Below are 57,671 nucleotides of genomic sequence, written 5' to 3' on the forward strand. Positions count from 1 at the left end.
AAAAGTCCTGTTATACAAGCATTTATGCTTAATTGAGAAGGAGTTCATTCTCTCATGTAGAAGGGTCCGTTTTGCTCCTGTAGCAGGGCTGGTGGGGAAATGGCGAGACTCCCATGGGAGAAGGGACTAGGTGAGATCCCGCAGGGAGTGAAACGAGCGAGGAAGCTCACCGTTCCCCCATAGGAAAGCGAGTTATTTCCCCACCAGCCCTCTTCCACATAGAGTAGCGGACCCAAGATATCTCGAAACTGAGTCTTACACCATCCGGCCCTATTGTGTAATAAGGCTATTATGAAAAACAACAATAAACTTTTTATAAAGTGGTAACTTTCCTTGCATAATTCAACCATAAAAAACAGATGCTCTTTTTTAGAGCATCTGTTTTTTATTGTGATTCCCCCGAATTATTGGCTGTTTCCCACAGATCTACTTTTATATCCATCCAGATTATAAGTGGTTGAGAATACTTCATTTATTCTATGGCAGTGATCCTGGAATCCATTAAGAAAACGTAAGAGTTTGTCCACCGACATCTCAGCAATATCAGTCCGTTCAATTCCTCTTTGTGTATATTCTAACAACTGAAGTAACTCTTCCTTATCCTGAGACCGCTTCCCAGGATTTAATTGCTCTACAGCACTCAAAATATGACCTACGCAATACTTTATGGAGCGTGGAAATCTTTCTTCTTTAATAAGAAAAGAGAATACTTCCTTAGGGTCCAGCGTTAACGGGTGCTCCATAATGAAAGAATCGTACCCATTGGCTAGCTGCAGGGCTTGAATCCAGTAATCGAAATCCTGTGAATCTTTATTATTTTCCTCCTCCAACGTTTTCTCACAAATAACTTTCAGGATTCTCGCAGTGGTTTCCGCCCGTTCGATCCACTTTCCTATCTTTACAAAGTTATAGGTGTCCCCTCTTAGCATGGAAGATTCGATAATCCCCTGAAAATTTGATGACATATCAAGGATATCGCCTAAGTCGCTTTGAATGGTATTGGAATGTAAAGACCCCTCCAGCTGTTCCTTCTTCTCTAAATACAAACGGTTAATCATCTCCCAAATAGAAGCTGGCATTAGCGTTCGGGAGACCTTTGCTTTCTCTCGGGCCAATTCCAGCAAATGAAGAAGAGAGCTCTCATTTTCCCGGCTCAGTACCAAATCGTGAAGCATGTCCTCACGATTCAAACGGGAATCGTGTTCATCGTATTCTTTAGAAGTACAGATTTTAAAAAGCAATTCCCATTCCCTGTCCATTTTACTCTGGTCCGATTCTTCCAGCATATGAAGCATCTGGCTGCTCAGGGTCCGAGCATTGGTTTCAGATCTTTCCATATACCTGGCCAACCAATAACATGAATCTGCTATTCTGCTAAGCATCGTTTTTTCCTCCTTCTTCGGTTATTACCCAAATATCCTTAAATCCGCCGCCCTGAGAAGAGTTCACCACAAGGTTATCTTCCATCAAAGCCACTCTGGAAAGTCCTCCAGGAAGAACATTGGTTTCCTTACCCTTCATCGCAAAGATTCTTAAATCTATATGACGAGGACGGAATTCTCCATCCTGAAAAGCCGGAGCCCGGGACAATTCAATGGTAGGCTGGGCAATATATTCATTGGGAGTGTCCTGGATTTTTTGCCGAAATGTCGCTAACTCTTCTTCAGGGGCATTCGGACCTATCAGCATATCGTCTCCGCCGGAAGCTCCTACATTTTTGATGACGAGTTTCTCAAGATTCTTTAACACATAATCTCTTTGCTCTGAATCTCTTAAAAAGTAGGTCGTTACATTTTTAAGAATCGGCTCTTCATTCAAGTAATAGCGAATCATCTCCGGGACGTAAGCATAGATCGCCTTATCATCTGCTGCCCCGATGCCCACTCCATTTAGGATGGTCACATTCCCCTGGCGGTAAGCCCTCATAAGACCGGATACACCCATTTCAGAATCTGAGCCAAAAGCTTCCGGGTCCAGATCTTCATCATCCATTCTTCGATAAATAATATCCACACGCTCAAGCCCGCTGGTTGTATCCTTATAAACGATGTCATTCTCGACTACAAGGTCACATCCTTCCACTAATTCAATCCCCAGCTGCTGGGCAAGAAAGAAGTGCTCATAATAAGCAGAGTTATAGACGCCTGACGTTAATAACACCGCCTGAGGCTGAGATGAAGCATTATGCGGTACATAACTTAACAGAGCTTTTTGCAGCTCTTTAAACTGGTTTTCCAATGGGAGCACACGATATTGGTCAAACAATTCTGGATATACTTTTCTGATGACCTGCCGATTTTGATAAACATACGAGATACCTGAAGGATTGCGCAGATTATCTTCCAATACTCGGTATTCGCCATTTTCATCACGAATAAGATCAATCCCCGCAATAAATAGGTGATTACTAAGGGGCAGATCAATTCCTGCCACCTGCTTTTCATGATAGTAGGCACTGTTCTCGATCAGCTCTTTTGGCACGACTTCTTCTTTAATAATCTTCTTCTCACCGTAAATATCTTTTAGAAAGTGACTTAACGCCTCGACTCTCTGTTTCAGTCCATTCTCGATCTCTTTCCATTTCTGCTCCGGAATAATGATAGGAACAAAATCAAAAGGAGGCGTCCGTTCGGTACCATATTCATCAGGAGTAAAAGTAATCCCCTGCTTTAAAAAATGTGATTGCGCTCTTTCATGTCTTTTTCGCAAATCTTCTGCAGAAGCCTTTGAAATTATGTTGTTAAAAGCTCTGTAGTGGTCCTTCGGGTTTCCTGATTGATCCATCATTTCGTCAAAAAATGTATCTGCTTGATAATTGATTAACATGTCTGACCCACTCCTTTTTCACCTTCTAAGAAACTTTACCCATATAACAAAGCTTAAACACAAGAAATGTAAAAAAAGCCTATATCTTCTCATTCCTAGAGAGGAAATAGGCTTACCTTCTCTATTTTATTCGTTTGTTTTTTGACAATTTTCCCTACTACACGATTATTTTCACGAAGAGTACACTTTAATTATATTAAAAAAATATTACAAGTAAAATATTGGGTTTAAAAGCCACCCAAATAGTGGTAATTATTTTATATCTTATTCATAGGAGGTCGATAAAAATGGCTAAGAACAATAACCAAAACCAAAATCAATCCATGACTACGGAAGAAGCAGGTCGTAAAGGCGGAGAGAAAACAAGCCGCAAATACGATCAAGAACACTTCGAGAACATTGGTCAAAAAGGCGGCGAAAAAACGTCTCAAAACCACGATCAGGAATTCTATGAAAACATTGGCCAAAAAGGTGGAGAAACGACCAGCCAGGAATACAGCAAGGAACATTTTGAGGAAATCGGCCAAAAAGGCGGCCGCAACTCAGGAAATGGTTCTAATAATTCTTCAACCACTAATACGTCAAACAACCAATTTAAAACAGGCGAAAAAGCTCCAGAAGCCGGCAACTATAAAGTAGACAAACTCGTAAATGGAAATAAAAGCGATAATAATACGGAAATCAGCCTGAATAAAGGCGACCAGTTCCCACCTTCTCCTTCAGATAATGAAGCAGCTTACTGGGTGAAATCTTCCTAAAACTCTTAAACGACCCAGCCTTTTGTATTAAAGTACAAAAGGCTGGGTCGTTTTTATTTAATCCACTCGTTTCGTAAGACCAAGAATAGTATCGATTAGAGTTTACATAGACAACCAAAACGCTTCTAATGTAATAGCACCCTAATAACATGGAAACCGCTTATTAATCTAAGTAAGGATTATCTCATTTTACTATTCTATTTCTTCAGCTTACTCCATTGCCCTAGTATTCTACTTACAAGATTCCCATTAAAATAAAACCGCCCATCCCAACAAGGACACCGTACAGTAAAGCCGGTCCCAGGGTTTTACGGATGACGTTTCCTTCTTCCCCTTCCATACCTGCGACAGCACTTGCCGCGACCACATTATGGACACAGATCATGTTCCCCGCTCCGGCTCCTACGAGCTGGGCTGCGAGCACCACCTTGATGTTCGCATCTGTCGCCTCCGCTATATTGTACTGAATCGGTGAGAAGGTGAGTGTAGAAACCGTGGCACTTCCTGTTATAAAGGAGCCCAGTTCTCCGAGAAACGGTGCGGCAAAAATCCACCTCGGCCCAAAAGCTGCCGCCATTCCCTCGGCTATATACTCCGGCATGCTCATTAAATCCTTCATATTCATTCCGGAATTACTGAACACATGAACCATGGCAAGCGTGGCCGCCAATGTAACCGCGGTTATTTTGATCGTGGATAGTGATTGCGTAGCCGCCCGTCCAAAATGACCAAACGATTTTCGCTGCACGAGCAGAGCTAAAAGAGCTGCGACGGTCAGCACGGTTCCAGGCGAGTATAATACTGCCCAGCTGGAGGCAATTCCTTCCACGCCTAAAATGTTCGACCACGTTAAATCAATAGCCGTCTGCGTAAATTCCTTAAACCATGGAACAATGCGTGTAAGAAGCAACAGAATAACCACAATGATGTAAGGAAACCATGCACGGATCAATCCCATATCGGATTTTTCTTCGCTCTCCTCAAAATTGTCCTGTTTGGCATCCGTCCACACGGAGGATGGGAGAAGCCAGCCCTTTCTGGCGGTTATGGCTGCGACAACCAGTCCGGTCAAGGATCCCAATATCGCTACAAATTCCGGACCAAACAAAGACGCATACAAGAGAGCCGAGCCATTATAGGTAATCCCAATGAGCAGCGTCCAGGGCAGCATCACGAGGGCGTCTTTTATACCCTTCCCTTTACCGAAAAATAACGTCAGAACAAGGATTAAGATAAATGGGATAAACGTGCCCGCGAATAAATCGATAAGGGTGACCGTTACACCGACCTCCTTGAAAAAAGCGGTACCCGCGTCGGGCAAGGTGCTGAGCCCTACCAATACCGGCGTTCCCACGGCCCCAAAAGCCACGGCCGTACTATCCGCAATAAGGGCAGTCGCTACCGCTGCCAGCGGTCTGAAGCCAAGGGCAAGCATTAGAGGAGCCGTCACCATTGCCGGAGCACCGAACCCTGCCGCTCCCTCAATTAATGAGCCGAATAAAAAGGCGACAAAAATAAGCTGAACCCTCATGTCCTGAGAAATACTCTGAAATCCCTGATTGATGCGGGTTACCGCTCCGGTGTTACGGAGGGTATTCAATAACACGAGCGCTCCAAATAATATCAATAAAATCGTCAAGGTTTTATGTACGCCTTGCAGGATCGAAGAAGCAATCACCTGGCCCCCCATTCCCCACACGGTCATCGCTAAAATAATTACCACTACAGCACTGATGGACATTCCTTTAATCGCTGGCATCCGCAATAAGACCAGCAACAGAAAGGGAACGATCACAGCACTTAGTGCCACCACCATCAACATTTGATCTCCTCCTCTTTGATTACATTTTTCTTATTCCTAAAAACTTTGTTTGTTCGTTTGTATGTAATATGATCATCAGATGACCATATCGTTAATGGTAACCGCTTACAAAGATGTTTTCAATAGGAAGTTATCCCGATACACAATTTTCACATAACATCGATTTACCCCTCTATTTTTAGTCCTCTACGTACCACCTTAAATGAATTAACGAATCTGATTTTTATTGAAAGCGATTTCTACCCGTGCTAAAATAAGGATAATAAAGTCATCTGATGACCTTATCTATGTTGGTGACGCAATGCCCTGCTGGCTTCATATTGGAGTAAAAGTCTCAAGGAGTACAAAGCTGGCAGCAAGGTACATAGCGGTAAAGAGGATAAAAGTTAAAAAAGTATCGCCCTCGCCCGCCCAACAGTAACGGTAAGATACAAGCGGATGATCATCGGGATCAATGTAACGAATGGAGATAACTCCCGATACAGCTACAGGCTGTTTAACCATAAGAGGAGGAATAATATGAATCATAACCACACAACGAGTGACGTGATCCTTATCGGAGCTGGCGTCGTGAGCGCAACACTAGCCACGCTTCTGCACAAATTACAGCCAGAATGGCGCATCACCCTGTTCGAGAAGCTCGACTCCGCCGGACAGGAAAGTTCCAATGAATGGAATAATGCCGGAACCGGACACGCCGCTCTCTGCGAGCTGAACTATACCCCTGAACAGCCGGACGGCTCACTGGACATTAGCAAGGCCGTGAAAATTAATGAACAATTCCAGATTTCCAGACAAATGTGGGCCCATCTGGTCGAGCAAGGCGATCTTCAGAGTCCTGAAGAATTTATCCGGCCCTTGCCTCACATAAGCTTTGTTTACGGAAAAGATCATGTAGAATTTTTGACGAAGCGGGTGGAAGCCCTGAAAGACCACCCTCAGTTTCAGGGGATGGAGTTTTCCATAGACCCCGAACGCATCAAGGAATGGATTCCTTTAATGATGGAGGGCCGTTCCACTGAAGAGCCGATCGCGGCAACGAAATTCGACCATGGTACAGATGTTAATTTTGGAGAACTGACCCGCCAAATGCTGAAACACTTAGAGCAGCAAAACAATATAGAAATCCGTTACAATCATTCGGTCGATGATATTCAGCAAAGAGAAGATGGAGCATGGGAAGTTAAGGTGCGAAACCTTAAAGAAGAAACCATCGAAGAGCACACGTCTTCCTTCGCCTTTATCGGTGCCGGGGGCGGCGCACTTCCACTGCTGCAAAAAACAGGCATTCCTGAAAGCAAACGCATCGGAGGATTTCCGATCAGCGGTGAATTTCTCGTCTGTGACAACCCGGAGGTCGTGAAGCAGCACCATTCCAAAGTATATGGAAAAGAACCGGCAGGCACCCCGCCGATGACCGTTCCGCATCTGGACCGTCGCCATATTGAAGGAAAAGACACGCTGTTATACGGTCCGTTCGCCGGATTTACACCTAAGTTCTTGAAAACCGGCTCTATGATGGATTTGTTCGGTTCAGTGAAACCGACGAATGTCCTGACGATGCTCGCAGCCGGTGCCAAAAATACCTCACTGATCAAATATTTAGCGCAGCAGCTGAGGATGTCCAAAAAGGACCGGATGGAAGAGCTGCGCAATTTTGTTCCGAATGCATCCAATGAAGACTGGGACCTTCTCGTAGCCGGACAGCGTGTACAATTGATTGAGGATACAGAAGAAGGCGGCCGAGGCGCTCTCCAGTTCGGTACCAAATTGATTCACGCTGAAGACCGTACCATGGCGGCCCTTCTTGGCGAATCACCAGGAGCGTCGGTTTCCGTTTCAATTATGCTCGAGGTCTTACACAAGTGCTTCCCAGAATACCTTGATTCCTGGGAGCCGAAGCTGAAAGAAATCATCCCTTCCTACGGCGAGTCGCTGGAGGATCATCCTGAACTGCTCGATCGGGTTCATGATTCTACCTCACGCTCTCTTGGACTGATGGAGCCTGTAAAATAAACGAAACTACTCCTTATAGCTACAGAACAAATAACGAAGCATCGATGCGCCATTTGGCGCACTGATGCTTCGTTTATTTTTGATGTCTTAAATATATAAGAGCTATATTTATTAAAAATGTTGTTCCGTGCGGATAAATAGAAAATAATAGCATATTGTCCTATTTAAACGCCTTGCACATTGGGTATATAATACCTATACTAACGTTTGTTATAGGTTATTATTCATATACAAAAATAAATAATTTTTCACAGGGGAGAACCTTATATGATCCTGAAAGAACTGATTTCCAATTTAGCCATTCTTGTGGCTATCTTATTTGTATATACCCAGTTAACCAACTCTTCCCCTCTGAGACGAACTTCTTCAAGACGGCAAAAAATTACGGCCGGCATCCTTGCAGGTATATTAAGTAACGTTTTGATGCTGTACAGTATACCCTTGGACCGCGTCATCATCGATTTACGGCACATTCCGGTGATCTTAATGTCCTATTACGGCGGCAGCCTTCCCGCCCTGATCACTATGGTACTGATCATTATAGGCCGATTCTTATTCGGGTTCACGACCCAGGCGGTATTGGCCATTATTTTTATTGGCGGGACTACACTCCTGACCCTTGGCATTACAAACCTCAAATTATCGAAAATGAAGAAGGTTTTTCTGGCGCTGACCATCTCCAATTTAATCTTCACCATATTGTTAACCTTTCTTTCGCTTCGGATGGATACACTGATTTTCCTTGTTCTTTCCTATTGGAGCATATCGTACCTCGCCGGCTTTCTATCTTTCTATGTCGTTGAATACGTACGCAGAAATCAGAGAACCTTAAATAAATATAAGTCCGAGTCCGTTACCGACGGGTTAACAGGTCTGAACAACGTACGTAAATTTGAACAATTATTTAACGATGTCTGCACCGAGGCGCGGGAGAGAGACGAAAAAATTTCTTTACTGTATATTGATATCGACCACTTTAAGACAGTAAACGATACATACGGCCATGTGGAAGGTGATCAGGTCCTGGTCGAATTGAGTCATATTCTAACCACCACCGTTCGCTCCTTCGATCACGTCAGCCGAAATGGCGGCGAAGAATTCACCGTGATTCTCCTTGACTGCCCTGCCCAGCGTGCCGAAGAAATCAGTGAACGGATCCGGAAAAAGGTTCAAAATCATTCCTTTCAATTGAGTACAGGCCAGTCTATTTCTATTACCGTGTCCATTGGTATTGCCTGTTATGACGAAACAACAAACACGCCGCAATTACTCATCGAAGAAGCCGATCAAGCACTATATGAAGCAAAACAATCAGGCAGAAATCAAGTCTGTCTATCCAATAAGTTCGCGCCCGAGCATGCGTATAGCTGTCCGGAAGTCTATTCTTAGACGATCCGGACGGCTTTATTTTTTATGTAAAAAGGAGTCCTCTTCCGCGCGTGCTGCAGTAAAGCACAATCTCAGCTAATCCCCTTCTCCTGTGATAAGATATGATACGTACATATTGAACCACGATTGGAGCATTCATAATGGTACAACTAGCCAAACGAGGTTATACCTTATTTATAACTTTATATGTCCTTATGCATTTCGTTGTCTATTTCACCGGCGGAGAAACGCTTTCCCCGGTACTTTCCATATTTGGTCTCACCGCCTTCCTACTCGGCTACTTTTTTCTGCCGATGAAACAGGCAGCCATATCGCTGTTACTGCTGGTGATCGCCATAATCATTCACCTGACCGCAGGCACTTCCTTAATCGAAGCGACCGTATCCGGCTTCACCGTAATGAGCGGGCTGATCGCTCTCTTACTGATCGTACCGACGATCAGCTGGGTCTTAGAAGAAAAACCCTACATTGAATCCGTCATTAACTTCGCGCAGAACCTGCTCAATACAAGCCGCAAGTTTTATTTCGGCATGATGGTGATCACGCAGATTATCTCTTACTTCCTATTATTCGGTTCGATTCCGATGGTCTACGGAATGATCGACGATTTTCTGGAAAATCAAAAAGGAGAAGTATGGGAGAATTATAAAGGAACCGCCCTGCTGCGCGCGTTTTCCCTGACCACCATGTGGGTTGTCAGTATTCCAAGCTTTATCTTCGCCGTGCAGGCGCTTGGGGCGTCGCTCGGTTTATCCATTCTCCAGGGATTTGTCGTCGCCGTCGCCGGGACACTGTTGTCCGTGCTTTTCTCCCACTTCCAGGAACGTCATTATGATGTCGATCTTACGGCTGGAATTCAGGAGGAACTTGGTCGAATTGAAGAGCAGAAAAAAGAAGATCCGAACGGGAATCGCGACGCGTTCGAATTCGCTATCTTGTTCGTCACATTATTCGGATCAATCTTTCTAGTAAACGCCGTCTGGCCCGTGGATCTCTTACTGATTATCCCGATCGTTATCGTCGCCTGGGTCCTTCTCTACTTTATCGTCCGCCGTAGAAGCAGTGCGATCGCAGAGAACGGAAAAACGTATGTCGGAAAAAGCATTCCCAATAAAGCCCAGCAGTTTTCCATTCTATTGGCTGCCGGCTTTCTCATTAACGCCGTCAATCAGTCAGGCTACGGCGAGTATATTATCGACGGACTGTTTTATATCACAGACTCCGTTCCGTTTTTAAACTTCCTATGGGTACTGCCATTTGTTGTGATTGTTCTCGGATTTATCGGACTCGGTCCTTTGACGGTTATTGTACTTGTTTCTGGGATTCTGCAGGGTGTGGAGCTGCCGTATCCACCTGAGATTGTCGTGCTTGGGATTACTTCAGGCAGTGTGATTTCGATTATGTTGTCACCGCTGATTTTGCCGTCGATTATTTTGAGTTCGGTGAATAAGCTTAGTATTATTAAGAATGGACTGCTGTTTAACTTTAAGTATGCGATTGCGTTTTATATGATGGTGCAGATTTATCTCCAGTTGTTTGTCGTGTTTTTTATGTGATTAGAAAAAGAGGCTTAGCCAACTAGCGTGTTGGTAAGCCTCTCTTTTATTATCCTATGTCGTCCAGGGGGGGGATTTGATAGAATGCATCACTAATAATAAGGTGGTGAGAACCTAATGGAGCAGAAACTTCTATTTAGTCTACTAGCGATCGCCCTCACGTTTATTGGAGTCTCTCCCTACATACGCGGCGTTTTAAAGATTCTATTAAACCCCATTTCTTCTCCTGGCTGATTTGGTCCTTAGTTACGCTCATTGTATTTGTGGCTCAGCTTAAGGAAGGCGGAGGCCTTGGAGCCTGGCCGATAGGTATATCCGGGTTGGTCACCGTCGTGGTTGCTGTCCTTACTTTCCTTAAAAAGGATCTACCTTAGAGGTATTAGGTTTCGGTCCTACTTTGACCAAGGGTTATTATTTATCCTTTGAAGAAAATATCACTTAGCGGGGTTCTGATAGTTGTTACAAGTTTCTTCATTATAATGTGGCGAAGATTAATGCACAAAAAACCCACTCTTTGGTTGAGTGGGTATAGGTTATTATCGTAGAAGTTGAAGAACTCCTTGTGGTTGCTGATTGGCTTTCGCAAGCATAGCTTGAGAAGCTTGAGCCAATATTGAAGACTTCGTTTGGTTCATCATTTCTTTAGCCATGTCTACGTCACGGATACGCGATTCAGCTGCAGTTAGGTTTTCAGAGGAAGTTCCAAGATTGTTGATCGTATGATCTAATCGATTTTGATTAGCACCTAGTTTTGAACGTTCCGCTGATACTTGTTCAATCGCTTCTGAGATTTTCGTTACTGCATTACCTGCATTAGTAGCATCTGAGACATCAAGTGCTGCTTCATTAGTTGTGTTATTAGTACCATTTGTCACAGTATCATTAGTAGTGTACCCACTATCTCCAGCTGAACCTGTGATTCCAAGAGCACTAGCTCTCATGTCAGAAAATTCCAATGTCATAGTCTGGTTTTCATTTGCACCGATTTGTGAACTAAATGAAGAAGATGCTCCGGTTGTTGTTGTTTCAGAAGCTGTTACATCAATCGTCCATTCATCTGAGGCAGCTGATGTTCCTGGCAAATTCAATTCTAAACCATCAACAGTTGCTTTATTACTTGTAACAGTTAGCGATTGTGCTCCATTTCCATCACCTTTATCAATTGTAAAATTAGTACCATCGGTAGTTGCTACCGTCCAGGTACCTGTATCACCCGTAAAAGATGTTGCATCCGTAAATGTAATATTACCGCTAGTTCCATTAGTTTGAGTTGCGCTAGCTGAAGCAGGTGTAGTAGTTGTCCCGCCAGCACTAACTTCTCCAGCAGTAGCATTTAGTAATTTTTGATTATTAAATTCAGTAGTGTTCCCTATGCGGTTAATTTCAGAAGTCAATTGGTTCATTTCTTTCTGAATTTCCCCACGATCGGTTGAAGTATTTGTATCATTACCAGATTGTACAGCTAATTCACGCATGCGCTGAAGAATGCTATGAGTTTCATTTAAAGCGCCCTCTGCAGTTTGAATCATAGAAATAGAATCTTGAGCGTTTCTTGAAGCTTGATCCAAACCACGAATCTGTCCACGCATTTTTTCTGAAATTGCTAGACCAGCAGCGTCATCTCCAGCCTTATTAATTCTAAGACCTGATGACAACTTCTCCATAAAATTTTGTTGAGCATTGTTTGCTTGACCTAGTTGGCGGTGAGTGTTTAGCGCCGCGATATTGTGATTAATTCTCATTTTATAAATTCCTCCTTGAAATGGTTTATCTCACGTCCTTGTGAGATACATTGGATAACACACAAAAAGTCGGCCGACTTATGTAATGTTTCTACATTACTTATATCGGACGACTTTCAAAACTGTTTACACCTATTCACATTATTTTACACTCTACTTAAGGTGGTTCCTGACACCCATTCCCTTAATACGTTAACGAACTGGGCTCAGGAAACATTATTAAGTACCCATTAACATCACTCCAAGAAAATTAAAAGGAAGTATTTATATAAAATCTGAAGTTTGATTTTTTTATGCATCAGTTACTACAATTAATGCTATTTTATGTAGCAGCTATTTTATTACTACAATTTGTATAGTATTATAGGAATATAAAAATGAAATAATTGGTAGTTTTGATTATGAGCGTAAGGAATTAAATAACTAATTTAAGAAAAGATTCTCACTTAAGAAGGTTCGGCAGCCAAAGTAAAGATTTCCAGAATCTCCTTATCCCACTATGAAAAAGATAGACGCGAGACCGATTACGAAACTCTTCGAAAACTGTCAGATTTCTTTGAAGATCAACCGATTATTTACTTGGTAGATCAGAAGCTGTTAAAAAGACCAGCAATGAAGAGTATGATTCTATTGATGAAATAAACCGCCTGCTAGATAAATACGAAATTGACTAAATGTCCTTCTTTGATATTGAAAAGTGGAAGTCAATGAGTCCTGAGCAGATTAAAGAGCTGGAGAGTTATTTTCAGTATTTGGTTCAGAAAAAAACAAAGAAGGAATGATAAAGCGCTATAAAACGCGCTTTAATTTTTATAGTCAACTGTATATATTTGTATTTATAGTAATTAAATAGACCTTTATTTTTAGTTGGTATTACCAAATTTAGAAATTAGGAGGATTTATGGAAGAGCATTTAAACGAACTAGAAAAATTAAAAGGTAAAGCCGAAAAAAGTAGACAAGCAAATTTTTCAATCTCTCTTAGAAACGAGTTAAAGAGAGACCTTTTACACTACACTATACTCTTACTGAGTAGTTTCGTTGCTTTGCTTACTTTTGCTGATTTTAAGATTTTTTTACCCTTATTACCTAATATTGTAGAAGTAGAATTTAAGCTTTTTGTGGGGATATGTGCCTCTTTGGTATTTTTCCTTACTTTAACAGAGGAGTTTATGAAATGGGGAGAAAAGTCTCAGCAACATGATCAAACTGGAAAATTATTAACCTCATTTATTAGAGATTGTGACAGTCTATTAAAAAAAGATAACGTGACTGATGAAGAAGTTAAGCATGTTAGAGCTAGATACATACTAATAAATGAGACCTCTCCTTCCATACCAGATAAAGTATTTTTAAAGTCAAAAAGAGAATATCTATTAAAAAAGGAAATTAGTAAGCGTTTAGATAAAGAGCCACATAAAAGCATAAGAGCCATTAAAAGAGAAATTAAAAAAGGGGGATAAAAATGAATAATAAGAAAAAGAATGTTTCAATTCTTTTAAGCGGTGGGTTAGATTCTACTACCTTAATTGAATATTACAAACAGTATAATTATGAAATAAATGGAATTCATTTTCAATATAATCAATCAGCAAAAAACACTGAATGGGAAGCGTGTAAAAATATAGCTAACTACTATGACATTGAAGTAAAAAATCTTAAACTGGGCCTACCAATTTTAAATTTCGAAGGCCAAATACAATGCAGAAATAGTTTATTTATTTTTGGAGCAGCAGCAAATATAAAACCATCAGAAAATGTAACTTTAGCTTATGGTGCCCATTCTGGTACTCCATATTATGATTGTTCTATTAATTTCGTTAGTTCAGCTCAAACTATACTAGATGGATACTTTGGAGGAACAGTCTCAATTGAAGCCCCTTTTATAAGATGGTCAAAAGAAGATATTCTTAAATTCTCCTTAATGAAAAAGGTACCGATTGAACTTACCTATAGTTGCGAGAAAAAAGAGTATATAGAATGCGGCAAGTGTCCATCTTGCCTTGATAGGAGGGCATTAACTAGTGCATATAAAGAATATCTGCAAAAAAAGGAAAATTAAAAAAACGAATATGAACTCCCCACTAATAGTTCCCTCATTTTCTAGTAAAGGTTTTACTGATGTTTCTAAGATTCATACATATGTTAGAGACTACATTACCGATGCGTGCTTAGTAAGCGCCTATGATCTATACCATGACCAAGATGAACAAATTCCTTTAGCAGATTCAGATATCTATATTTCAGATGTCCTATTTATCGACAGTGGTGGATATGAGAGAGATCAAGATACTGAACTATCTGAAATATATAACAAAGAATACAAGCCGAAAAAATGGAACGAAGATTTACATTTAAAAGTGGTTAATCAATTAGAAGAATTAACAAAAATAGTAATTGTGAATTATGATTCCGAAATTAGAAAACCAACAAAAGACCAAATGAGCCAAGCGGAAAATTTATTTAACAAGTTTCCTAACTTTACTTCAGATTTTCTTTATAAGCCAGAAATGCAAGAGGCTGAGTATATCGATGCTAATAAGTTAATATATCACTTAGATGATATAACTAGCTTCTCTATTTTAGGATTAACCGAAAAAGAACTAGGCAGTTCAATACTCAAAAAATGCGAAACAATTTATTCAATAAGGAGGGCTCTTAATGCTAAAGAAATAGATATTCCTATACATATATTTGGATGCATTGATCCAGCAAATATTTTAGCATATTTCCTATGTGGTGCCGACATATTCGATGGGTTATCTTGGTTAAGATTTAATTTTAATGAGAGTGGTGATGCATCGTATAGAAATTCTCATGCAATTATTAATGGCAACTGGGACTTGAAAATGTCAGCTGTTAGAGGAAAAGCACTTGGGGATAATATTAAAATATTAATTAATTTGTCCTCTCAAATGAATAGATTCTTAAACACCTATGATTGGCAAATGTTTGATTATCCAGAAAAACTTATGAATGAAATAAAAAAACTAATTAGCACTGTTGGTATAGACTATTCATAAAAGGAGCGATTACTATGGGTGGTAGTGGTGGTTTTTTTAAGCCTCCTTCTGAATCAATTGAAGAATTATTAGATAAAAACGATGAATCAAACACAGAATTCCGTAAGGAACTAAATTCTTATTTAATTTCACTTCTTACAGGTTACAATAATAGAGACATAGAGGGTATAAACCAGCATTTAAATCATTTAAAAGAAATTATAAGCCGTGATTTAGAGGGTTTACTGGAATTGAAATTTGGAGGATCTATTAGTAAACATACTTATGTGAACGGATTAAGTGACGTAGATGTCCTTGTGACAATCAATTCTACTTCTTTAAGTAGTTCTTCACCAAAAGAAATAATAAGCACATTAGCCCAAAAATTAAGAAATAAATTACCTAAAACAAAAATTAAAGAAGGAGATCTCGCCGTAACTATAACCTATTCAGATGGTCATGAAGTTCAGTTACTCCCTAGTAAATCAACATTTCAAGGAATAAAGATAGCAAGTGCTGACGGTAAAACATGGAGTAATATTATAAAGCCGATAAAATTTGCTAAGAAGTTAACAGAAGTTAACAAACAAAACAACGGTAGAGTAGTACCTATAATCAAGTTATTTAAAGCATTAAATAATACCTACGATAAAGATGGGAGATTGTCTGGTTATCATATTGAATCGTTAGCAATTCAAGCTTTTAAGAACTACAAAGGTAACCTTTCATATAATGAAATGATGAAACATATGGCACAGTCTTCTAGCACCTCTGTATTAAGTCCAATTACTGATAGTACAGGTCAATCTCTTCATGTTGATGACTATTTAGGAGATGCAGGAAGTATTAAGAGGAGACAATTTAGTAATAATTTAAAAAGAACATTTAAGAAAATGAGGAGAGCAGAAATTACGAAATCGTTATCTGAATGGAAAAAATTAATAGATGGGGATTGATTTTTTTAATTATATTAATCTAAAATAATTTACTAGCTCTTAGTGATATATCATACTTGAATTTTCTTATAATCTCTTGATAACAGGACTAAACACCTGATCCTTTAGATCAGGTGTTTTTAAATATTTGAATTTTTACCTTTTGTACCTCCTCTTGAAATACAGAACTTTTGTTCGTATAGTGTCATCAAGGAAGGTGACTAGTATGAATTTACCCCAATACACTACAACAGACCTAGAAGACTGGGTAACGAATTGGTACTTAAATCGCAATTTTAATTACCCAAACGAACTGAAACTACCTAAAATAGCCATACATTACGAAATTTTCATCAAATATATGCCCTTCGCATCACATTACATCCGATTTGGTGAAAGCAGTATAATGTAGAACCTGGAGTAGAGGAAGTCATTACTTCTATGGTTGAATATATCTATGCTTAGCAGAAAAAAAACATTTATCTTGGAGAGAATATAAGTATGGAAAATAGTATAAAACATTAAAATGGGCCCCACCTTTGGCGGAAGGTGAGGCTCTATCCTTGCCTTGAAAAATAAGAAAAGTAAGCAAGGATTTAATTATTATATCATCTAATTTATTCTTTCTAAAACATTCATTCATATCATAGTGCTCTTCAATATGTATTTCTTCGGCTGCATATTGCCATAGAAAGGAAAAATCATGACATCAAAGATCCACTACCTTTATAGTTTTAATAATTTTGATACCCCACAAAGATTATAATCAAAATGAGAAAGCTAATTATTTGAACTCATGAGAAGGCTTGAGAGCTGCTAAACCTTACATCATGCCGCCCATGGATTCTCATATGCAAATAAAGCAAAATAGCACCTAGTTTAATTGGAAAAGGCAACTTTTATAAGGCTCAAACCCAATACCATAAACAGAAGGATATAATCATAAATGAACAATTGTATGCCAAAAAGTATGTCATTTTACTTTGTTACAGAATTGCCTATTAGTTAATAGTTATATTATAAATGTAACCTTCCATCAAACCACTTGTAAGATGTTTGTGCAAATTTACCATCTTAGAAGTGTGTGTCTGTTTTCTGATGTATACCGGTATTAAGATTTATATCAGAACTTTGATTAACTATCTCATAGATGTTTCTAGTTTTCTTTTCATTTGAAACGTCGTCGAGACCGATTACATTCTCAAAATTAGAGATGGAAGAAAAAATTGTTATATTGAATTAAGATCTAGGAGAAAGAGAGCATATCAAATAGACATGCTCAATATTAGCTTTTAAGCTTACCAAAGTTTTTTGCAGATATTCTTCTAATCATTCTCATTGGACTTCAATTTTATTAAATAGTATTTCAAATTTAGCACCTGCATTCTGCACTTGGGACCAGGTATTGCTTAATATATATATAAGAGGAATAATTCCTTCGTCATCTTGATGCCCCAGTGTTACACTCTCAAACTTCCTTAGAGAAAGCATATTGCTAAGTAAAGCCCATACGTACACTTCCCCTTCTTGATCTTGTTGTATATCCTTTATAAGAGCCCATAGTTCAGCAGGAGAAAGATGATGATTATTATTTAACGTAGTAATCCTTTGTCGTTCTACTTTGTATCTGCTTTGTTTCCATGTTCTTTCCCATTTCGAAAAGTTAGGCCGTTCTTCACTTAAGGGATGAACATAATCTAAATTTTTTATGATCTGTGAACATACATCTTGAAATGCTGAAGCAGCTATACCTTTTTTTTCTTTCTCGGCTTTTGCATGAATAAAATAAACCTTTCTCTCTCCATCTGAATCTTTTATACCTATAAAGTCTGCAATTTCATATTCCAAATCTTCACATATTAAGTAATCTAAATCATTAAGTATATTTACAACCCTTCTGGATTCTTCAGAGTTTTCCTGATCTAGAGTTTCCCCCTGACTAGTCAAAAGGTAAAATAATGAATTTTCATCCCAATTATCTCTATACTCCTCACTAATCTGTGATTGGATCCCTTCCTCAACTTTTCTTTTTTCTGTATATCCTTTTTCTGTTATGTGAGTTATTCTCTCTTTTATTTGAAACTCCTTTAAAATTTTCCTTAAGGATTGCTTTTCCTTATCTAAACCGACTTTAATAAAAAAATTATGCGAATAAATATAATTCGGTGAGTTAGTTATAATATGGAAAGATTGAGTATTGCTTAGGAACTTACTAAGACTGGTATTATCAATTAGATAAAAATTGGATTGTCCTATTGCGCTTATATAATATTTATCTTTATCGTCGTTGAACACTATTTTATAAGAGATTTCATCCCCATTATCTGCTTTTAAAATAAAGTTGTCATCTTCTATCATTAAAATTTTACTATTTAGAGTTATCTCGTCTTCATCTTCATTACGCAAACTTAAATTCTCATCTATATCTAACAAAATTTGACGTGGAGTAACATCTTCTGGTTTTTCTGTTACAGGAGCATATCTTTCAAAAATATTTCTACCATCCACCACTCTTTCAAACTTGGACTCTAAACTTGCTAACCATTCAAGGTATTCACTAACAGTGAAGAAAGTAGTAGAGTCTGTTATCCTTCCGTTTTTAAAACCTACATAACGGTTACGGTATTCATTATCAGAGATTAATATCTTTCCATTTGCTGTAGTTGCAAATTTATAGCGATCAGTAACACTTGGTGCAATCAAATTCATATCTTCTGCATTAAAAGTACTTCTTTTAACTTCTGTTTTGCTAATATTACCGTTTTGGATTGAGATTTGTTTAAATTCACTACCTTCGTCATACACTTTTTCTAAAACATTTGAGTTTAAGGGATTAGAAAATTCATAAAAAAAGTGAGGGATATGATTAAAACTGTTATAAATAAAAATGTAATTATCACTCAACTTAGTTAATAACAATCCTGTTTTAGGCTCTATAAAAAATTGATCGGCTAGGTATGGAGAATCAGAATAATAAGCAAATAAGCATAAAATTAGAGAGCGACTATGATCGGGTATAATCTCAATTAAGTAGAGATCGTTATCTTCCAAATAATTGAGGATATAGCTATGTACCTCTTCAAATGTTTTTTCTAATCCTATTTTTTGTATTAATACATTAGCCTGAAAAGGTAATTTAAGTTTTGTTAGATATTGGTTATTTTCTTGTGTGAGATTAGTATTCAATTCAATTCTGGGTAGTACTTTCCCATCTATATAAACTGCTTTGGGCTGTGAGTTTATCACTGCATTCAAATAATTATTAAAGTCAAATGATATTAAAGATTTATCACTAGAAAGATATTCTTCAAAAATTAGATAGTTCTTCCATAATTCTTCTTGATTAGTTTTAGAGGATGACTTAAATATGATAGTTGAATACTCTTTTGTCTCCCCTCCAAACTCACTTTGTCTAAGGATTCTCCCGACTTGTTGTACTAAAGGCCTAGCATTGGAGAAACCGTCAAACAAAGCTAATATTTTAAATGAGCTATCATCCATCCCCTCAATTAATTTATATTGATGAAGCCAATAAGTATATTTTTGGCTTCTTAAGTTCTTTGGCACTTTCTTTATCATAGAATCGTCAGGATAGTTTGTTTCTGTAAATTCTTCATGTATGGAGATTACTTCCTTCTCATGGCTATTTTTTAGATAGTTATGAGCTCTGATAATATCTTCCTTACTTTTAAAGCGAATAATTACTTTCTCGTTACTTTCTATTTCGTCACATTTCTCAATTATCTCATCTATAAAGGGTTCTAAATCATCTTGCTCAATATCAATAAAATTAGGAGTACGTATATAATTTTGTTCCATTGCGTTTGCGAGGGGAAAATTATAAATATGTTTATTATCAATTCGTAGTTTATTTTTATCGTCTCTAATTGGAGTCGCAGTAAAAAGAATTACTTTTTTATCTAATTCCCTCAAAGCCTTTTTCCACTTCGACGCGGGTTCTTTATGCCCTTCGTCAAATAGTACTAAATCTACGCATTCTTTAAGCTTTTCAACTTTTTCTAACTCTTCATTAGATTTCATATAAGATAAAGCCTGTATTGTAGTTACATAAATATTTTGCTCATTAGCCTCCAACTTATCAGGAATATCTTTAGGAAAAATTTCAATTACTTTTTTTTGGATTATATCACTAAGCTCAAAATTATTTGAGATACCTTCCTCTAGCTCGTATAGTATGTGTTTTTTTACAGTATCTGATGATGTAACAATAAGCGTGTTTTTCACCTTTTTGTAGAAGTTTGCAAGCATATAAATAATTAGGGTTTTTCCAGTACCAGTAGGGAGTTTTATAAGAGCATGTTTATCAGATCTAGAATTTATATATTTTATTGCTGTATTTAATGCTTCTATTTGGAAAGATTTTAAACTCCGATTAATTAGCTCTACGTTATCCCACTGTGTTATGTATTCAAGTCTTATCGATGACACTATTATTCCTCCAAAGTTTTTTATAATAATATAAAAATGATTTTAAAGAGATATAACCCCCAACACTATGTTTACCATAATTAGTACTTACCTTATTCTTTAATATATTTCATTTCTGTACTGAAATAAATTAGCTTCTTTGAAAGAATAATTTCCACATCATATCCTCCTAATATATCATTTCTTAGTTAACCGACCTTAAACCTATTTTATCATTTTCCCCATACCAACAGAGAATTTTCCCATGAAAATTCCTTTAGGATAATATAAACCCCTGTATATTGATATGAAGATATAACAACTACTAAAAGTATTAAATATTTTGCTCCAATAAGGTGCCCCTCCAATTAACACTCCCCCTCTGACACAAGAAAAGCACTGAACCCCTTGATAACCAAGAGATTCAGCGCTTTATTTGATTACCAGGAGAGCATCGAACTCTTTCCTTACAGCTTAGAAGGCTGTTGCTCTAAATATGTTTAAACTAGAATAGAAATGGTGGAACTTCATATATGCAATCTAATATCTTAATCCTTCTAATAGCCAAAAAACAATTATTAATGAGTTTTTATAAAAATAATTTTCATTTTCTGGTTGCAACATTAAAGAAGATCCTTCCTATTTCTCTCCACACCAGCGCAAAATAAAATCAGCAATCGTATGCGTCACTTCCTTCAAACTCTCAAGCTCAATATATTCATTTGGAGCATGCATATCCCCACCACTCGGCCCATAACAAGTAGCCGGAATATTAAACTCCCCAAACGCACGCAGATCCGTAGTTGCGGTAAACGCCAGATCTTCTACTTGTTTACCGGTTACCGAATAATGCGAGGCAGCCATTCCCTCCATAATCTCTTCCTCCTTCGAGATGGTATAGCCTGGGGCTGAGAAACCATAAAACGTAACTTCCGGCTTCGCTTCTTTCAGCCAATCATCCTTTTCAGCAGCAGCCAACAGCCACTGCTCGACCTCTTTTTTTACATCTTCCGGATCAGTTCCTGGATAGAAGCCGACTCGCGCTTCAAACGTACATTTGGTCGGCACGCTGGATGCCCAGTTTCCTCCTGCAATCAGCCCAACACTGACGTTGAGCGGATGAGGATGATGTTCAAAATCTGTATGTTTCGGCCGGTTATTAATGTGCTCACGGTACTCCATCAGCGATTCCATCAGTATATTCGCTTTCATAATCGCATTTTGTGCGCTCTCCGCCCTTTCAACGTGTGCGCCTGCTCCTTTTACTTTCACTCGAATCCATATAACACCTACCTGGGAGGTTATCAAACGAGATTGCGTAGGTTCCGGGATAAGCGCTCCATCTGCCGCGTATCCCTGATCTAGTAAAGCCAGTGCGCCGTTCCCGGTACATTCCTCTTCAATGACACTCTGTATTTGCAGATCTGCACCGAGTTCGATGCCAGATTCACGGAGAGCTTTAACAGCCATAATGATAGCCGCAAATCCGCCTTTCATATCCAGAATCCCTCGGCCGTACATTTTTCCGTCTTTAATCACCGGCGAATAGGGCGGAGTTTCCCATTGGTCTACGGGTTCGGCACTTACCACGTCCATATGGCTTTGCAGGATCAGGCTTTTTCCTTTTTTCGGTCCGTTATTTTTCCATTCTCCTACCACTACTGGGCGATCTTCATAGGACCATTCGGGTTCACCGAAGTTTTCATACTTTCTCAAACGGTCCGGATCGACCGTGATCGCTTCTGTCTCCAGCCCCATATCCTGTAAGTAGTTATAAACAAACTGTTGAACGCCTTTTTCATTTCCTAATGTACTGGGAAAACTTCCGAGCGTCTTCAAGAACAGCTTTTCTTCTTCCCATAATTCCTCGATTTTATTACGCGCAAGCTCGTTGCTGGTTGCCATAAATAAGTTCACACCTTACTTCGGTTTTTATTCATTGGATAATGTAAGTACCGTTTGATAGAGCGTATTGGCTCCGCTCACAATATCTTTATCCAGTGTCAATTCGCTAGGTACATGGCTTTTGCCGTTTACGCTCGGCACAAAGATCATGGCCGTGGGGCCGAGATTGTGAACGTACTTGGCATCATGGCCGGCACCGCTAAGCATTCTTTTTGAAGAATACCCCAGTTCTATCGCACTGTTCTCTATAACTTCGGTAATACTGCGGTCAAAATCAATTTTTTCGGTTTCCCACAGTTCCTTCATTTCCTCGCCTACGTCTCTGTCCTCACTGACACGGCGTATCGTGTTTTTGGTTTCTTTCAAAGCTTCCTTTCGAAGATCATCATTGGTACTTCGGATATCTACGGTAAAATGAGCTTCGCCAGGAACACAATTGACAGAGTTTGGTGACACAGAAATCTTGCCCACGGTCACGGTAACGTCCGTAGTCGCAATCTCTTTTTCTAGTTGATTCATTATTTCTGCAGCGGCCATCAAGGCGTCTTTCCGTAAGTGCATCGGGGTCGGACCGGCATGATCCGCTTCCCCCGTAAGAGTCACTTCCAGCCAGCTTATGCCTTGAACCCCTTCCACCACGCCAATCTGTATGTTTTCATCTTCAAGAATGGGACCCTGTTCTATATGAAGTTCTAGAAAGGAATGAAAGTCACTGAGTCGGTTTTCTTCTTTTCCTTTGTATCCGATCCTTTCTAGTTCTTCTAGAAAACTATAACCCTCTGCATCTTTTCTACTATACACATACTCTTGATCGAACACCCCGGCTATGGCGCCGGACCCGAGCATAGGAGGTTCAAACCTGGCGCCTTCTTCGTTCGTGAAATTCACGATCTCCAGCGGCCGTTCGGTTTCGATACCATTATCATTTAAGGTTTGAACCACTTCTAAAGCTAACAGCACTCCGAGGACGCCATCGAATCGGCCCCCTTCCGGCTGAGTATCCAGGTGAGATCCAAGTACCACAGGAAGGAGGTCTTGCTTTCCTTCCCTTCTGGCATACATATTCCCTAAGTCGTCCACCCGTAACGTTAATCCTGCTTCTTTACACCAATCTTTATATATATTTCTCATCTCTTGATCTTTATCTGAAAGAGCCAGTCGCCTCAGGCCATTTTGTGGTATAGCTCCTGTTTCTGAACTTTTGGAAAGCATACGGAAGAGTCTCTCTTCATTAATGGTGTTCACGTTTTCCATCTCACTTTCTCACTAGATTATTAGAGTCCGAGTTTTATGAAGAAGTATCCCCATACCACGACGGATATGAACGTAAATAATACAGAAACGGTAATCAGCTGTTTGTACTGCTTTTTGATCTTTTGCAGACCATCCGGCTGTTTCAAGAATTCCTTGATGGTTATAGACGCCATACCGGAACGCTTCATCTCTGCGTAATAATTCAGTTCATGAGCGTTCGGTTTCGTTACCATCCCTGCACCAATAAGAGATACTACGGAAACAAGCAGCGCCAGCATCAGTTCGTCCATACCGGTTGGCAGCGTCATGATTCCTGCTCTGATCAACTCCCCAAATAGGAGAAACGAAGCGACTCCGGATACCATGCTGATCATAGCCGCTTTGCTGTTCATTTTCTTCCATTCAAAAGATGCCACGATCGTCGGCAGCCATCCAACCGCAAAGATGGAACCTGCATAAATGGAAATCCAGTAAATCGCGGAAGGACGAGCAAGCGCAATCGCGCAGATGACTACCGCTACGATAAGCTGTCCAATTCGTGCTGCTTTCAGGCTCTGTTTTTCATTAAGTTCTTTTTCAAACAGTCTTTCGTACAAATCCCTGGATAAAGCGAAACCTACCAAGACAAATAACGTAGAAGCTGTGGACATAATCGAAGCCATGAGTGCAGCCAGTCCTACACCTGCCACTGCGGGAGGTGTGAATTCCATAAACCCGACGATCATTGCATTATCCGTAGGCGTAATGCCCGGCTGAAGTACTTGCATACCGCCCGCTGCAATGAAAACAGTCAACTGCATGAAAGGTGCGAAAAAGACTCCGATAATCGCTGTTTTTAAAATGACGAAATCATTTTTAGCTGGGAATACCCGGGATACGAGCGCTGGCATACAGGCAAAGAACAGAATCCATACAAGAAACTGCGAGATTGACCATCCAATTGACCGTTCTTCCGTACCGCCGATCGTCCAGTAATTCGGCATCGTTTCGGATAGACCTTTCATTTGTTCAAATCCAGCCTGACCGATGATCATCGGAGCAATCACGATGGAAATCGCAAGCATCGTGAAGAACATGATCGTATCCGTCACGACCACACCATACATCCCGCCAAAGGCTGTAAAGGCAATTAACGCAATCGTGAACAAGACAATCAATAATTGAAAATTAATTCCTGTTATTTCGCTGAGTACCAGTCCAGCTCCAATAAACTGGATCACTCCGTACCCCACGAGTCCTACAATCATAATAATAATAGCAATAATGCTGACCCACTTGCTGTTAAATCGCTTATCAAAGAAGTCCGGCATCGTCTTACAACCTAAAGCCTTCATTTTTCTTCCCATATAGACGACAGCGATCAGGGTTCCAAGCCAGGCACCAAATGATCCGAGTGTCGCAATAACCAGAGGACCTTCTTTATAAGATTGGCCCGCAATTCCGAGCAACGTAGCAGCACTGAGATACGTAGCTGCAAGTGTACCGACAATCAGAATAGTCGAGCCTCTTCCTCCCATGGTATAAAAGTCATCACTGTTTTTTACATAACGGCTGATGAAAGCTCCTACAACTACATAAAGTAATAAAACGAGCGCAAATATCGTAATGGCCATATAGATTCCCCTCTATTATATATTACTGTTGATTCGTTTTTCTTCCGATTCCGTGTTCTCTTCCTGCTTCTCTTTCTTCTCCATCTCTTTGATGACAGGAAGGTATTGCTTTCTCAGAATGGCAATGACAACAATCGAAGATATGACTGTCACCAGCGTTGCGTTAATAAATAATATTAAAATTTCAACATTCATGGTCTTACCTCCATGTTAAGAATCTAGAAAACTATTCAATGCCTCCAATAGACAGATACTTCGTTTCAATGTAAGGTTCGATCCCCTCAGGACCACCCTCGCGTCCAATGCCGCTCTCTTTCATACCGCCGAACGGCGCATGAGCGGCAGACGGTGCACCATCATTCCAGCCGAGAATCCCGAACTTCAGATTCTCCTGGTAGTAGATACCGGTTCGATAATCATTCGTGAAAAAGTAAGCGGCCAGTCCGAACGGTGTATTGTTGGCAATTTCCACTGCTTCTTCGTTTTCGCGGAAAGTCGTCAGTGGAATTACCGGGCCAAACGTTTCCTCCTGCATGATGCTCATGCCTTCCCCAACGTTTTCGAGGACAGTCGGATGTACAAAATAATAGCCTTTTTCATCATCCTTATCATATTTATGGCCGTAGAGAACGTTTGCCCCCTTACCAACGGCATCTTCAATTTGAGTATGTATCTTTTCATACCCAGTTGCATTAATCACCGGGCCAACATCCGTCTGCTCGACCAATCCATTTCCAACCTTCAGCTCTTTGACGCGTGCGGTTAGCTTCTCTGAAAACTCATCCGCTATGGCTTCGTGGACGAGCACTCGATTCGCACAGATACATGTCTGTCCGGCGTTTCGGAACTTCGAAGCAAGCGTCTGTTCGACAGCAAAATCAATGTCGGCATCTTTTGCCACGATGAGCGGAGCATGTCCTCCTAGTTCCATCGATACGTGCTTCATGGTCGCCGCACTATTTTTCATTAATAATTTTCCAACGGGTGTGGATCCGGTGAAGGTAATTTTACGGACGAGTGGACTATCTGTGAAAATTGGTCCAACATCTGCCCCGTACCCATTCACGTATTGAACCACATTTTCCGGGATTCCAACTTCATGCGCTAATTGGACAAGTCTAATCGTCGTAAGCGGCGTTTCTTCGGCAGGCTTCACAACGAATGTGCATCCTGCAGCTAACGCAGGAGCAGCCTTTCTCGTCATCATCGCGGCCGGGAAGTTCCACGGCGTGATGGCAGCCACAAGCCCGACAGGCTCTTTGGTTACAACAATACGTTTGGATTCTGAGTGAGAAGGAATCGTTCGGCCATAGATTCGTTTCGCTTCTTCCGCATACCAATCGATATAGCTTGCCGCATAGGCGACTTCTCCCCGTGATTCTTTAAGCGGCTTTCCGCTTTCAAGCGTCATTACTTCCGCCAGCTGTTCCGTTTCCTCTTTAATTTTTGCCGACCATTTTTTTAGTAGATTAGACCGCTCATGGGCATTCACCTTTGACCAAGATTTGAAGGCCTCATCCCCCTGCTTTAAAGCTTTTTCAATATCTGCAGCTGAGGTAACATCTACCTCTTTTAAAATATTCCCGGTAGCCGGATTTTTCACTTGGATCGTATTCCCCATAATGCCTCTTCCTTTCCTATATTAGTCTGCCGCTTCGTCAAAAGCCTGTTCCAAAATCCTCATTCCTTTATTCAACTCTTCATCGGTAATCACAAGCGGTGTCAGAAAACGAACTACATTCCCTTTCACGCCAGCAGAAAGCAGAAGCAGTCCATTATTGTTGGCATAGGAAGTGATTGCTCCTGTTTTTGCTTTGTCCGGGTTACCTTCATTATCGATAATTTCTACAGCAACCATCGCTCCTAACCGCCGGATATCACCGAGGTAATCGTGACGAGCTTTCAGTTCTTTTAATTTATCTTCCAGTTTAGCACCAATCTGTTCGGCTTTATCGCTTAGATTTTCCTCTTCAATGACATCAATCACGGCGAGAGCTGCTTCACAGGCTACCGGATTCCCTGCATACGTTCCGCCTAACTCCCCTGGTGAGGATGCATCCATGATTTCTGCTTTTCCGACTACCGCACTTAACGGCATACCTGCTGCAAGAGATTTCGACAGCGTCATTACATCCGGTTCAATATCGAAATGTTCACTTGCGAATAAACGTCCTGTACGGGCGAAACCTGTCTGGATTTCATCGGCCACAAAAACAATACCGTGCTCGCTGCAGAAGTCTCTTACTTCCTGCACGAAGCGTTTCGGAGGAATAATGAAACCGCCTTCACCTTGGACCGGCTCCATAACGATACAAGCTACAGTTTCCGGTGCGACCGCGGTGACAAAATACTCCTTGAAGCGCATGATACTGTAATCAATATATTCTTCATCCGTCATCTGCTCGGGTTTGTTTGACATATAAGGAAAAGGAGCCTGATAAATTTCCGGAGTATAAGGACCGAAATTGTATTTATATGGCTTCACCTTGCTCGTCATTCCCATCGTTAGATTCGTACGTCCGTGGAATCCGCGTTCAAAGGATACAACAGCCTGACGATTTGTGTATTTCCTCGCAACTTTGACTGCATTTTCTACAGCCTCGGCGCCGGAATTAAACAGCATCGCCATTTTATCGAACGTACCAGGTGTAATCGTGCATAACTTTTCCGCCAGGTTGATGTAGCTGTCATACATAATCACGTTAAAGCCTGGATGAAGATAGCGGTCCACTTGGTTCTTCACCGCTTCGGTGACTTTTGGATGCGTATGGCCAACGTTAAGCGTGCCAATAGCCCCGGCAAAATCAATCCATTCACGGCCTTCATTATCGATTACCCTTGCTCCTCGTGCATAGTCCGCTATATTTGTATTCCCATTCCCTATTCCTTTTGGTATGTATTTCTTCCTTTTTCTTTGCAAGTCTTCTTTATTCACTATTTTATTTGTCACTTCTTATCCCTCCCATGAAATTTATAGATAATTATGACAATTTTCTGGTACAATTAAAAGTACCAGTTCTTTAAAAATAATGGCACCAGTTAAGTTAGTAGGAGGAAATACACGTGTTTTTCCAAGTTGAAAAAGGAGCCGAACAACCGGCCATTTACAAACAGATTTATACGCATTTAAGAGATCTGATTCTCGATGATCAGCTTACCAAGAAGAAACTTCCGTCCAAACGGAAACTGGCCCAGGATTTGGAGGTCAGCCTCAATTCCGTAGCCCACGCCTATGAACAACTACTAGCGGAAGGTTATATATACAGTGCTGAACGAAAAGGATATTTTGTAGAAGAGATTACAAGTTATATTAAAAGAGACGAAGAAGACGTTCCGTTCCCAGAGGAATTGAAAGAGGACGGTAAAAAGGATAGATTCCAGCCTGAGGTTACTTTTTCACATATTGCTACGGATGCGGAGCACTTTCCATTTAAGAAATGGAGGAAGTATCAACAGAAAGTTATGGAACACCATCGCACCCAGCTCTCTCTTCTTCCCCACCCTCAGGGACCCTATGAACTGCGCGAATCCATCGCAACAATGGTTGCTCTCACTAGAGGTGTCCGCTGCCGGCCTGAACAGATTGTCATCGGATCCGGAACCCAGCCACTGATTCATAAAGTGATGTCCTTACAGGCTAAAGACACGCAGGTGGCTGTCGAAAACCCAGGGTATCAGCGGTTTTATAATTTACTGAAAAACATGGGCTTCCCAGTAAGTCCGGTAGCTTTGGACCATCAGGGAATTTCTATTCGGGCTCTTCGAGAAAGTGATCCTCAATGGGTGTTCGTCACTCCTTCCCACCAGTTCCCAACTGGGACGATTATGCCTATCAATAGAAGAATTGAACTTTTAAACTGGGCAGCCGAGTCACCTGGTCGTTACATAGTGGAAGATGATTATGACAGTGAATTTAAGTATGGAACGGACCATATCCCTTCTTTGCAAAGTCTCGACCAGAACCAGCAGGTCATCTACACCGGAACGTTTTCCAAAACGCTGCTGCCAAGCCTGCGGATCAGCTATATGGTTCTTCCTCCTGATTTGTTACAACGCTACCGGAATGCTTTTGGTGATTGGATCGACGGCCCGTCAGGAATCAACCTGTGGACACTGAAGTATTTCATTGATGAAGGCGAATACGGAAGACACGTTAAGCGGATGAATGCTTACTACAAAGCAAAACGAGCGACGCTTATTCGTGAATTGCGAAAGACTTTTCAAAACAAGATAACGATTCATAATATTCCCGCGGGCCTTCATTTTCTAGTGGATATCGAAACTTCTCTTTCCTATAGTGAGATTGAGGAGCGGGCCAAAGACAATAAAATCGAATTATATACAATTCGCCGCTTCTTCTTACAGGATTATGACATGACGGAGAAAGGGAAGAAGAAACTGGTGATTGGATTTGCGAATATGGAGGATGATAAAGTGCGGGAGTCTGTGAGACGGCTGGCTTTACTTTTCTCATAGACGCTTAATCTAGTAATCACTCATGCAACAAGGCTACTCGAGCTAGACCTAATCATTTGGTACTTTGCAAAAGTTTCCCCTTATAAATAATGACTTTCGTCTCTTCTTGTTTCTTTTATTATTTATTACCTTAAAGGTAAATCCATTTTTTATTTCAATCTGAGTATGTAGGTGGTTTAAGTGCATAGGTGTGAGTTTATGATTATATGGTACAATTTCACAAGCATCACAATCGAGGATAAGGCACTAATTTTAATGCAAAATATAAAGGGGAAAGTACCCCTTTATAAAAATTCATTTTAATATCTTTGATTTTTGATTAACAAATTCCTTTTCAGTTAAAATACCTTTTTCTTTAAGTTCTGCTAATTTTTCTAACTCATTTGCTACACTTGTGTTTGAATAGGGAGTAATTGAGTTTTCAGCAATATAAGCCTCTATTATTTCTTTAATTTCCTCAGCTTTACTTACTTCTTTTTTAGAGAAGATAATAGAATTTTTATCAGTTACAGCTTTATGAACCTTTATTTTATTCTTATCCGTAACTAAGGTGAATTGAATATAGCCAGATAACATGCCTGGTTTTTTAAATTGCACATCTGAAATATTATCCAGTCTTATGGAATCTTTACCTTTAAGCCCTGTAATAGAATTGAAAACACCTTTTCTATGGAAGTGAATAAACTCATTATCAATTGTGACTTTGAGTTTATCTCCATCTTTAAATTGGATTACTTTCTTCACCATTTACCTCCTTCAGAGGTTCATTAGAAACCAAGTTTTTTTGATGTCCATTCTGCGACAGCTTTTTGTTGCATTCCTTTCCACGAAGAAAAATTTGTTGATTGACTTATATAAGTATCAAATTCATAGTTAGGTATTGCTTCAAAATCTTTTTGTGATTTTACTTCAAAAGGGGATTGATCAAGCATTTCTTGAAAGCTATTAAAGTTAGTATGAGCAGACATGAAAGATGGAGGGAATAACTCTTCAAAAGATAGCTCATTATCCCCACTTACTTTACTTGCATTTCTTTCAAATTGCTTTAATTTTCTATCCACCTTCTTGAAACCTTTACCACTCAAAGTTTCCACCTCCTTCCAATTAAATTGTACTACAAAAAATTAAATACCACATTTTTTCTTGTTCATTTATCTTTTGGGGTATTTCCCCCCCTGTATTCGCCTATAATTCAGTGCATTCTAGGCTAACTTCATTAACCATTTCATCCAAGAAAGGTATCGAAGGCATAATTTTGTCGACGCTCTTGATATCGGTGACTACTATTTTCATATATTAAGTTTACCCCTGCTCCCCATTGGTTAAAAAGGGGAAAGAGGTGAATAAAATGGTGAATATTTTACTAATTGCGACGGTAATCTTTATTCTTGCTAATCTAGTTTACTTTTTTTCCAACAAAACTTATCGGAATAGCTATTTCAGCACTGCACTCTTTCTTAAACTATTCTTTGTCTCCCTTGGAATAATTCTTGGTTTTTCCGTGTTATATTACCTTATTTCTTTTAATTCTCCAGTTATAGTTGAAGGGAATGACTCCATGTCACCGGTTGATCCTTCTTTTTGGAACTTCCTTTATTTTAGCGGCGTAACCATGTTTTCGGTAGGTTATGGGGATTATGTTCCGGTCGGTCCCACCCGCTTCTTCGCCTTAATTCAAGCAGGTCTTGGTATTTTTCTTCCTACCGCTTATTTCATAAAAGCACTGGATTCATCTAAGGATGACTGATTAAAGTAAAAACGGTAGACCAGATCAGCGCCGATATAGACCGGAATGAAGATAGAATAACAAGATTCATATCGTTCGTCTTTCCCAGGCTATAAAGCTTAATCTAGTAACCACTCATGCAGTTAGAAAGCCCCACTCCCGGATGAGTGATGACTTTTGTCTCTTCGTGTTACTTTTTTTGAGTTACGGCCTTTCCTCCGTGATAAATCCATTTTCCAATTTCAACCTGCATCTGTACTTAGTATAAGTGCATAGAGAGTCTATTGTTATATGATACAATTCTCCCAGGAACTAAAGTCGAGGGCTTTGCCCTTGGCTTTTATTGTATCTATTAGTCAAAGAGATTGATAAAGATATCTACAAGCGCACTTTGTCCACACGAACATAAACTACTACATTCGAGGTGATCACATGCGATTCTCTAAAAACCTTTCATTAGTATATGAATCCACTCTTTTTCTTTTAGCTTTGACCTCTGTTTTATTCTTATGGTCAAATAATCCAGCTGTTTTAGTATTAGACAGGATTATTTGGGCGATTTTCTTTATTGATGTGGTGGTGAGGTTAGTAAAAGCTGAAGATCGATGGAATTATATTAAAAATAACCCTTTTGATATTATAGCTGCCATTCCTTTAGATAGTATCTTTCAGATTGCCAGAGTAGCAAGGTTGTTTAGATTGTTACGAATAATATCCATGTCTAAAAACCATTTTAAAAATGTCTTTAACATACTTAAAACCAATGGATTAGATCGAGTATTTGTATTTACTTTTGCAATGTTATTCATTTCTACCCTAATCATTAAACACACCGAAAGTAGTATTACCACTTATGGAGATGGCCTATGGTGGTCGATAGTCACAGCAACGACTGTAGGGTATGGTGATATTTCTCCTTCTACTTTGCCTGGCAGGCTTGTTGCCATATTTATTATGATGATCGGCATTGGACTTGTAGGCATGTTAACAGGTTCCATTACTACATATTTCGTGAAATCACACAAAGCCGATAATCCTACTATTACTTTTATAAAATCAGAACTGGATCGTTTTGAAGAACTCACCCCTAAAGAGATAAACCGAATAAAATTACTAGTAGATGATTTAGAACAAGAACATTCCGATACAAATATCCATTCATAGTGACTAATCGTCCAAGATAAAAAAAAGCCCATAAAAAGAGTGGCCAGCATCATTACGATGCGGACCACTTTCAGTTTAATTTACTAGGATTTCCCAACCTTTTTCACTATTAAATTCCTGGTTGATAAGAGGTTTCCGGAATATCTTCATAGCGTTCTGGATCAAGCTCATCCACTGATCCGTCTGCTACACCCTCAATAATGGCTTGCAACCCTGTTTCTACGGCTTTAACAAGCATTCCTTTTTTCTTTTGTCCCATGCTTTGAGTTTGACCTGTAACTTCAAACAGCACGGTTCCACTTCCGTTTAAAGCAAAAGAACCAAGTGCCGTTCCTGGCAAGTCCAGACCTTGACTGTACAACGTAATGTTGTCAAATGGGGAATTTCCCATAGATTGAAGAGCGTCATAAGCAGCCAGATTCAGCTGGCGTGAGAAGTCATAATCATAGGTGTCTTCATACTCCGCATATTTAGCACCGGCTTCGGTTGATGGATCAGGGACAAATTGTCCAGACAGCGACAGTGTGACCGGGTCTGACGTTCCTTCCACGTAATAAAGTCCCTGGTGATGCAAGTCTACAAACACATCAACTTTACCAAATTCATCTTCTAATCCTTTATATACATCGCGTACGGTTTGCGCTTCAGGTGTAATATACCATCCAGGTTCTGAAGAAGAACCTGGTACGTCTTCTGGTTCAGGGGTGTAGTCTAAATCTGGATTAAAATCACGGTTCACATCAAATCCAGGTTGAGAAGAATAGTCATCCCCTTGAATAGTGGCTCTATTTCCAGAATAGTAGTGATTCCACGTCGGACCATCAGCCCCTTCTAATTGAGGGAAGTCCTGTAATACTTCCTCCCACGACATGGCATTTCCACGGCGATCGAGTTCTGAAGCATCCGGGTTCATTTTAGGCAGCGTGACTAGTGTAATCTCTTCGAGCATGGCTTTTACATCAGGAGAGTTGCTGGACCCTAAATGCTTAAGTAGATTTAAAATCGCTTCCGTACCGGTTTTTTCATTACCATGGATTTCACTTTCGATTAAAATGACACGATCGCCTTTACCGACACGGGCTTGGTAAATGTCTCGCCCTTGGTTGGATTGTCCTACTACTTCGACTTCTACTCGACCTTGGCTTGATTGTTCAATCTTCTCAAGTTTTTTAACAAGCTGACCATAGTCTGTAAAGCCGGAGCTGTTGTAAGTTTGCTGCTCAGGTGTACCTGGATGATTCCCCGCCGCGTATGTAGGCAACGCAATACTTGTACAAAGGGCTAGAGTACTGACAACAGTTAAGACTTTTTTCTTCATATTATCCACTCCTCAAATTGTTGTTATTCGCCGTACCCACTAAGCGGAAGGTCATCCCAGAAAGACGTATCTGCATCGTTAATAGAACCATCAGCTAGAGCTTCGAGTGTTGCTTCCATGGCAGTAACGGCTTGTTGAATCAGTTTGCCGTTGCTCTTTTGTCCCAGGACATAATCCTCGTATTCGTGATCGGCCATTCCACGCATTTCAAACAATAACGTGGCAACATCATATTCTACGGCAAGACCGTTACGGCTGATCGTTTCTGCTGATCCACCAGGATACTTAGAAAGTAACCCATAGCCTTTATCACTTACAGCATTGTAAACAACAGAACCAAGCTGCTTTGAACGTTGAAGCACTTCATCATCTACATTTTCTGTTGTCGGATAAAGAATAGATCCTGATACAAGCTCATCTGAATCACCCAGGGTCGTTTGTGTACCTTGGTGATGAAGATCAATCATGTAATCCGGGTTGTACTTTTGTAAAACATTCTCATGGAAGGCCTTCGTTTCAGGCTGTTCACGATCCACATGGTCACGGTTTAAATCAACTCCGTTTGCGTTATAGCGCGTATGTGTACCTGAGACGTAATCATCTAAAGAGAAATTAACATCTCCTTCTGCCCCATCAACATTCAAGCGTGGAGCAATAAGAACGTTTACGTTATCTAGAATTTCTTGAGTTTTCTTACCGTTTGAAGTTAAATTCTGAATAAGTTTTAGAGCCCCTTCTGTTGTTAACGTCTCGTTTCCATGCTGTTGTGTAAGAAATAATACAGTAGGGTTATCTTCATCAGAAGCGAATTTTGCTAAGTATAAGTCTCGACCTTTTACAGATTCTCCGTAAGTTTCAAGCTCCATAGCTTCAGATTGACTGTCAGCTTTCTCCAATACTTTAACCATTTCTTCATAACTGTGAAGGCGTTCATTTTTAATCGTTTCATTGCCCTCATAATTTGGACCATTGGCACTGTTACCTGCTAACACTGGTCCTGTTGCGGCTCCAGCAGCAAGTAAAGTACCAGCTAAAGCCATTGATAAGATTTTTTTCTTCATCAATCATCATCCTCCTTCAATTTTTGCTGTCTATACCACTTCAATAATGAACAATGGAATCCCTTTCATTTAGAGGAAACTAATAACATTTAACTAGATGGGAGTAGGTGTTTTGAAGGAGAGTGTTAATATATCTACCAAATTTAATATAAAAACGAGCACCCCCAACAGGATGCTCGAACGACTAATCTAATATATTCGTTTCTTTCGCTTATTTAATAAGCTTATTTAATTCCGAGTAAGTTACATCGCGGACTGGGAATTAAACGCAAACTTCCTCTCTCGTCCAACTTCTAACATCTACGTAACATTGTCCAGATAAAAAGTATGCCCCATTAATTCTATCGTCCTTGTTCCTTGTTTAAATGTTAACTGCTCTTGTTGAGGCTTGAAATCCCCCTTAGCTTCATACTCCACTTGAAAGTCCTGTCCATCATCTAACCCACTTACATCATAAACCTGATAGTAAATTTCATGTCCCTCTGTGCTTTTGGTCATTCCTTTACTTTTCATTGCGTCGAAATGAATTTCGGCCATCTTTTCACCTCCCTCGCTTTGAACAATTTCTTCATATCCACCGCTTTTTCCTACAGGATAATTACATTAGTAAGTGAAGAAACTGGTTATTGAAGTTACGGATATGAAGGATTATAAAGTTCTGGATTCTCTTTTCCTAAAAAAATAAAACGGTTCTTTCCACTTCTTCATAGGAAAGAAACCGCTTTTTATCACTCACTTATACATATTGAAGACTGACACCATATTTATTCAAAGTCTCACGAATCTCATTCTGCAGTTCTTCAGATGGAAGATCCATCGGCAGTCTTAGAACAGGTTCAATTTTGCCCATCATCCCAAGGGCTGCTTTCACAGGCGCAGGATTCGTATCTTTAAACAGGACATCATTCAGCTCCATTAATTCATAATGGAGTTTTTGGGCGGTGACTACATCCCCGTCGAACCAGGCATCATGCATCTGGGCTACTTTTCCTGGCAGGACATTCGCTGTGGCACTGACAGATCCTACGCCGCCGATCGCAAGCATTGGATAGCAAAGCAGCTCAATACCCGAGAACAGTAGAAAATCACGACCACATTTTAATAGTACACGATTGACATGTTCGAAGTCTTTGTTCGATTCTTTTACTCCGATAATGTTCGGACAGTCTTTGCTCAACTGAGCTAATGTATCCACATGGAGATTCTGTGCGGTACGTCCTGGAATGTTGTACACAATAATCGGTATATCAACAGAGTCTGCGACCGTTTTGAAGTGCTTGTATAATGCTTGCTGGTTCGGCTTGTTATAGTAAGGCACGATGACCATCGCCGCATCCGCTCCGATCTCTTCTGCTTTCTTCGTCAGGCGCATCGTCTCATCGTGATTCGTGGACCCTGTACCCGGTACAAACGGAACTCTGCCATTAATGATCTTATGAGCCGTACTCATGACCTGCACACGTTCGTCCTCTGTTAAAGAGCTTGGTTCCCCAGATGTACCGGTAACTGAAATCGCATGCGTACCATTCTCCAATTGAAATTCGATTAAACTCGAAAAGGTATCAAAATCTATGTCATGATTCGCTTTGAATGGCGTGATGACAGGTGTAACCGAACCTCTTAACTTTGATTTTATCTCTTGATAATCTCTCATCCTATCTCCTCCTTCTCGTTATTTACATACTCATTTCTAACTCTCGTAAATCTCCCTGAGCATGCAGAGCGTCCATTTCAAAGTCAGCAATGAAATTGTTCCACTGTAATGTGGCATTCTCAAAATCTTTGAAAAGAGTGTCTTCAAAGAAAGTGATGGTAAGCTCTCCAGGGTGGTGAATTGATTTGACCTCACACATCCCTTTCGCTTGAAAGAGATTACTCTTTACTGTCACTTCGTAGTGCCCAGGGATCGGCATATAGTAAGAAGGGTCAAAAGAAAATGTACAGGTTCTCCCTTTGCCTTTAACTTCTCCCCTCATTTCATAGCTTTTTCCAAGATATTGATAAATTTCTTCAACTCTACCCGTAGAAATCAGCGCTCTCAAAAGAGTGGAGCTAACTTTTTGCTCGTGTTGCTCTAATTTTGATACCGTCGTGACTCCAAATCTGCCTTTACTGTCTATAGGAAGCTGGCTCATATCTCCTTTGCCTTTGAATCCATATTTATAATCAAACCCAGCAACGACGTGCTTACTGTTGAGTCCATATATATATTGATCCACGAACTGCTGATGAGGAACTTTTGCCAGCTCCTTTGTAAAATCAACAACATAAAGGATATCGACACCAAGCTGTTCAAATACTTTCGCCTTTTCAGAAAGTGGGGTTATAAATTTAGTGATCGTCGGGCCTTTCGGAATAACAGAAGAGGGATGTTGGGCAAAGGTCATAGCCGCAAGTTTTAAGCCCTTATCTTTAGCTATTTTCTTCGCTGTTCTAATAATCTTCTGATGTCCTAAGTGCACCCCATCAAAAAATCCTAAAGCCATAACACATGACTGACTGTTCTCTTGAATATATTGTGTAATCGGGTGTTTGATAGGGATGGTTATCATCCTTGCCCTCCTCCTTCGTTACGTCATTTGCATGTATTTTCCTTCATAAAACGCAAGTGGCTCCCCGTCTTGAAGATTTAAATTGATCACCTCTCCCACATAAAGTGTATGGTCCCCTGCCTCATGGGACTGATAGACATTACAGACAAGGCTGACAAGGGCATCTTCAATTACGGGAAGACCTTCCACCGTTTCAAATTTCACCTGTTTATCTTCTTTAATTTGACCTGCAAAAATCATCGACATTTCCTTTTGATCTCCAGAGAGAATATTGACGGTAAATTGATTAGACTTTTCAATCACTTCATTCATTTTCGCTTTTTTATCGATGGATATAAGCACAAGCTTGGGATCAAGGGAGACTGACATAAACGCATTGGCGGTCATGCCGTGCACCTGCCCTTCAACTTCTGACACAATCACCGTTACCCCTGTCGCAAACTTCCCCATAGCCGTTCGGAACATACGATTGTCCATCATAATCACCTCTTGTTAATTTTTCTTGCTCAAGTAACAAACGTCGGTTTGCGCTTTTTCAACTTCGGCTCTGTGAGCGTTACTTTCTTATTTGAATGAATATCTAGAACTTCTGATGCTTCATCAAACCAACTGTCAGGGGCTTCGTGTCCCCAAAACGTCTGACGCATTGGGTCATTCAGATCCCAGCGCACCGGTTTAAAGTCTGGGTCACTTGTTAAATAATCTCCGTTATAGAGTTCGATACGATGACCATCTGGATCCCGCAAGTAAAGGAACAGCGCATTCGATAAGCCGTGCCGCCCAGGACCGCGTTCAATCGATGGGCCGTAACCCATTGATGCAAGCACATCACAGCCATCGATCAAATTCATCGGATCTTTTAACCAGAAACCGATATGGTGGAGCCTCGGTCCCAGCCCATTCATATAAGCAACATCGTGGACACTTGGTTTACGATGCAGCCAGGCCGCCCATATTTTCTTTTCTTCCCCTTCGGTATATTCAGAGCAGGCGAAGCCTAGTTGATTGATATAGTGATCGTATGCTTTCCCTACATCCGGGACCATGCAGTTAAAATGGTCAATCCGCTGTACCTTCGCCCCTTTATGATAGTGATATTTCTGGATCATTCGTTCAGCCTGATCCATTTCCGCATAGTACTCCACAGGCAAACCAGAGAGATCTTGAATTCTAAGCGCCCGGCCAACTGCTTCCTGGGAGCCCGCTTCCATCCACTTCACTTCGGTGCCCTGCCCTTCATAAAAAGCAGCGAGTTGATCTAAGTCTTTTTCAGATTTTACTTTATAGCTGATCACTTCAACGGCAGGAATATCCCTTTTCTTCAGTACAATACTATGGTGATTATGCTCTTCAAGCCCTCTGAAAAATATTTTTTCATCATCTGACGCTGTTTCTATGAAACCAAGAGCTTCATAAAAAGCTCTTGATTTCTCTAAGTCTGTGACATGTAAAACGGCGCGTCCCGCACGGATGATATCAAAATCCATTGTCTTCACTCCTTATACGTTTGTATAGTTTGGTTTGGAAGTTTTTACTTTCTCCAGGAAATCTTGCACATAGTCTTTATAAGGCTCTTTATTGAATTGCTCAAAGTAAGTCATCCCCATTTTCACTGGGTCACCGAAGAAGTAATACTCATAGTGAGTCTGCCTGCTGCCAAAAGCACTCATCGTAAGATCCCAGGCAAGACGGAAAAGTTTCACACGTTCATAGCCTTCCATATTCTTAGACTGCAGCGCGCGATTGACAATCGGTCCAATTTCTTCGTGATGGAAATCCTCTTCTGTTGGAATGCCCATCAGCCCGGAGGCTCCTAGTATTCGAAGTATTTCTACAAGGCGTGGATAAATTCTTGGATACCAGTTTCTAGCTGCGTTCAAAGCATCAAAGTCAGGGGTCATCGTGCCCCATTTATCGAGCTTGGCATTGTGCTCAGCTTTAAAGAGGTGAGACTTCATCGTTTCAAGCGCCAGCATAATTTCGGTACCTTTGTCCTGGACGTGCTGGAACTTATCGATGCCAATGGATTCCATAAGGTTTAAGACAATCCCCAGCAGGAATTCCGTTTTGACAACGTTTTTAGCCACCACCTGGTGGGACATATGCACAACAGCGTTTGTCTCTGTGAAAGTGCGGTTACAAATGGAAGAATTTCCACAAACAAAAACTTTCTCCCAGGGGACGAACACATTATCAAAGTAAACAATGGCATCTCCCTCTTCAAAACGGCTGCTTAATGGGTGATCCCAGGTGTTCTTACCGTTATCAAAGGATTCACGGCTGATGAACTTAAGCCCTGGCGTATTGTTTGGTACCACAAAGGCAAGAGAATAAGGATCATCGAGCTCGCCAGCCTTTTTAACGGTTGAAGGGAAGACGAGGATCTCATCCGTAATTCCACCTTGAGTGGCAAGTAAGCGTGCACCTTCGACAATAATTCCGTCCGAACGTTTCTCAACGAGATGAAGCGCTACATTCGCATCCTTTTGCTCATACTGTGCTTTTTGACGGTTCACTTGCGGGTGAATCAATGTGTGCGTCAAGCTGATATCATTTTCCCGTGCGTAGTCATAATAATTTTTTGCATTCTCTGCGAACATCGGGTCATCTTCGCCAAACAAGTCATTGGCTACCCCCATAGCCATAACTTCTGCATTCAAATAGTCAGGTGAGCGTCCCATCAACCCTCCGGAAAGACGTGCCCATTCCTGAATCGCTTCTCGACGCTTGATTAAATCATCTATTGTTTCAGGCCGGTAAAAAGTCATCCCTACTTTGTCGCCTGTTTGAGGAGAGGTATAGAGCATCTTTTCAGATTTTTCATATTGAAGGTCATATAAATCCGCCATAGACTGAACAACATTTTGGAAGGCTGGATGAGTCGTCGGGTCGTCGACACGCTCTCCGTGAATATAGATATTATTCTTAGCATTTTTTAACTTCTCTTTATATTGAGCACCTGTTTTTGCTGGCATAAATAAACTCCTCCTTGATTATTTTTTTCCAAATTGCGGGATGCGGTGTTCTCCCAGCGCTACATGGATGATTTGCACTTCTGTATAAAATTCAAAGGCATAATGTCCGCCTTCGCGCCCAATTCCACTGTGTTTGGAACCACCGAATGGAGTTCTTAAATCCCGCACATTCTGAGAGTTAATCCACAACATTCCAGAGTCAACCGCTTGCGCAACCCGGTGACCTCGCTGAAGATCTTTGGTCCACACATAGCCCGCCAGTCCGTAACGAACATTATTCGCTAGATCGACCGCTTCCGCTTCATCTTTGAAAGTCATCACAGCAATTACTGGACCGAAAATCTCTTCCTGTACCACTCTCATTGATGTGTCTGCGTTAAGAAGCAAAGTTGGGGCTACAAAATTGCCGCGGCTGTGTTCTTTCGGAACCGATCCACTGATAACCTGACATCCTTCTTCTTCCGCCAGTTCTAAATAGCTTTTCACACTTTCATAGTGTTTCGTATGAATTAACGGTCCGACCTGCGTGTCTTCTTTCATTGGATCACCGACCACAATATTCTCTACTCGATCTTTCAGAGCTGCGATAAAATCTGAAGCGATGTCTTCGTGGACATATAATCTTGAGTTGGCTGTACAGCGTTCTCCGTTAAATGAGAATATCCCCCACGTGCAAGCATCGATTGCCCGCTCAAAGTCTGCATCATCAAACACGATGATTGGGGATTTCCCACCTAACTCCATCGAAAAGCTCTTCAGCGTGTCTGCTCCATTTTTCATAATTTCAGATCCTGTGGACGTTTCTCCTGTAAACGAGATCAACTCCACATCTTCATGAGCGACTAACGACGCCCCGGCCGTCTCCCCATAACCATGAACGACATTGAAGACCCCGTCAGGAAGACCAGCTTTATCAATAATTTCAGCTAAGCGATTCGCTGTAAGCGGTGACCATTCGGCAGGTTTTAACACGACTGTATTTCCGGTAGCAAGCGCTGGTGCAATCTTCCACGTCTCAAGCATGAATGGTGCGTTCCAGGGAGTAATTAACCCGGCTACTCCAACAGGCTTATGGATCGTGTAGTTAAGAAAGTCATTATCCACCTGGTAGGCATCTCCGACCAGACGACTTTTCACCATCTCTGCGTAGAATCTGAAATTGTGAGCAGCGCGAGCGACCATTTTCTTCGTTTGGCTGATCGGCAGGCCCGTATCGTATGATTCAAGCGGAGCAATTTCCTCAATATGCTCATCAATCAAGTCTGCAATTTTGTAAATGTAGCTTAACCGTTCATTTTGAGAAAGGCTTCCCCAATCTCCTTTGAAAGCTTTCCTGGCTGCTTTTACCGCTTTGTCTATATCCGCTTCCGCTCCAGAAGCTACTTTGTTGATTTTTTCATTGGTAAACGGGTTATAATTATCAAATTGCTCGTGATTTTCCGCATTTACAAAAGCTCCATCAATGTAAAGCTGAATATCTTTCACTTCTTTGATCACACGTTTTCCTGCTTGGTTAATATCAGATAAAGTAAGTTCACTCATGCTTATCCTCCTATTTGATAGCGCTTTCTTAATTGCTCAAAAAAATAATTTCCTTCCATGGACTAAATTTGCAAATATTTGCTAAAGTTTGTATATTCAAATTATCACACAGGCTTATTTATATTAAAAATATCTATAATATCTATATTACATATGATTTTCATATACATAATTAATGGGGGATAAAACAATGGATATTAAGCAATTACGATATTTTCGTACAGTTGCTGAGGAAAGGCAAGTAACAAAAGCAGCAAAAAAGCTACACATGGCTCAGCCTCCTCTCAGCCAGCAGATTAAATTGATAGAGGAAGAACTTGACCTGAAGCTGTTTGACCGCCATGGTCGTAAACTCGAATTGACGAGCGCAGGAGAAGTGCTTTATCAAAAAGCAGGTCAGATCCTTAACGAGTTAGAGGAAACTCTTGTAGAAGTTAAAGAGACCAATGAAGGAATTACAGGTACTCTTCAAATAGGTTCCAACAAATCATGCTTTTCGTCCTTAACGGGTCCGTTAAATCAATTGAGACAACAGTATCCCCAACTGACCTATCAACTTAGAGAAGGAGACACCTACTTTCTGGCCGAGTGTATTCGAAGACGAGAAATTGAAATGGCCGTTGTCCGCCTTCCATTTGAACGGGATGAATTTGAAATGATCCCTCTTTCTCCTGAACCTTATGTATTAGTGACCCCTGCCTACTGGGAAGTGTTCTCGGCAGGTACTGTAGAAGTGGAAGTCGAGGACTTAAAAGGCATTCCGTTAATGCTATTACACCGCATCAGCGGTATGGGACAATTTGAATTGGTCGTGGATGAGTGCAGGAAGCATGGGTTTGACCCTAATGTTATCTGTGAATGCCCAGATCCAACCATGCTATTATCACTCGTAGCTAATGGAATGGGAGCATCCATTGTTCCGCGCTCTACCTTAGAAGCGTTTTCTTTTTCGAATATCAAGAGCTATGAGTTTAGAAATGCGGATATTGAAGCGAAAGCTGTAATTATCTGGCATAAAGACCGGTATCTAACGAAAGCTTCGCGAAGGTTGCTGCGATTGTTTGAATTAAACGAGACTGACTTATAAGGATTGAGGCAGGAAATCTTTGCAATGCAGGTAGTGAGTCTTATGGTTGGAGAGGATAACTCCTTTAGGTATCATTTATAGCTTGATCATAAAACCTGCTTGGGCGATCCTTCCTCAAGCAATTTTGTGTTTATCTAATATAAAAAGAACTTCCTACAGATTTGGAAGTTCTTTTTATATTACTATGCTATCGTGCGTTTACCCTTTCCGTTTGAACGCCCTCCTCTTCAATCTGCCTGTTTGAAGTGAACAAACTTAAACCAATAAACACAGTGGTTGATAGAGGTAAAGCATAGAACAGAGGATCTACATGGGTCCAAGGGTAAGCAAGAAGGTAGCCTTTTCCAAAAAGAGCCTCAGAAAGACCAAAGGCTACTGACTGCTTTTCATGCAAAAATAAGAAACCGAACATGCTGACTCCAAACCCGGTAATAATACTGTAAACTGCTCCTGCACGGGAAGCTTTTTTCCAATAAAACGCTCCAACTAACGCAGGAAGGAACCCGGCAGCGCAAATTCCGAACCAGAAAGCGGTAGCCTGCGCGATGACTCCTCCTGGTAAAAGGTAAGCAAGAATTACAGATAAAATGACACCAACAATGACCCCAAGGCGTGCTGGGCTTATAACATTTCCTAACACGGATCGAATGCCTAATGTTTTCAGGATGTCTTCACCAAACGCACTTGCCTGTACGTGGATAAGAGAGCTTACGGTAGAAATCGTCGCTGACAGAAGAGTGAGCGTAAATACATAGATGAACCAACCGGGCATGAGTGTATTGATAAACTTTGGAATGACAAGATCAGGGTTTCCACCCGCTACACTAATCGAAAGTTGTCCCGCTGTTTCCATAAAATATACATTACTGAGCGGACCGATCATGTAAGCCGCTCCTGTCATGAAAAAGATAAAAATTCCACCCACAAGAACAGAGCGATAAAGAGCACGGTCGTTATTTACGGTCATGCAACGCATCGCTAACTGAGGCTGTGCAAGAACCCCAATACCGACGCCCATGATAATCGTGCTGACAAGTGTCCACCACATTGGCGAGCCCAATTCCGGCATACTTGTCCACCCCTGATGTCCCTGAGATGCGAGGGAATCAGGAACCATCGATTTAAGTGATGCCAGTGCCTGATGACCATCCACAATGCCCCCTACCGCTTGATAACTGGTAAATAAGAAGATCGCCATCCCGATGAGCATGATCACAGCAGCGAAGGCATCGGTATACATGACGGCCTTAATACCTCCACCAATGACGTAAAGTGCGATAATCACGGCAAGAATCAATAATGCTGCATTAAAGTTCATCGACAAGGTTTCCTGCAGGAAGCGACCACCGCCTATCAACACAATACTAGTGTAGGCAGGCATAAAGATGAAAATGACCACACCTGAGAATACCGTAATGAACTTCGAATTATAATGCTTTCCTAATAAAGAAGGGAAAGTCGTAGCGTCTAATTTCAGCGAGAGCCTGCGTATCTTTTTACCAAATACAGCAAAAGCCACGAAGATTCCCAGCACAATATTTAAGAAAGCAAGCCACAATAGACTTAATCCATAAATAGAAGCAACACCTCCAAAGCCGACCATGGCGGACGTACTAATAAACGTAGCTCCGTAAGACAAAGCCATAACGATGGGGTTAATATTCCTTCCGCCTACTAGATAGTCCGCTTCAGACGTTGTCTTTTTATAGCCATAATACGCTAACAGAGACATAACACCGATGTAAGCCAGACATAAAGGGATTAATACAGATAGGTTCACTCTCGCTCACCTCCGCCCCGATTCCACATGACGGCCCCGTAAATCACACAGCCAAGTGCGGACAACACGGTAGCGACCCACACAAATGCAACAGACACATCTTCAATACCTAACATATTCGCCCTCCTTTAATATTGGGGTGCTAAGAGTGTTTTTACAGAAAGCGCTTTCACCAATCCTAAAAGAAGAAGACCTTATTCAGGTCCTTTATCATTTCTATCTAAACCGGCTGTGGATATTGTTATGTTTATAGGTTTTATGCTGAAACTCTACTAGTTCCAGAGACAAAGCTAAGTATTTTTCTTCAAGAATCGAAGCAAAGTGTTCCTTCATCACATCAAATAGTTTTTCGCAGGTGGCCTGCTTTGCTTCTTCACTTCTGCCTTTTCCTATTTTTAACGTTGTATGAACGAACGAGTCATCCTCTTTCCCATCAGCAATGCGATACTCCGTGACTTTATGGGCCCTTACACGGATTCCACCAACCGGATAGGTATCACCAAGTTCAATTAACACCTGACCCAGCTTATGGAGCAGACTTTGAATATCCGTCTGAGGACTTAGGTTATCCGTATATTCTACAATCACATGCGGCATGATTCTTCCTCCTTCTTGTCAGCTTGGCTCCCCGGTAATCGTATTGACCAGGCGTCCTAAGCCTACAATCTCTGTAATGACCTCGTCTCCTACTTTTGTATCCACTGTTCCTTTGGGGGTACCTGTCAGGATAAGATCCCCTGGACTTAGCGTCATAAAGCTGCTTAAATATTCAACGAGCTCAGGGATATCAAAAATCATATCCTTCGTGGAGCCTTCCTGCACCAGTTCGCCATTCACATACGTACGCAAAGCTAGATTCATAGGGTCTTGAACTTCTGCGGCATCGACCAGCCACGGGCCAATCGGCGTGCAATGATCCCGGTTCTTTACTCGCAAGTTGGGCCGGTAATAATTTTCCAAGTAATCACGAACCGCATAGTCATTGGCAATCGTATAGCCGGAAATATAACTGTATGCGTCTTCTTTTTTCACGTTTTTTGCTTCTCGCCCAATGACGACAGCCAGTTCACATTCATAATGCATATGAGTCACATCAGAAGGACGATAGGTTTTGCCTCGGTGACCGACAAAAGTGTTTGGTCCTTTCAAAAATACAAGCGGCTCTTCCGGTGCATTGAAAGAAAGCTCGCTCGCATGATCAAAATAATTTAATCCAAGTGCAAAACTTGTTTGAGGCTCAATTGGGGGCAGCCAAACCACCTCTTCCTCCGCCACTTGCTGACCATTGTCCAGTTGAATACCTTCAGAATGCTCCGTCGCCTTATAAATTCCGCCTTGAAAAGCTACCCGTGCTGTCTTCATAATCTAATCCCTCCTACGGCTGCTTCTTTTTTTACCTTATTTTCAAGGACGCCTACCTGCTCAATATCTATTCGAATTTGGTCCCCATCCTTTACACGAGGAGGATTTTCTGGAATACCGACAAGCAGCGTATCACCTTTTTCAAGGGTCATAAATTCGGTGACATCTGAAAGCAGCTGCGCAACCGAACGAACTAGATTCCCTGTATGATTTTCTTGCTTACATTCCCCATTCACATAGACACGAATAGTCAGGTTGTCAGGGGTCGGTACGTCATCACGCTCTACGATCCACGGACCTGCAGGACAAAATCCATCACGTGATTTATGCTTAACCGCCGGTCTAAAAACGCTTTCATGAGGGACACTAATATCATTAACAATTGTATAGCCCTCAATATAGCTCATGGCTTCATCCTCACTGACCCGTGAAGCTTTTTCCCCGATCACGAGGCCAAGACAGGCTCCCACTTCAAGTTCTGATACATCCTCAGGCATGGGGATAACGGTCTGATTCCCAGTAATCGTGTTTTTAGGTTTGATATAGAGAATCGGAGCTTTTGGAGGGGATTTGTAGGGATCCTGATGTAAGGCGTCTTCCATTTGATCCAGTGCACCTTGATAGTTTAGTAATGTACCGTAAACCGTACCTGATATCGGGGGATCCCAGGTATAATTGGATGAATCTACACTTCCATTCCATTGAACAGTACCTTCATTCAGATGAACGTCAATTTCCTGCATCTGCAACCTGCCGCTAAATTTAGCTTTCGCTTTGGGCATTCCATTCACTCCTTCTAGTAAGAATCATGTCATTTTGTAAAATATTCACAATTATCATGTAATTACAAAGTAACACTCGACCTTTTATATATAAAATATTGATTAAGTTCGTTTTGCATATGAAAAAAATATAACTCTGTTTTATTAGGTAAACAACTCACTTTAACTGATCATGCCCACCTCTTTATACTTAATATTTTTGGCGTTCATATGATTATAGGAAGATCAACTCGATTTCTATTCAGCTAGAAGATAAATTTTCTCTGCCCTAAAGACCTCAGAGCTCTTCTCTTACTTTGCACCACTGTAATCTACCAAAAAAAGAGCCGAAAATCGGCTCCTTCCTTGATTATCTTTGAATTTTAGTTAAATGGTCAAAAAGTATCTTCGTCGCGTCCAGCTGGCCGGCTACTTTTCCGGTTAAGGAGGATGCTTGCGACAACGGTCCTCCAGGCCACGTGTGTCCTCCACCTTCAATGGAGTAGAACACAACTTTCTCTTCTTCTTGCGGGTAAGAGTTTTTTATAATGGAGAATTCTTCGTCCTCCATAACCCGCTCGTAATGATTGTTTCCACTGTCTCCCCAAGATGCTACAAAAAACTCAACTGTTTTTTCTGCAGAGAGCAGCTGGTCAATCATGTAGGTTGAATCATAATAGCCATCATAAGGCACGAGCTTATCACCCGTTCCCATGATGAAAAGCATCGGCATAGGTTTGCTCCATTGAAACTTCTCGGCTAAATCTTTGACCAGGGGGCCTGAAACTCCTCCCACCCCGGCAAAAACATCCTGGCATTCAAGTCCAAGCCTCAAGCTGAAGGCCGATCCGTTGGAGAACCCCGTGGCATAAATTCTGCTTTCATCCACGGGATACCGTTGTTTAAACCATTCAATCAATTCCAACACAAACCCGACATCATTGACCTTCCGCTGAAACGCCGTATTTTTCTCTCTGCCTTCATTCCACTGCTTTGTCATCCGGTCTGAAGGATCGAAATGAACTGCATCAGGAAAGACGGTTATAACTTGATGATCTTCTGAGAGTTTGTGGAATGCTGTAACTTTCATATGGTGCCTTGCACTGCTTCCAGCGCCATGAAAGCAGAAAACAACAGGTAAACACGGCTCCATATGCTCAGGTAGACTGTAATAAAAGGTTCGATTTCTTTCTTCAAATGTCATGGTTACTGGTCCGAGAACTTCCAAGATGATCTTCCTTTTCTCATTATATTAATGACTTCCTGTTCCTGATGAAACTCGTTGCTTTTCAAAATCCACCACATCTTCCGTTGCGAGCGGAGTGAGTGTAAAGCCCGTGTAGCCATAAATGATGGCAATAATCGGAGAAATAAAACAGATAAACGAAAACGGAATATAACCGATTCCGACATTCAAGGTGGTCATAATAAACGCTCCCGTTACCCCCCATGGAATTAAAGGGTGGACGAGAGTCCCCGCATCTTCAAGCGTCCGGGACATATTTTTAGGATGAAGATTCGTCTGCTCATAACTTTCCTCAAGCATTTGCCCTGGAAGAATTATAGACAGATACTGTTCACCTACAACAACATTGATTCCTATACAAGATAAAACGGTAGACGTGATAACATTGCCACGGCTTCTCAAGAAACTTTTTAAACCTGCAATAATGGCATGAGCTAAGCCGATTTCCCTTATGATACCCCCGAATGAAAGCGCTATCAAAATTAGCGATACACCAAATAGCATACTATCTAACCCGCCTAGTGACAATAAGTTATCAATTGCTTCTACTCCTGTATCCGCCGTGTACCCGAAATGCGCTGTATTCATAATTGTACCAAGGGACACCCCTGGAACCGTATAAAAAGTAGTGAGTACTGCAGCCATCAACCCGATAATCAAAGATGGAATCGGACTAACTTTTCTAAAAGCAAGAATGATAATAAGCAGAGGAGAAATAAGCGTGACGGGTGTCAGCATAAATTCATTATTCAACGTCGTCATCATCGATTCTACTTTTCCTATATCGGCTGCCTCTCTACTGGAAAATATTCCAATTGCTGCAAAGATCCCGAGCGTAATAATTAAGCTTGGAATGGTTGTCCAAAGCATATGGCGGATATGCTGGAAAATATCAACTTTAGCTGTAGCTGCAGCCAAGTTTGTCGTATCCGATAGAGGGGACAATTTATCTCCAAACAATGCGCCGCTTACAATAGCACCGGCCGTTACAGCTGGAGAAATAGACATCCCATAAGCCACGCCCATCAAGGCAATCCCGATTGTACTAATGGCACTCCAGGAACTTCCCGTCATCGTGGCTACTACGGCTGTAATAATTACAGCACTAACTAAAAACAGGGATGGAGATAGTACTTGCAGACCGTAGTATGTAATGGTTTGAACGGTACCATTCAATACCCAGACACCAACTGTTATTCCGATCAAGCTTAAGATAATGATGGCAGGGACACCATACGAGACTCCTTTTGTCATAGCTCTTTCTAACTCTTTCCACTTGTACCCTAATCTAAGTCCATACAACGTAACAATCACCGCAGCAATGACAATTGGAATATGAGGCGCTGTGCCATAGACTAAAATGCTGACTCCAAGGATGGCAATGATCAAAAGAATAACAAGACTCGAAACGAGAAACGAAGGCTTTCTTTTTTCCATGTAATTCCCCTCTCCAGGATTATTGAAAAAATTCTACCGTTTTCTTCCTTTCTTGATTAACCTCATTTTAGCCACCAGTAAAGCGCGAGGATCGAACCTGCACGCCTACAGCTATCGGTTCTATCTATATTAACTCGACTAACATTCCATATGGGTTTTCAATATAGTCAATGAACCGGTTCGTGAAGGCAACTGATTGAGAACCGTCGGCAACTCGGTGATCAAAAGTCAGCGTCACATTCATCATCTGTCTGATGACAATTTCCTCATCAATTACTACGGGCATTTTCTTCGTTTTATGGAAGGCCATCAAGCCCGTTTCCGGATAATTTAAAATCGGTGTCGCTCCGGTGCTTCCCATCGGACCGACGTTACTAATGGTAAAGGTCCCTCCCCGTAAGTCCTGTCCAGAAAGCTTATTATCCACCGCCTTTTTCGTTAAGTCTTTCATCTGTTTATGGATCTCTACTAATGATAGATTTTCAACGTTTTTTAAAACAGGTACGATTAACCCTTCGTCAGTTCCGGTGGCGAGTCCGATATTATAAGACGATTCTAAAAGGATTTCTCCTTTCTCTTCGTCTAACTTAGAGTTAAATATCGGAAATTCTTTAAGGGATAGCTGGAGAGCTTTGATAAAAAAGGCGGCAACCGATACTTGGATACCTGGACGACGGTCTGTGCCTTTCTTCAGCTGATCTTTCAGCTTTAATACTTCCGTCATATCCACTTCATCAAAATGAGTGACGTGGGGAGCCGTATAAAGCGATTGGGTCATTTTTTTGGCAATTTGTTTTCTTCGGCCTTTGAATGGAATAGTTTGCTGCTGTCTTTCTCGTTCGACTGGCTGCTGTTTTTTCACTTCCTCTTCTTCTTTAACAGGAGAAGGCTGCGACTTCGCTTCCATAAAAGCGAAGACATCTTCATCGAGGATCCTTCCTCCTTTTCCTGTCCCCTGAACCTCTTCAATCTTGATGCCCTGTTCTCTGGCAACCCTCCTTGTATGAGGGGAAGCCTTCACTCGAGTAGATGGAAGGTCCCAATTGAAGTTTCTTGGTCCAGAACTTTGAGACGTCTCTGTACTTGGCGCCTGTCCAGCAAGTACTTGTTGCTTAGAGGACTGCTTTTGTTCAGATCTCATCGTTAAAATGGTCGTCCCCACTTCGATCACATCGCCTACGGCATAATGAATGTCCTCAATGACTCCTTCTGCTGGCGCGGTCAGTTCAGCCGTCATTTTGTCTGTCTGAACTTCAATAAGAGGAGCGTCATTTTTCACAAAGTCCCCTTTTTTCACAAAATAATAAAGAATTTCAGCTTCATGCATTCCTTCCCCAATATCGTGCAATTTTACATCCATGCTCCGGACCTCCTAGTATGATAATGCCTTATTGATGGCATGAATTATTTTTTCACTGCTTGGCAGGTATTCTTTTTCGAGAGAATACACAGGCACTGGTGTGTCAAAACCCGTAACCTTTTGAATGGGAGCTTTCAAATAGAAAAAGGCAGAATCATTAATAACGGATATTATTTCTCCGTTAACTCCACCCGTCGCTGGCGCTTCATGCACAATAACGGCACGACCTGTCTTCTCTACAGATTCCTGGATGGTTTCTTTATCTAATGGGTAAAGCGTTCTTAAATCAATAACCTCACATGTAGCGTTTTGCTGCTTTTCGAAATGTTCGACAGCTTTCATAGTATCCGGCACCATCGCTCCCCATGTTAGCAACGTAACGTCATTTCCTTTCTTCTGATAGGAAGCTTTTCCGAGCTCGACTGTATATTTTTCTTCAGGGACCTCCGTACGGAGCGAGCGATAACTTCTCATTGGCTCTAAAAAAAGCACCGGGTCCGGATCTTCAATACTTGCGATCAGCAACCCTTTGGCATCATAGGCATTTGATGGAATCACAACCTTCAGTCCAGGAATTTGCGTAAATAAAGCTTCTACACTATCTGAATGAATTTCCGGTGCTTTTACTCCTGCCCCGTAAGGAGCTCTAATAACCATCGGCACCGTATAACGTCCCATCGTACGTTGCCTCATCCTAGTGGCATGGGTCATTAGTTGATTGAATGCTGGATAGATAAAGCCTAAAAACTGCATCTCAGCGATTGGACGAAAACCATTAATAGAAAGACCGATCGATGTTCCAATGATTCCTGATTCGGCAAGCGGAGTATCGATAACACGTTCTTCCCCAAACTGAGCGAATAATCCTTCTGTGGCACGGAAAACGCCTCCGTTTTTCCCTACATCCTGCCCAAGAACGATGACGGATTCATCTTCTTCAAGCATCGTTCTCAATGCATCTGTCACTGCCTGAACCATCGTTAATTTCTTCACTTGAATAGCAGTCGTCATGACATTTGCCCCCTCTTTATCTTCCTATGTTGTTCCCGCTGTTCTTCCAGCGTCCAAGTCAGCTTTTCAAATACGTTTTCAAACACATCATCAATATTCGCCTCAGGGTACTTTTGCATTTCATCTAGAGCCGTGTTGATTTCATTTGTGATTTTATTCTCAGTATTCGTTAACCACTCTTCATCCCAGATCCCTTCATTTTTCATATACTTTTCCAACCTTGACAGCGGGTCGGTAGTTTTTCTTCTGTTATCGATTTCTGCTTGATCACGGTATTTCGACGGATCATCCGCTGTCGTGTGAGCACCATATCTCCATGTGACGGCTTCAATAAGCGTCGGTCCTTCACCGTTGCGAGCTCGTTCTACTGCCTTTTTTGTTTCTAGATAAACAGCCGCAATATCATTTCCATCGATTCGAATACTTGGAATTTCATAACCTAATCCTTTTTGAGCAATCGTTTTTGAGTTCATCTGCTTTTCCATTGGCACGCTGATGGCATAACCATTATTCTGGTTAAAGAAGACGACCGGAACTTTGAAAACGCTTGCAAAATTTAGCCCTTCATGGAAATCCCCTTCCGATGTTGCACCATCTCCAAAGTACACGAGGGAAACCCGGTCTGTGTTTTTCTTTTTCTCTGCCCAGGCGACTCCGGTAGCGTGAAGCAGCTGAGAGGCGATTGGAACCGCTGGTGGAAAGATGTTCTTTCCTTCGGGAGGGATCCCACCTTCTATACGGCCGACCCAATATAATAATAGATTGCGGAGCGAGTGACCGAATGTCATCGTTGCCGCATGATCCCGGTAAGTTGGGAACATCCAGTCACCTTCCTCAACCGCTAAAGCACTGCCCACTTGGGCCGCTTCCTGCCCCTCATAAGGTACATAAGTTCCGATTCTACCCTGGCGTTGAAGGTTTACGCACTTTTTGTCCATCATGCGCGCTCTCAACATCTTTTCATAAAACAGTTTGAGCAAATCAGCCGTCAGCATGTCCGTTATTTCGGAATTAACAGCTTCCCCTTCTTCACTGATGTATTGCATTATTGGAAATTTCTCAAGCATGTTCATTGCTTCAACACCCCTTTTTCATCTTTTTGCTGCTCTTTCAAATAGGCTTCCAGACAGTCGATGAAGTATTGATTGTCTTTCTGCTCACCAATAGTTACACGAATCATTGTCGGATATCCCATTAAGTGACCTGGTCGGATAATCACTCCAAGATTTAATAGATACTCATAAACCTCTTTAGCAGGAAAGCCGATATCAACCATAATGAAGTTGGTTTGTGTTGGAAAATAAGATAGATTCATAGCTTCGAATTGCTTCGCTAATAACTCGCGCCCCTCTTTATTCAATCGAATGCTTTCATAAAGAAACTCATCATCATCCAAAGAAGCGGAGGCCGCTGCTTGAGCCAGTCGGTTGATATTAAATGGCTCTTTAACTTTATGGAGATCGTTTACCATTTCAGTTGCCATTAGTCCGTAGCCAATTCTTAACGCTGCTAGACCGTAGACTTTTGAAAAAGTCCGTAAAATCACCATATTTTTGTACTGATCGAGTAACGGGACAGTTTCCAAATATTGAGAGGAATCTGTGTATTCATAATAAGCTTCATCCATCACAACTATGACGTGGGAGGGGACTTTTTTAATAAAAGCCTTTAAACGTTCTTTATGTACGATCGTGCCAGTGGGGTTATTAGGATTGCAGACGAACACCATTTTTGTTTTCTCGTTAAAGGATTCGCCCATTTCCTCTAAATCGTGCACGCCTCCCTCCTCCATCTCAATCTCAATGGGAACGCCGCCTTCGATGATGACATTTGTTTTGTAGCGTGGAAATGTCACCCCTGCCATCAATACCTCATCACCTTCGTTTATGTAAGTTCTAGTTAGTAATCGGATAATCTCATCTGAACCATTTCCAAATACGACTTGATTAGATGACACAGCGAGTTTATTCGCTAATTTTTCTGCCAGCAGCGGTGAAGTAACCTCCGGATATAACGGAATTTCCTTCATCTCAGCACGTATTGCTTCTGCTGCAAGCGGAGAATAACCAAAAGGATTCTCGTTGGAAGCCATCTTTACAATTTTTGAAAGTCCTTTTTCCCGCTTTAATTCTTCCACCGGTTTCCCCGGAGAATACATCGCAATCTGATCGATTTGTGGACGTGGTTTTACCATAAACTTTTCCCCTTTCTGACATCCATTTTCAGGAAATTATTATCACCAATGTTTATTTTAGAATTATCTAAATTTTCCATCAAGAATGCCATTTAAAGTTTAACTACGTTATCGCATTAAAACTTTTTTATTGGATAACGCCTAAATCTTGTCATTACAGGACTTTACATTAATTGCAGAATGAAAAATTTGTCTTAATTTATCGAAAACTTATTTATCTTTTTAATAAAAAACAAAAAAACCCCCTTAGGTAATCCATAAAATGGATCACCTAAGGGGTTAATCATTTCCTATAATTCGAGGGCAGGCTGTTAATCCGTCTTCAAATGTTTCTTGAATTCTTTCATGGTACGCTCAGTGATATTTGTCGTGTAGATTATCGGCCGAATAGAGGAAGGATAATTCGAGAACGTAGTCAGTACGCTAAAGTCCTCCCTCCAAGATCTGGTGATTTCGGGATATATCTTCTGCCATGTATCGCAGAAGGCGTCCAACTGCTTTTTAGCTTCTTCATTACTGTTGGACTGATAGAAAGCTTTCATTGCTTCTTCCAGGCAAGGAAGACCTTCGTAAATACCGAGAAAAAACTTCTCACAACCACGGTGGTAGATATCAGAAATGACTTCCTGCCAGCCAAAAGAGCTTTGCTGATCTCCGGCATAGAAGCCGATATGTCACGAAAGCCGTCTTCCGTTACACCGATGACGATGAGTTGGTCGTTAACTATGAAGATACCCTACCTCTTTTTTTGTCTTCAAGAGCTTTTATACAAAATATCGTACGTCATCAATCCAAGTATAAGGAAATAAAAAATCAGGAATAGGGATTCCATTAGATAAAATAAAGACAGCCTATTCAGGCTGCCTCCATTAAATCTATTATCCTAGTCCAGTCTCATCCACATTACACAAATAGGAAAGCACCGTATCTTTCATAGGAAGATCCACTTTTCCGTTAAGCGCATCAACCGCTATGATATCGTAAGTGCGGTTTCGGTTTTGTGTGTAGCCAATCCAATATGGCACATACACAAGCCACTGGTCTTTAATCGTCACATCGATTTTCTCTCTTCTTTTTTCTTTAGCAAAGAGTTCCCAGTAGATAACACTTTTGGCTGTATCTTTACTGAGAGTCTCTTGCACAGGGAAGAGGTTTTCCTCAGTAGTATGAATAGCATAATCCACCGGTAAAATAGCATTCATCTGGCTTAAAGGTTCAATTGCAATTCGTCCTTCCATACCGTCCTGAACAGCATGGGTGGTGGCTTCGTAATTAAAGCACCAAAACGGGACATACACTTGTTCGATTGAGGTTAACTTATTTGTCTGCCTAATCTTTTTCCACCAGTTGGAGTGGAGGTAATCGTTCATTTTCATTGTAGCTTCCTGTTGATCGACAAGCGGTTTTAAATAGTTTGTCATGATTCAACCTCCTACAGGTTTTGTAGATAAAGCAGGAATGCGATCACTACGAAGAAATAGATAACCAAGTAAAGCGGCCATCTCTTCGTTCGCTTTTCTTGCTCCACACTTTCTACTGAGCTTGCAGCTTCAGCACGAGAAGCAAGGTTATTCTGAACATCCTTGCTCGTACGGTCAATGGTGAGCCCGTCCACTTTTTCTGCAGACGGTGCTTTAGAGAACTTACTTACCACATATCCTACGCCCACAGCTACCACTGCACCGACAAGGTTATTCCACAACCAGGAAATCTCTCCAAAAGCGGTTACTGCCCAAACGGAGATCATTCCAGCAATAACCCCAGTAAAAGCCCCGGTACCATTTACACGTTTTGTAAAAATAGCCAGGATGAAAACACCGAGAAGTGCTCCGTAAAAATAAGAACCGACTTTGTTAACCGCCTCAATGACAGGTCCTAAATTGCCAGCAAAAAATGCAAAGATCGTTGCATAGATTCCCCAGAAAACTGTGGCGTAACGGGAAGCTTTCAAATAATGTTCTTCCGACGCATTTTTCTTAAAGAATTTACTATAAAAGTCTCGGACAGATACGGCAGATAAAGAGTTCAATGCTGAGTCAAGACTGGACATCGCGGCAGCAAATACTCCGGCCATAATTAATCCAGATATCCCAACAGGCAGTTCATTAACAACAAATCGCGGAAAGAGTTCGTTCAAGTTCTCAATATTTGGGTCGCCTGCATATTGATAATAAATATATAGAAGCACACCAATCAATAGGAAGAGAAGCATCTGAGGGATCATCAAAACCCCGCTTAACACAAGGGATAGCTTACTTTCACGAATCGATTTACTCGTAAGCACCCGTTGAATTTGACTCTGGTCGGTACCAAAATAAGCAGCATGAAGGAAGAAACCACCGATGACTCCAGCCCAAATGCTGTACTCTACGGATAAATCAAATGAAAAGTCCAGTGATTCTAGCATCCCCGTTTGAGCGGCAGTGGTCATTACTTCGCCCCATCCTCCAGGGACATCCTGAAAGATGACAAAGACACTCAGTCCAGCTCCTACCCATAGCACGACCATTTGAATGACGTCTGTCCAAATAACGGCACTAATTCCGCCAAGCACAGTGTAGGAAACGGCAATCACTGCCATCAAAATGATTGTGAGACTTAAGTCCATACCTGTTACAACAGATAGAACAAGTGCCGGTGCATAGAGGACAACCCCTGTTGCAAGGCCACGCGCAATAAGGAATAATGCAGCGGTTAATGTTCTAGTTTTAACGTCAAAACGACGCTCCAGGTATTCATAAGCAGTATAAACTTCAGTTTTATAGAAAAAGGGAACAATCGTTGCAATTAAGAAAGCCATGGCCAACGGTACGTTAATGAACGTGGTCATGCGCGTCAGACCGCCGTCATATCCCCATCCAGGGGCACCAATAAAGGTAATCGCACTGGCTTGAGTCGCCATAACGGATAAACCGATGGCCCACCACGGAATACTTCTGCCTCCAAGGAAATAATCCTTCGTTGATTTTTGTTTTTTACCAAAGGCTGCACCTACTAAAGCGGTTCCAAGAATATAAACAATAAAGATAACGTAATCGATTAAAGTAAAACTGCTCATTTATGAACTTCTCCTCTCTGTTGTTTCAAATGGTAGATCTCCATAAAGCGCCTGCTTGCTCTTTTCAGAAGTTCAGGCCCACACTCCATAGCTTCCTTTAGTGTCATGGGCTCGTCTACAATAGGAAGGACCGCTGAAATGCCCTCTTCCTTAGCCAAACTCATATCGCCTTCTGATTTCCCTGTAAAAGCGATACAAGGAACACTTGCCTTTCGTGCTAATCGGCCGATTCCGATCGGTCCTTTTCCATAAAACGTCTGCATGTCCATTTTACCTTCACCTGTGATGACAAGATCCGCGTCCTTAATATGGTTTT

The 57,671-nt window shown here is 41.1% G+C and carries 49 protein-coding genes and 1 pseudogene (1 of these 50 running past the window's edge); 13 read left to right on the forward strand and 37 right to left on the reverse strand.

The window, feature by feature from the left end; genetic code table 11:
* Positions 1-404: 404 nt before the first annotated feature.
* On the reverse strand, positions 405-1,382 hold the full coding sequence (locus BMZ06_RS05905) for an alpha-E domain-containing protein (protein WP_089751061.1): 978 nt from the start codon (positions 1,380-1,382) through the stop codon (positions 405-407).
* On the reverse strand, positions 1,375-2,826 hold the full coding sequence (locus tag BMZ06_RS05910) for a circularly permuted type 2 ATP-grasp protein (protein WP_089751063.1): 1,452 nt from the start codon (positions 2,824-2,826) through the stop codon (positions 1,375-1,377). The genes BMZ06_RS05905 and BMZ06_RS05910 overlap by 8 nt, the downstream gene beginning before the upstream one ends.
* A gap of 287 nt (positions 2,827-3,113) precedes the next feature.
* On the opposite strand from BMZ06_RS05910, the gene BMZ06_RS21105 reads away from it, so the two are divergent.
* Positions 3,114-3,584: a YjzC family protein gene (locus BMZ06_RS21105; RefSeq protein ID WP_089751064.1), complete on the forward strand. Its 471-nt coding sequence runs from the start codon at positions 3,114-3,116 to the stop codon at positions 3,582-3,584.
* 235 nt (positions 3,585-3,819) lie between these two features.
* Here BMZ06_RS21105 and BMZ06_RS05920 read toward each other — a convergent pair whose 3' ends face one another.
* Positions 3,820-5,406 carry an L-lactate permease gene (locus tag BMZ06_RS05920; RefSeq protein ID WP_089751066.1) on the reverse strand — a complete coding sequence of 529 codons (1,587 nt, stop codon included), beginning with the start codon at positions 5,404-5,406 and terminating at the stop codon, positions 3,820-3,822.
* A gap of 438 nt (positions 5,407-5,844) precedes the next feature.
* Between BMZ06_RS05920 and mqo the strand changes: the two genes are divergently transcribed.
* The 3 genes from mqo to BMZ06_RS05940 all read left to right on the forward strand — a co-directional run bounded on the left by mqo (position 5,845) and on the right by BMZ06_RS05940 (position 10,367).
* Entirely contained in the window at positions 5,845-7,422 is a 1,578-nt protein-coding gene (gene mqo, locus BMZ06_RS05930; protein WP_281244441.1) for a malate dehydrogenase (quinone), read from the forward strand.
* Between the two features lie 267 nt (positions 7,423-7,689).
* Positions 7,690-8,811: a GGDEF domain-containing protein gene (locus tag BMZ06_RS05935; protein ID WP_089751071.1), complete on the forward strand. Its 1,122-nt coding sequence runs from the start codon at positions 7,690-7,692 to the stop codon at positions 8,809-8,811.
* 140 nt (positions 8,812-8,951) lie between these two features.
* Positions 8,952-10,367: a hypothetical protein gene (locus tag BMZ06_RS05940; protein ID WP_089751073.1), complete on the forward strand. Its 1,416-nt coding sequence runs from the start codon at positions 8,952-8,954 to the stop codon at positions 10,365-10,367.
* A gap of 536 nt (positions 10,368-10,903) precedes the next feature.
* Here the strand turns inward: BMZ06_RS05940 and BMZ06_RS05945 are convergent.
* Complete coding sequence (locus tag BMZ06_RS05945) at positions 10,904-12,109, reverse strand: flagellin N-terminal helical domain-containing protein (RefSeq protein ID WP_089751075.1); 1,206 nt, start codon at positions 12,107-12,109, stop codon at positions 10,904-10,906.
* Between the two features lie 483 nt (positions 12,110-12,592).
* Here BMZ06_RS05945 and BMZ06_RS20350 point away from each other — a divergent pair, with 483 nt between their 5' ends.
* The 5 genes from BMZ06_RS20350 to BMZ06_RS05965 all read left to right on the forward strand — a co-directional run bounded on the left by BMZ06_RS20350 (position 12,593) and on the right by BMZ06_RS05965 (position 16,066).
* Positions 12,593-12,751, forward strand: coding sequence for a hypothetical protein (locus tag BMZ06_RS20350; protein ID WP_245755964.1), 159 nt, complete (start codon positions 12,593-12,595; stop codon positions 12,749-12,751).
* Positions 12,752-13,010: 259 nt separating this feature from the next.
* Positions 13,011-13,571 (forward strand): hypothetical protein, encoded by a 561-nt coding sequence (locus tag BMZ06_RS05950; protein WP_089751078.1) that lies wholly within the window; start codon positions 13,011-13,013, stop codon positions 13,569-13,571.
* A gap of 2 nt (positions 13,572-13,573) precedes the next feature.
* A complete protein-coding gene (locus BMZ06_RS05955; protein WP_089751080.1) occupies positions 13,574-14,170 on the forward strand; it encodes a 7-cyano-7-deazaguanine synthase in 597 nt (198 codons plus the stop codon).
* Positions 14,133-15,131: a hypothetical protein gene (locus BMZ06_RS05960; RefSeq protein WP_089751082.1), complete on the forward strand. Its 999-nt coding sequence runs from the start codon at positions 14,133-14,135 to the stop codon at positions 15,129-15,131. Before BMZ06_RS05955 ends, BMZ06_RS05960 begins: the two co-directional genes overlap by 38 nt.
* Positions 15,132-15,145: 14 nt before the next feature.
* A complete protein-coding gene (locus BMZ06_RS05965; RefSeq protein WP_089751084.1) occupies positions 15,146-16,066 on the forward strand; it encodes a CBASS oligonucleotide cyclase in 921 nt (306 codons plus the stop codon).
* Positions 16,067-17,380: 1,314 nt separating this feature from the next.
* Here the strand turns inward: BMZ06_RS05965 and BMZ06_RS05975 are convergent.
* The 7 genes from BMZ06_RS05975 to gabT form a co-directional block, all read right to left on the reverse strand.
* The gene (locus tag BMZ06_RS05975) at positions 17,381-20,494 is read right to left on the reverse strand and encodes a DEAD/DEAH box helicase (protein WP_175477810.1); all 3,114 of its coding nucleotides are present in this window, start codon (positions 20,492-20,494) and stop codon (positions 17,381-17,383) included.
* 618 nt (positions 20,495-21,112) lie between these two features.
* A complete protein-coding gene (locus BMZ06_RS05980; protein ID WP_089751092.1) occupies positions 21,113-22,378 on the reverse strand; it encodes an ArgE/DapE family deacylase in 1,266 nt (421 codons plus the stop codon).
* Positions 22,379-22,405: 27 nt separating this feature from the next.
* Complete coding sequence (locus tag BMZ06_RS05985) at positions 22,406-23,632, reverse strand: Zn-dependent hydrolase (protein WP_089751094.1); 1,227 nt, start codon at positions 23,630-23,632, stop codon at positions 22,406-22,408.
* A gap of 20 nt (positions 23,633-23,652) precedes the next feature.
* Positions 23,653-25,245: a sodium:solute symporter family protein gene (locus tag BMZ06_RS05990; RefSeq protein WP_089751096.1), complete on the reverse strand. Its 1,593-nt coding sequence runs from the start codon at positions 25,243-25,245 to the stop codon at positions 23,653-23,655.
* 15 nt (positions 25,246-25,260) lie between these two features.
* On the reverse strand, positions 25,261-25,440 hold the full coding sequence (locus BMZ06_RS05995) for a hypothetical protein (RefSeq protein WP_089751098.1): 180 nt from the start codon (positions 25,438-25,440) through the stop codon (positions 25,261-25,263).
* A 31-nt stretch (positions 25,441-25,471) separates the two neighbouring features.
* Positions 25,472-26,866 (reverse strand): NAD-dependent succinate-semialdehyde dehydrogenase, encoded by a 1,395-nt coding sequence (locus tag BMZ06_RS06000; RefSeq protein WP_089751100.1) that lies wholly within the window; start codon positions 26,864-26,866, stop codon positions 25,472-25,474.
* Positions 26,867-26,887: 21 nt separating this feature from the next.
* Positions 26,888-28,195 carry a 4-aminobutyrate--2-oxoglutarate transaminase gene (gene gabT, locus BMZ06_RS06005; protein WP_089751102.1) on the reverse strand — a complete coding sequence of 436 codons (1,308 nt, stop codon included), beginning with the start codon at positions 28,193-28,195 and terminating at the stop codon, positions 26,888-26,890.
* Positions 28,196-28,308: 113 nt separating this feature from the next.
* On the opposite strand from gabT, the gene gabR reads away from it, so the two are divergent.
* Positions 28,309-29,721, forward strand: coding sequence for a MocR-like transcriptional regulator GabR (gabR, locus tag BMZ06_RS06010; RefSeq protein ID WP_089751104.1), 1,413 nt, complete (start codon positions 28,309-28,311; stop codon positions 29,719-29,721).
* Between the two features lie 294 nt (positions 29,722-30,015).
* Here gabR and BMZ06_RS06015 read toward each other — a convergent pair whose 3' ends face one another.
* Both BMZ06_RS06015 and BMZ06_RS06020 read right to left on the reverse strand, forming a co-directional pair.
* Positions 30,016-30,465: an SHOCT domain-containing protein gene (locus tag BMZ06_RS06015; RefSeq protein WP_089751105.1), complete on the reverse strand. Its 450-nt coding sequence runs from the start codon at positions 30,463-30,465 to the stop codon at positions 30,016-30,018.
* 23 nt (positions 30,466-30,488) lie between these two features.
* Entirely contained in the window at positions 30,489-30,806 is a 318-nt protein-coding gene (locus BMZ06_RS06020) for a hypothetical protein (RefSeq protein WP_089751107.1), read from the reverse strand.
* Positions 30,807-31,069: 263 nt separating this feature from the next.
* Here BMZ06_RS06020 and BMZ06_RS06025 point away from each other — a divergent pair, with 263 nt between their 5' ends.
* A complete protein-coding gene (locus BMZ06_RS06025) occupies positions 31,070-31,468 on the forward strand; it encodes an ion channel (RefSeq protein ID WP_089751109.1) in 399 nt (132 codons plus the stop codon).
* 411 nt (positions 31,469-31,879) lie between these two features.
* Positions 31,880-32,611, forward strand: coding sequence for a potassium channel family protein (locus BMZ06_RS06030; protein ID WP_089751112.1), 732 nt, complete (start codon positions 31,880-31,882; stop codon positions 32,609-32,611).
* A gap of 109 nt (positions 32,612-32,720) precedes the next feature.
* On the opposite strand, the gene BMZ06_RS06035 is transcribed toward BMZ06_RS06030, so the two are convergent.
* The 9 genes from BMZ06_RS06035 to hpaE all read right to left on the reverse strand — a co-directional run bounded on the left by BMZ06_RS06035 (position 32,721) and on the right by hpaE (position 42,059).
* Positions 32,721-33,929 (reverse strand): M14 family zinc carboxypeptidase, encoded by a 1,209-nt coding sequence (locus BMZ06_RS06035; protein ID WP_089751113.1) that lies wholly within the window; start codon positions 33,927-33,929, stop codon positions 32,721-32,723.
* A 23-nt stretch (positions 33,930-33,952) separates the two neighbouring features.
* Entirely contained in the window at positions 33,953-34,990 is a 1,038-nt protein-coding gene (locus tag BMZ06_RS06040; RefSeq protein WP_089751115.1) for a M14 family metallopeptidase, read from the reverse strand.
* Between the two features lie 300 nt (positions 34,991-35,290).
* Complete coding sequence (locus BMZ06_RS06045; protein WP_089751117.1) at positions 35,291-35,527, reverse strand: hypothetical protein; 237 nt, start codon at positions 35,525-35,527, stop codon at positions 35,291-35,293.
* Between the two features lie 199 nt (positions 35,528-35,726).
* Positions 35,727-36,644, reverse strand: a complete 918-nt coding sequence (hpaI, locus tag BMZ06_RS06050) for a 2,4-dihydroxyhept-2-ene-1,7-dioic acid aldolase (RefSeq protein ID WP_089751119.1) — start codon at positions 36,642-36,644, stop codon at positions 35,727-35,729.
* A 22-nt stretch (positions 36,645-36,666) separates the two neighbouring features.
* A complete protein-coding gene (locus tag BMZ06_RS06055; protein ID WP_089751121.1) occupies positions 36,667-37,542 on the reverse strand; it encodes an FAD synthetase family protein in 876 nt (291 codons plus the stop codon).
* An 18-nt stretch (positions 37,543-37,560) separates the two neighbouring features.
* Complete coding sequence (locus BMZ06_RS06060) at positions 37,561-38,019, reverse strand: flavin reductase family protein (protein ID WP_089751123.1); 459 nt, start codon at positions 38,017-38,019, stop codon at positions 37,561-37,563.
* Between the two features lie 29 nt (positions 38,020-38,048).
* Positions 38,049-39,029, reverse strand: coding sequence for a 3,4-dihydroxyphenylacetate 2,3-dioxygenase (gene hpaD, locus BMZ06_RS06065; protein WP_089751125.1), 981 nt, complete (start codon positions 39,027-39,029; stop codon positions 38,049-38,051).
* 12 nt (positions 39,030-39,041) lie between these two features.
* Positions 39,042-40,517 (reverse strand): 4-hydroxyphenylacetate 3-monooxygenase, oxygenase component, encoded by a 1,476-nt coding sequence (gene hpaB, locus BMZ06_RS06070; RefSeq protein ID WP_089751126.1) that lies wholly within the window; start codon positions 40,515-40,517, stop codon positions 39,042-39,044.
* A gap of 18 nt (positions 40,518-40,535) precedes the next feature.
* Positions 40,536-42,059: a 5-carboxymethyl-2-hydroxymuconate semialdehyde dehydrogenase gene (gene hpaE / locus BMZ06_RS06075; protein ID WP_089751128.1), complete on the reverse strand. Its 1,524-nt coding sequence runs from the start codon at positions 42,057-42,059 to the stop codon at positions 40,536-40,538.
* Positions 42,060-42,249: 190 nt separating this feature from the next.
* Between hpaE and BMZ06_RS06080 the strand changes: the two genes are divergently transcribed.
* The gene (locus BMZ06_RS06080) at positions 42,250-43,146 is read left to right on the forward strand and encodes a LysR family transcriptional regulator (RefSeq protein ID WP_089751129.1); all 897 of its coding nucleotides are present in this window, start codon (positions 42,250-42,252) and stop codon (positions 43,144-43,146) included.
* Between the two features lie 187 nt (positions 43,147-43,333).
* Here the strand turns inward: BMZ06_RS06080 and BMZ06_RS06085 are convergent, their stop codons facing one another.
* From BMZ06_RS06085 to BMZ06_RS06150, 15 genes and pseudogenes are all read right to left on the reverse strand, one after another.
* Positions 43,334-44,926, reverse strand: a complete 1,593-nt coding sequence (locus BMZ06_RS06085; protein WP_089751131.1) for a sodium:solute symporter family protein — start codon at positions 44,924-44,926, stop codon at positions 43,334-43,336.
* A complete protein-coding gene (locus BMZ06_RS21200) occupies positions 44,923-45,042 on the reverse strand; it encodes a symporter small accessory protein (protein WP_342708561.1) in 120 nt (39 codons plus the stop codon). Before BMZ06_RS21200 ends, BMZ06_RS06085 begins: the two co-directional genes overlap by 4 nt.
* A gap of 100 nt (positions 45,043-45,142) precedes the next feature.
* The gene (locus BMZ06_RS06090) at positions 45,143-45,523 is read right to left on the reverse strand and encodes a 5-carboxymethyl-2-hydroxymuconate Delta-isomerase (RefSeq protein ID WP_089751134.1); all 381 of its coding nucleotides are present in this window, start codon (positions 45,521-45,523) and stop codon (positions 45,143-45,145) included.
* Between the two features lie 18 nt (positions 45,524-45,541).
* Positions 45,542-46,288 (reverse strand): fumarylacetoacetate hydrolase family protein, encoded by a 747-nt coding sequence (locus BMZ06_RS06095; RefSeq protein ID WP_089751136.1) that lies wholly within the window; start codon positions 46,286-46,288, stop codon positions 45,542-45,544.
* Positions 46,285-47,070, reverse strand: a complete 786-nt coding sequence (locus tag BMZ06_RS06100; RefSeq protein WP_089751137.1) for a fumarylacetoacetate hydrolase family protein — start codon at positions 47,068-47,070, stop codon at positions 46,285-46,287. Before BMZ06_RS06100 ends, BMZ06_RS06095 begins: the two co-directional genes overlap by 4 nt.
* A 349-nt stretch (positions 47,071-47,419) precedes the next feature.
* Positions 47,420-48,277: a CE1 family esterase gene (locus BMZ06_RS06105; protein ID WP_089751139.1), complete on the reverse strand. Its 858-nt coding sequence runs from the start codon at positions 48,275-48,277 to the stop codon at positions 47,420-47,422.
* Between the two features lie 24 nt (positions 48,278-48,301).
* Entirely contained in the window at positions 48,302-49,732 is a 1,431-nt protein-coding gene (gene nhaC / locus BMZ06_RS06110; protein WP_089751141.1) for a Na+/H+ antiporter NhaC, read from the reverse strand.
* A 124-nt stretch (positions 49,733-49,856) separates the two neighbouring features.
* The gene (locus BMZ06_RS06115) at positions 49,857-51,092 is read right to left on the reverse strand and encodes a dihydrolipoamide acetyltransferase family protein (protein WP_089751142.1); all 1,236 of its coding nucleotides are present in this window, start codon (positions 51,090-51,092) and stop codon (positions 49,857-49,859) included.
* Positions 51,093-51,104: 12 nt separating this feature from the next.
* Positions 51,105-52,103 (reverse strand): alpha-ketoacid dehydrogenase subunit beta, encoded by a 999-nt coding sequence (locus BMZ06_RS06120; protein WP_089751144.1) that lies wholly within the window; start codon positions 52,101-52,103, stop codon positions 51,105-51,107.
* Complete coding sequence (gene pdhA, locus BMZ06_RS06125; RefSeq protein WP_089751254.1) at positions 52,100-53,170, reverse strand: pyruvate dehydrogenase (acetyl-transferring) E1 component subunit alpha; 1,071 nt, start codon at positions 53,168-53,170, stop codon at positions 52,100-52,102. The genes BMZ06_RS06120 and pdhA overlap by 4 nt, the downstream gene beginning before the upstream one ends.
* 2 nt (positions 53,171-53,172) lie before the next feature.
* Entirely contained in the window at positions 53,173-54,297 is a 1,125-nt protein-coding gene (gene hisC, locus BMZ06_RS06130; RefSeq protein ID WP_089751145.1) for a histidinol-phosphate transaminase, read from the reverse strand.
* 298 nt (positions 54,298-54,595) lie between these two features.
* Positions 54,596-55,006: pseudogene (locus BMZ06_RS21255) on the reverse strand (transposase); the annotation flags it as partial.
* Positions 55,007-55,175: 169 nt separating this feature from the next.
* The gene (locus BMZ06_RS06140) at positions 55,176-55,718 is read right to left on the reverse strand and encodes a hypothetical protein (RefSeq protein WP_089751149.1); all 543 of its coding nucleotides are present in this window, start codon (positions 55,716-55,718) and stop codon (positions 55,176-55,178) included.
* A gap of 11 nt (positions 55,719-55,729) precedes the next feature.
* Positions 55,730-57,355 (reverse strand): sodium:solute symporter family protein, encoded by a 1,626-nt coding sequence (locus BMZ06_RS06145; protein ID WP_089751152.1) that lies wholly within the window; start codon positions 57,353-57,355, stop codon positions 55,730-55,732.
* Positions 57,352-57,671 carry the 3' portion of a glycerate kinase gene (locus BMZ06_RS06150; RefSeq protein WP_089751154.1) on the reverse strand. The gene runs 838 nt beyond the window's last position, so 320 of the gene's 1,158 nt are visible here — the last part of the coding sequence; its start codon lies off the right edge, out of view; its stop codon occupies positions 57,352-57,354. Before BMZ06_RS06150 ends, BMZ06_RS06145 begins: the two co-directional genes overlap by 4 nt.

The sequence above is a fragment of the Halobacillus alkaliphilus genome, from assembly GCF_900113125.1.
Lineage (GTDB): Bacteria > Bacillota > Bacilli > Bacillales > Halobacillaceae > Halobacillus > Halobacillus alkaliphilus.

Excerpts from the sequence above, each read along its gene's own strand:
- BMZ06_RS05940 (WP_089751073.1), top strand. The coding sequence starts at position 8,952 with ATGGTACAACTAGCCAAACGAGGTTATACCTTATTTATAACTTTATAT.
- BMZ06_RS05990 (WP_089751096.1), bottom strand. The coding sequence starts at position 25,245 with ATGGCCATTACGATATTTGCGCTCGTTTTATTACTTTATGTAGTTGTA.
- BMZ06_RS05955 (WP_089751080.1), top strand. The coding sequence starts at position 13,574 with ATGAATAATAAGAAAAAGAATGTTTCAATTCTTTTAAGCGGTGGGTTA.
- BMZ06_RS06140 (WP_089751149.1), bottom strand. The coding sequence starts at position 55,718 with ATGACAAACTATTTAAAACCGCTTGTCGATCAACAGGAAGCTACAATG.
- BMZ06_RS05935 (WP_089751071.1), top strand. The coding sequence starts at position 7,690 with ATGATCCTGAAAGAACTGATTTCCAATTTAGCCATTCTTGTGGCTATC.
- BMZ06_RS06000 (WP_089751100.1), bottom strand. The coding sequence starts at position 26,866 with ATGGGGAATACGATCCAAGTGAAAAATCCGGCTACCGGGAATATTTTA.
- BMZ06_RS06100 (WP_089751137.1), bottom strand. The coding sequence starts at position 47,070 with ATGCCCAAAGCGAAAGCTAAATTTAGCGGCAGGTTGCAGATGCAGGAA.
- BMZ06_RS21200 (WP_342708561.1), bottom strand. The coding sequence starts at position 45,042 with ATGTTAGGTATTGAAGATGTGTCTGTTGCATTTGTGTGGGTCGCTACC.
- BMZ06_RS05980 (WP_089751092.1), bottom strand. The coding sequence starts at position 22,378 with ATGGCAACCAGCAACGAGCTTGCGCGTAATAAAATCGAGGAATTATGG.
- hpaI (WP_089751119.1), bottom strand. The coding sequence starts at position 36,644 with ATGAGAGATTATCAAGAGATAAAATCAAAGTTAAGAGGTTCGGTTACA.
- BMZ06_RS05995 (WP_089751098.1), bottom strand. The coding sequence starts at position 25,440 with ATGAATGTTGAAATTTTAATATTATTTATTAACGCAACGCTGGTGACA.
- BMZ06_RS05985 (WP_089751094.1), bottom strand. The coding sequence starts at position 23,632 with ATGGAAAACGTGAACACCATTAATGAAGAGAGACTCTTCCGTATGCTT.
- nhaC (WP_089751141.1), bottom strand. The coding sequence starts at position 49,732 with ATGGAAAAAAGAAAGCCTTCGTTTCTCGTTTCGAGTCTTGTTATTCTT.
- BMZ06_RS05905 (WP_089751061.1), bottom strand. The coding sequence starts at position 1,382 with ATGCTTAGCAGAATAGCAGATTCATGTTATTGGTTGGCCAGGTATATG.
- BMZ06_RS06030 (WP_089751112.1), top strand. The coding sequence starts at position 31,880 with ATGCGATTCTCTAAAAACCTTTCATTAGTATATGAATCCACTCTTTTT.
- hpaD (WP_089751125.1), bottom strand. The coding sequence starts at position 39,029 with ATGGATTTTGATATCATCCGTGCGGGACGCGCCGTTTTACATGTCACA.
- BMZ06_RS06025 (WP_089751109.1), top strand. The coding sequence starts at position 31,070 with ATGGTGAATATTTTACTAATTGCGACGGTAATCTTTATTCTTGCTAAT.
- hpaB (WP_089751126.1), bottom strand. The coding sequence starts at position 40,517 with ATGCCAGCAAAAACAGGTGCTCAATATAAAGAGAAGTTAAAAAATGCT.
- BMZ06_RS21105 (WP_089751064.1), top strand. The coding sequence starts at position 3,114 with ATGGCTAAGAACAATAACCAAAACCAAAATCAATCCATGACTACGGAA.
- BMZ06_RS06080 (WP_089751129.1), top strand. The coding sequence starts at position 42,250 with ATGGATATTAAGCAATTACGATATTTTCGTACAGTTGCTGAGGAAAGG.
- BMZ06_RS06055 (WP_089751121.1), bottom strand. The coding sequence starts at position 37,542 with ATGATAACCATCCCTATCAAACACCCGATTACACAATATATTCAAGAG.
- BMZ06_RS06145 (WP_089751152.1), bottom strand. The coding sequence starts at position 57,355 with ATGAGCAGTTTTACTTTAATCGATTACGTTATCTTTATTGTTTATATT.
- BMZ06_RS05950 (WP_089751078.1), top strand. The coding sequence starts at position 13,011 with ATGGAAGAGCATTTAAACGAACTAGAAAAATTAAAAGGTAAAGCCGAA.
- BMZ06_RS06120 (WP_089751144.1), bottom strand. The coding sequence starts at position 52,103 with ATGACGACTGCTATTCAAGTGAAGAAATTAACGATGGTTCAGGCAGTG.
- BMZ06_RS05945 (WP_089751075.1), bottom strand. The coding sequence starts at position 12,109 with ATGAGAATTAATCACAATATCGCGGCGCTAAACACTCACCGCCAACTA.
- BMZ06_RS06095 (WP_089751136.1), bottom strand. The coding sequence starts at position 46,288 with ATGAAGACAGCACGGGTAGCTTTTCAAGGCGGAATTTATAAGGCGACG.
- mqo (WP_281244441.1), top strand. The coding sequence starts at position 5,845 with ATGATCATCGGGATCAATGTAACGAATGGAGATAACTCCCGATACAGC.
- BMZ06_RS06045 (WP_089751117.1), bottom strand. The coding sequence starts at position 35,527 with ATGGCCGAAATTCATTTCGACGCAATGAAAAGTAAAGGAATGACCAAA.
- BMZ06_RS06090 (WP_089751134.1), bottom strand. The coding sequence starts at position 45,523 with ATGCCGCATGTGATTGTAGAATATACGGATAACCTAAGTCCTCAGACG.
- BMZ06_RS05965 (WP_089751084.1), top strand. The coding sequence starts at position 15,146 with ATGGGTGGTAGTGGTGGTTTTTTTAAGCCTCCTTCTGAATCAATTGAA.
- BMZ06_RS05920 (WP_089751066.1), bottom strand. The coding sequence starts at position 5,406 with ATGTTGATGGTGGTGGCACTAAGTGCTGTGATCGTTCCCTTTCTGTTG.
- BMZ06_RS06035 (WP_089751113.1), bottom strand. The coding sequence starts at position 33,929 with ATGAAGAAAAAAGTCTTAACTGTTGTCAGTACTCTAGCCCTTTGTACA.
- BMZ06_RS06115 (WP_089751142.1), bottom strand. The coding sequence starts at position 51,092 with ATGGATGTAAAATTGCACGATATTGGGGAAGGAATGCATGAAGCTGAA.
- BMZ06_RS05910 (WP_089751063.1), bottom strand. The coding sequence starts at position 2,826 with ATGTTAATCAATTATCAAGCAGATACATTTTTTGACGAAATGATGGAT.
- pdhA (WP_089751254.1), bottom strand. The coding sequence starts at position 53,170 with ATGCTTGAGAAATTTCCAATAATGCAATACATCAGTGAAGAAGGGGAA.
- hpaE (WP_089751128.1), bottom strand. The coding sequence starts at position 42,059 with ATGAGTGAACTTACTTTATCTGATATTAACCAAGCAGGAAAACGTGTG.
- BMZ06_RS06060 (WP_089751123.1), bottom strand. The coding sequence starts at position 38,019 with ATGGACAATCGTATGTTCCGAACGGCTATGGGGAAGTTTGCGACAGGG.
- hisC (WP_089751145.1), bottom strand. The coding sequence starts at position 54,297 with ATGGTAAAACCACGTCCACAAATCGATCAGATTGCGATGTATTCTCCG.
- BMZ06_RS06040 (WP_089751115.1), bottom strand. The coding sequence starts at position 34,990 with ATGAAGAAAAAAATCTTATCAATGGCTTTAGCTGGTACTTTACTTGCT.